The following is a 49,949-nucleotide window of genomic DNA, read 5'->3' as shown; positions in this document are numbered from 1 at the left end:
TTGTGCCGCGAACACCGGCGCAGCCGGTGCCATCCACCGAGTCGCCTGCTTCGCGGTGTTCCGGCACTCCGGCAAGCCCGCTTCCACAGGGCTATGCAACGCCTGAATCCTAACGGGTGCGGGTCAGCCAGTCTGCCGCAGCTTGGCCAGCTTTCAAGCCGCTGGCAAAGCACGCCGTCAGCAGATAACCCCCGGTCGGCGCCTCCCAGTCGAGCATCTCGCCGGCGCAGAACACCCCCGGCATCCCGCGTAGCATCAACCCCTCGTCCAGCCCCTCGAAACACACCCCACCGGCACTGCTGATCGCCTCGTCCAACGGCCGTGCGCGCACCAGCTCGATTGGCAGGGCCTTGATCGCGGCCGCCAGGCGCGCAGGGTCGGCGAACGTCGCTGGGTCGGTCAATTCGCGCAGCAGCGCGGCCTTGACGCCGTCGAGGCCCAGTTGGCCTTGCAGGTGCTTGGCCATCGAGCGTGACCCCCGGGGCTTGGCCAGGGCTTGGACGATGTTGTCCACAGGCCGGTCAGGCAACAGGTCGAGCAGCAGGGTGGCGCGTGCGTCGCGGTTGATCGCCTCGCGCAGCGCCGCCGACCAGGCATACACCAAGCTGCCTTCCACGCCTTGGGTGGTAAGGATGAATTCACCCTTGCGCGGCGTAGCGCCGGGCACGCTCAGGGCAATGTTCTTCACTGGCGCGCCGGCAAACTTGTCCTTGAGCAGCGTGCTCCAACCTTGCACCTCGAAGCCACAGTTACTGGCCTGCAATGGCGAGATATCCACACCCTGCGTGCCCAGCAGTGGCACCCAGGCGCCGTCCGAGCCCAGGCGCGCCCAGCTGCCGCCGCCCAGGGCCAGGATCACGGCGCTGGCCGCGACGCGCTGTTCGCCCTGTGGATAAGTGATCCGCAAGGTCCCGTCGGCGTTCCAGCCCTGCCAGCGGTGACGGGTGTGGATAACCACGCCGGCCTCACGCAGGCGCTTGAGCCAGGCGCGCAACAGTGGCGCGGCCTTCATGTCGCGGGGGAATACCCGACCGGAGGTGCCGACGAAGGTTTCGATGCCCAGGCCGTGAATCCACTGGCGCAGGGCGTCGGCATCGAAGCCTTGCAACAGCGCGTGGATCTCGCCCTGGCGCTGGCCGTAGCGGGCCACGAACGCGGGGTAGGGCTCGGCGTGAGTGATGTTCATGCCGCCGACCCCGGCCAACAGAAACTTGCGGCCCACCGATGGCATGGCGTCGAATACCTCCACGGCCACCCCGCGCTGTGCCAGGGCCTCGGCTGCCATCAGACCGGCGGGGCCGCCACCGATCACGGCAACGGGAGGGCGAGCAGGGGAGCGGGAATCGGTCATGGTGGGCAGCAGGCTGTGGAAAAGGTCGCGCATTCTACCCCAGCGCAGCACCTGGAAACACTGTGCAAAAAATAACCAGGTTCTTGCAGGTCAGGCCGTTAAAGGGCTGGAGCGGCTTTCCCGCAGGTTATCCACAGGCGGTTCCACAGTCATTGTGCACAACCGAGCACCTTGGCGGCGCTGTGGTGCAGGATGCCGTGGCGCCGGGCCAGTGCCACGCGGTCCTTGCTGTAGCCGCCACCGATCACGCCGACCACCGGGATGTCCCGGCCCAGACATTGGCGCAGTACATGCTCGTCGCGGGCGGCCAGGCCCTCATCGGTCAGTTGCAGGTAGCCGAGAGCATCGTCCTTGTGTACATCGACGCCGGCGTCGTAAAGCACCAGGTCCGGCTGGTACAGCGGCAGCAGGTAGTTCAGCGCGTCTTCGACCACCTTGAGGTAGGCCGCGTCATGCATGCCGCGGGGCAGGGGGATGTCCCAGTCGCTCTGCGCCTTGCGCGCCGGGAAGTTCTGCTCGCAGTGCAGCGATACGGTGATCGCCTCCGGCGTGTCGTGCAGGATGCGTGCGGTGCCGTCGCCTTGGTGCACGTCGCAGTCGAAGATCAGTACCCGTTGCACCCGACCGGCTTCAAGCAGGTAGCGGCTGATCACCGCCAGGTCGTTGAAGATGCAGAAGCCGGCTGGGTGATCGTAATGGGCATGGTGGGTGCCGCCGGCCAGGTGACAGGCGATGCCATCGCGCAGTGCCATTTCTGCGCTCAGCAGCGAGCCGCCGACGGCGCGCACCGTGCGCCGGGCCAGCGCCTCGCTCCAGGGCAGGCCCAGCCGGCGCTGGTCCTCGCGGGACAGTTCGCCGTGCATGTAGCGCTCGATGTAGTCGCGGTCGTGGGCCAGGGCGAGAATGTCGTTGGGACAGATCTCGGGGCGCAGCAGCGCCGCGTCGGTGGTTAGCCCGCTGTCCACCAGGTAGTCGCGCAGCAGACGGAACTTGTCCATCGGGAAGCGGTGGTCGGGCGGGAACTCGGGGCTGTAGTCGTCGTGGTAGATCAGCGGCAGGGGCATGGCGAGGTCTTGGTGAGGGCCTGCGCCGATTATGCCAGCTGTGCTGGGCCTGTCTTCCCCTGTGGACGCGGCTTTAGCCACGAAGCAAGCGACGCGGTGGATGGAACCGGCTGCGCCGGTGTTCGCCGGGCAAGCCCGCTCCTGAAAGAGCCCGCTTAGTCAGTGGCATCGCTTGGATCATTGCGCGGTCGATGCCAGTACCCGTTGCCATTGCGGCTCGTTCATGCGCCCGAGGATGCGTGCCTTGCCGTTGCCGTCCACCGACACGAACAGCGCGCTGGCGTAGTCGCTGGCACGCTCGCCCCCCGGCACCCGCTGCTGGCGCTGGAAAAAGTCGATGCAGCCGTTGTGGGTCACCAGTACCAGATTGTGCCCAGGGCGTTTGTGCGCCAGGGCCTCGGTGGCGAACTGCGGATCACAGGTCTTCAGCCAGTCCTGGCTCGCTGCCTCCTGGCCGAGCAAGAAGTGCGCGGTCTGCCGGGTGCGCAGGCGTGGGCTGCTGAATACATCGGTTTCGGCCAGCCCCAGGCGCTGCAAGCCCAGGCCCACCCGTGCGGCGGCTTCGCTGCCTGCCACGGTGATGCCGCTCTTGTCGCCCAGGCACGGCCCGGGTGCGCTGTCGCAGCGTTCGGCATGCCGAATCATGACCAGCACGGCACCGTCCTTCCAGGCTTGTAGCAGGCCGCTTTTGCTCAACTGTTGTTCATTGCCAAGGTCCACGATGTGAGTCCTCGTCGCTAGCCAGACGGCCAACGCGGCCAGCACGATCAGCACGCCAAGGGCGACGCTGCGCATCCGGCGCGAAGTGCGGCGTCGCTGGGGGCGGGCCTGGCGGGCCAGGTTGTCCAGGGTGTTGGAAAACATGTGTCACTCCGATGGCAGTGCGGCGTCGACGTATGGCCGCTGTGTTTGCCGGCATTCTCGGCAGGTGCCCGTCGGAGGGCGGTGAAACCGATGTGAAAAAAGCATCAGCGCCTGACACGCGACGGTGAAATTTCCTTCATGGGCCTACGCTGTAGACTGGAAGACCGCCCATTCGGAGCCCGTGATGACCCCGATCCTCCACCTGGAAAGTGCGCGCCTGGTGCTGCGTCAGTGGCATGACGACGACCTGCGCGAGTTCGCCGCGCTGTGCGCCGACCCACAGGTGATGCGCTATTTCCCCGCGCCCATGACGCGCCTGGAGACTGCCGCGCTGATGGGCCGTATCCGCGGCCATTTCAATGAATTCGGCTACGGCCTGTGGGCCCTGGAGCGCAAGGACAGCGGGGCGTTCATCGGCATGACCGGGCTGCTCAAGGTCAACTTCGACGCACCCTTCGCACCGGCAGTGGAGATCGGCTGGCGCCTGGCCCGGCGCCACTGGGGGTTGGGTTTTGCCAGCGAGGCGGCGTGGACCTGCCTGCGTTGTGCGTTCGCCCAGTTGCGCTTGGAGGAGGTGGTGTCGTTCACCGCCGAAGGCAATTTGCCTTCGCAGAAGGTCATGCAGGCCATCGGCATGCAGCAGGATGTCGAGGGCAGCTTCGAGCACCCCAACCTAGCGCAAGGCCATCCCCTGCGCCGCCATGTGCTGTACCGCATCGACCGCCCACGCTGGGAAAGCACCCTGCGCGGATGACCGGTATGCCCCTGGACGGCGACGCTGACAAACCCTGTATCATCTGCCGGCATCACCGCGCGTATTGCCTTGCCAGGAGAAGCTTTCATGAGTCATGTGCTGGACGACCTCGTCGACCTGTTGAGCCTCGAACCGATTGAGGAAAACCTGTTCCGTGGCCGCAGCCAAGACCTGGGTTTCCGCCAGTTGTATGGCGGCCAGGTGCTTGGCCAGTCGCTGTCGGCGGCCAGCCAGACGGTCGAAGACGCCCGCCACGTACATTCGCTGCACGGCTACTTCCTGCGTCCGGGCGATGCGAGCATGCCGGTGGTCTACTCGGTGGACCGCGTGCGTGATGGCGGCAGTTTCAGCACCCGGCGCGTCACGGCGATCCAGAAAGGCCAGCCGATCTTCACTTGCAGCGCGTCGTTCCAGTACGACGAACAAGGCTACGAGCATCAGGTGCCGATGCCTGCGGTGGTGGGCCCGGAAAACCTGCCCAGCGAAGTGGAACTGGCGCGCGCGATGGCCGACAAGCTGCCCGAGCGCATCCGCGACAAGGTGCTGTGCGCCAAGCCCATCGAAATCCGCCCGGTGACCGAACGTGACCCGTTCGACCCCAAGCCGGGCGATCCGGTCAAGTACGTGTGGTTCCGCGCCGACGGCAACCTCGCGGACATTCCGGCGCTGCACAAGTACCTGCTGGCCTATGCCTCGGACTTCGGCCTGCTGACCACCTCGCTGCTGCCGCACGGCAAGTCGGTGTGGCAGAAGGACATGCAGGTCGCCAGCCTCGACCACGCGCTGTGGTTCCACCGCGACCTGCGCGCCGACGACTGGCTGCTGTATGCCACCGACAGCCCGTGGGCCGGCAACGCACGTGGTTTCTGCCGTGGCAGCATCTTCAATCGCGCCGGCCAGTTGGTCGCCTCGTCGACCCAGGAAGGGCTGATCCGCCACCGCAAGGACTGGGCATGAATCTGGCCGCAATACGTCATTGGGTGTTCGACATGGACGGCACCCTGACCGTGGCCGTGCATGATTTTGCCGCCATCCGCCGTGCGCTGGGGATCCCCGCCGAGGACGATATCCTCACCCATCTGGCGGCGTTGCCGGTGGATGAGGCGGCGGCCAAGCATGCGTGGCTGCTGGAGCATGAGCGCGACTTGGCGCTTGCCTCGCAGGCGGCCGTAGGGGCGGTGGAACTGGTGCGCGAACTGGCGGCGCGCGGTTGCCAACTGGCGATCCTGACGCGCAATGCCCGCGAGCTGGCGCACGTCACCCTGCAGGCCATCGGCCTGGCCGATTGCTTCGCGCAGGCGCAGGTCCTCGGGCGCGACGAAGCGGCGCCGAAACCGAACCCCGATGGGCTGTTGCAAATCGCCCAGGCGTGGGGGGTGAGCCCGAGTGACATGGTGATGGTCGGCGACTACCGCTTCGACCTCGACTGCGGGCGGGCTGCTGGTGCGCGTACCGTACTGGTGAACCTGCCGGACAACCCCTGGCCGGAGCTGACCGACTGGCATGCGGCCGATTGTCGGGCGCTCAGGGCGCTGCTCGGCTGAGGCCGACAGCGCGGCCTGGCGGTCGCATGGCGTTGCGCCGTGCGTGCGCGCGCAAGATGAAAGCTTGTAATGGTTTGTGCCCGGCGTGTGACATTTGCGCACACAGCCAGGGGAGGGCGGCTGACTAAAATGCCGCGGTCAAATGCGACCAATTCTCTTCCAGAGGATACCCCCCATGTTCACCATTACCCGATCCTGGCGGCGCTTGGCTGCCTTGCTGTTGTTGGGCGCCTGGCTGGGCTTCGCGCCAAGTGCTGGCGCCGTCGAAGTCACCGATGTGCTCGGGCGCAAGGTCGAGATGGACCACGCCCCGCAGCGCATCGTGCTCGGCGAGGGCCGGCTGTTCTTCGCCCTGGCGCTGCTCGACCGCGACAACCCGTTCCAGCGCGTGGTTGGCTGGCAGAACGACATGCGTCTGCTCGACCCACACACCTACTCGGTCTACGCCAAGCGTTATCCACAGGTCAGCCAGTTGCCGCTGATCGGCCAGGCCTCCGAGCAGAGCGTCAGCGCCGAGCAGATCCTGGCCCTCAAGCCGGACCTGGCGATCTTCAGCATCGCCGGTGAAGGCCCGACCCAGCACAGCCCGGTGGCCGACTTGCTGGCCAAGGCCGGGGTGCCGGTGTTGTTCATCGATTTCCGTGTGCACCCAATCGAAAACACCCGGGTGAGCATGCGCGCATTGGGCCAGTTGCTCGGGCGTGAGCAGCAGGCCGAGCAGTACCTGAGCCTGTATGACCAGCACCTCAAGCGCGTCACCGACCAGGTGGCAGGGCTGCCCGATAGCCAGCGGCCGAAGGTCTTCCTCGAACTGTTGGCGGGTGTCTGGCAGGCGCCGGGGCATACCACCGGCAAGAGCGGGTTGGGCAGTGTGGTGACGGCAGTGGGCGGGCATAACATTGGTGCCGACGTGGTGCCGGGGGCGTTGGGCGATGTGAGCGTGGAGTACGTACTCAAGGCCGATCCGGACGTGTACATCGCCACCGGCAACCGCGCACCGGGCGTGCTGTTGGGGGCTGGCGTGTCGCAGGACACTGCGCGCCAGAGCCTGGCGAAAATCACCGCGCGGCCAGAGTTCGCGCCGCTGCGGCCGATCCAGGCTGGCCAGGCCCATGGCCTGTGGCATGACTTCTACAATTCGCCGTTCAACATACTGGCCATCGAAGCCATGGCGCGCTGGGTACATCCTGAGCGCTTCAAGGACCTCGATCCGCAGGCGACCATGGTCCAGATCAACCAGATGCTCAACGTTGGCCTGGATGGCCAGTACTGGGTCGACGCCCAGTGACCGCCCTGGTTCAGGACGGCGCCGCCGTCGCTGCCTGGCGCTACCGGCGCCTGCTGTGGCGCCGTGCGCTGTTGGTCATGGGGCTGGCGGCGGCGTTGCTGCTGTCGGTGCTCGGCGACCTGGCCAGCGGTGCCTCGGGCATGGGGCTTGGCCAATTGCTGCATGGCGTGTTCGATCCCTCGGCGCTGAGTGCTACCGAGCGGGTGATCATCTGGAACGTGCGCCTGCCCTATGCGCTGATGGCGGTGCTGGTGGGCGCTGCGCTGGCCCTGGCTGGCGCCGAGATGCAGGCGATCCTCGACAATCCCCTTGCCAGCCCGTTCACCCTTGGGGTGTCGTCGGCGGCGGCGCTGGGCGCGTCGTTGGCCATCGCCTATCCGTTGGGTTTGGCGTGGCTGGCGCCAAGCGTGCAGGTGACGGTGATGGCGTTTGCGTTCGCCTGCCTGTCGGTGGTGCTGTTGCAGGCCATGGCGCGTTTGCGCGGGGCAGGTGTGGAAAGCCTGGTGTTGTTCGGCATCGCCCTGGTGTTCAGTTGCAACGCGGCAGTGTCGTTGTTGCAACTGCTGGCCACCGAGGATGTGCTGCAACAGTTGGTGTTCTGGACCTTGGGCAGCCTGGCCCGGGCAGATTGGAACAAGCTGACGATTCTGGCTTGCGTGCTGGCGTTGCTGTTGCCTTTCTCGCTGCGCGCTGCGCCGGCGATGACCTTGCTGCGCATGGGCGAGGAGCGGGCGCGCAGTTTTGGCGTGGACACCCGGCGCTTGCGCCTGGCTTCGCTGCTGCGTATCAGCCTGCTGTCGGCCACGGCGGTAGCGTTTGTCGGCACCATTGGCTTCGTCGGCCTGGTTGGTCCGCATATCGCGCGCCTGCTGGTGGGTGAGGACCAGCGCTTCCTGTTGCCGGCCAGCGCCTTGGTCGGCGCGTTGCTGCTGTCGTTGTCGTCGATTGCCAGCAAGTTGATCCTGCCTGGGGTGATCGTACCGGTGGGAATCGTCACCGCGTTGGTCGGCGTGCCGGTGTTCGTGGTGCTGGTGTTCCGTCGGGGGAGAAACCTGTGAGCCTGTTGATCGAGCGACTGTCGGTGGCCTATGGCAAGCGGCGGATCATTCATGAGGTGAGCCTGCCGAGCTTGCCGGCCGGCAGCCTGGTGGCGCTGGTGGGCCCCAACGGTGCTGGCAAGTCGACCTTGCTGCGTGCGTTGGCGGGGCTTGAGCGCATGCACGGCAGCGTGACCCTGGATGGCGAGGATGTCACCCGGCTGGGCTTTGCCGAGCGCTCCCGGCGCCTGGCCTACATGCCCCAGCAATTACCGCCGGGCCTTGCCCTCGGCGTGCTGGAAAGCATCATCGTCGGGCTGCGCGTGGCGGGTGTGGACAACCCCTTGGGTGTTGCCTTCGAGGCACTGCGGCGGCTGGGTATCGAGCACTTGGCCGAGCAGCCGTTGGGGAGCCTGTCGGGTGGGCAGCGCCAGTTGGTGGCATTGGCCCAGTTGCTGGCGCGTAATCCGCGGGTGCTGCTGCTGGACGAGCCCACCAGCGCGCTGGACCTGCACTATCAACTGCGGGTGATGGATGCCGTGCGCGAGCGTGCCTTGGCCCACCGGTTGCTGGCGGTGGCGGTCTTGCACGATATCAACCTGGCGGCCAGCCAAGCTGACTGGCTGGTGGTGCTGAGCAAGGGGAGGGTGGTCGCCAGTGGGGCGCCGGAGCAGGTGCTGGTGCCTGGGTTGCTGGCCGAGGTGTATGGCGTCGAGGCGCGGGTGGAGCGTTGTTCGCAGGGGCGTTTGCAAGTGCTGGTGGATCGGGCGTTGGCGTGACTGTCTGCTGGCAGTGCGGCCAGGGGATTTGCGTGTCTTTCACGAACGCCGGAGCCCTGTAGGAGATCACCCAGCCCTTTGGGCTGCGCTGTCGCGCAGAGAACTGATTTCGCAAGCGCTCCGCGTACCCTGTGGGAGCGGGCTTGCCGGAGTGCCGGACCACCGCGAAGCAGGCGACTCGGTGTATGGCACCGGCTTTGCCGGTGTTCGCGGGCAAGCCCGCTCCCACAGATTCCTTCTAAATCAAAAAGTTATGTGTAGTTCTATGAGAGCGGCCTTGTGTCGCGAAAGGGCCGCGCAGCGGCCCCCTCGATCTTGCATGACACACAAATCCTGGGGCCGCTTTGCGGCCCTTTCGCGACACAAGGCTGCTCCTACAGGGGGGCGTGTTGGCGGGGGCTCAGTCGGGTACCAAACGGTCGCGGCTGTTCGACAGGTGCAGGCAGATCGCTGCGCGGGCGGCATCCGGGTCCTGGCGACGGATGGCGTTGAGGATCGCCTCGTGCTCCAGGTTGGCCAGGTACGCCTGCCGGGCCAGCCTGGCGCCGCTGCGCTCGGCCAGGGCCAGGCGGTTGCGTGGGATCAGGCCGTTGCCGAGCTGGCCCATCATTTCACTGAAATACAGATTACCGGTGGCCTCTGCGATTAGCAGGTGAAAGCGCCGGTCGGCTTCGATGCAGCTGTCGCCTGCGGCGGCCAGGTCCTGATAGTCGTCCAATGCCTGGCGCATGCGTGCCAGGTGATCGTCGCTGCGACGTACCGCCGCCAGCGCAGCCGCCTGGCCTTCCAGGCCGATACGCAGCTCCAGCAACTCGCGCACGCTCGCCGCGTTTTCAGCACCCACCCTCAGCCCGGCCTGGGTCTGGCGTTCGATCACGAAAGTGCCGATGCCGTGGCGCGGCTCAACCAAACCCGAAGCCTGCAACTTGGACAGCGCCTCGCGGACCACGGTGCGACTCACGCCATGTTCGCGCACCAAGGTGTTTTCCGAGGGCAGGCGATCACCGGCCTGGAAGGTGCCCAACAAGATCTGCTGGGTCAGGCTGGAGACCAGATCGTGCGCGCGGCTGTGGCTGCGCTTGCGGGTAGGCTCGGTCATGCGGGTTCTCTGCGATTTGTACTTGTATGACAAGTTAGTTCATAAAAGTTTTTTTTGCCGGTTTTTTCCATGCGGCTAGATATGTTGGTCTGCTTGTTGTCGTGAATATCGCGTATTTTTAGCGTTTTATAAGCTTGTATTTTGTCTTTTAGCCGACATTTATGCTCTTGTCGTACAACTTCGGCAAGCCTATGCTCTGTCCCACTGCCCTGTCAGACAACCGACCCGCACAAAAACAATTAGTGGGAGATCCACCTGTGAACGACACCCTCGATCCGTCTACCCGGACCGACGGCGACGCGCTTGCCAGCGCGGTGGCCAAGGTCAAGCGGCATGTCCTGCCGCTGTTCGTCATCATGTTCATCGTCAACTACCTCGACCGCGTCAATATCGGCTTCGTGCGCCCGCACCTGGAAAGCGACCTGGGCATCAGCGCGGCCGCCTACGGTTTTGGCGCTGGCTTGTTCTTCATCGGTTACGCGCTGTTCGAAGTGCCCTCGAACATGCTCTTGCAGCGCGTCGGTGCGCGTCTGTGGCTGACCCGCATCATGTTCACCTGGGGCTTGGTGGCTACCGCCATGGCTTTCGTGCAGAACGAAACCCAGTTCTATGTGCTGCGCTTCCTGCTCGGCGTTGCTGAGGCCGGCTTCTTCCCCGGTGTGATCTACTACTTCACCCGCTGGCTGCCTGGTGCTGAGCGTGGCAAGGCAATCGCCATCTTCCTTAGCGGTTCGGCCGTGGCCTCGCTGATTTCCGGGCCGCTGGCCGGGGCGCTGATGCAGATCCAGGGCATGGGCCTGCACGGCTGGCAGTGGATGCTGTTCGTCGAAGGCATGGCCTCGGTGGTGCTGTGCTTCTTCGTGTTCTTCTGGCTCGACTCCAAGCCGCAGGACGCCAAGTGGCTGACCCAGGCCGAGCAGGACGCGCTGGTCGCGACCATCGACCGCGAACAGCGTGAGCGCGAAGCGGTGGGGGCGGTCAAAGTGTCGTCCTGGAGCCTGCTCAAGGACCGCCAGATCCTGCTGTTCTGCCTGATCTACTTCTGCATTCAACTGACCATCTACGCCGCCACCTTCTGGCTGCCGAGCATCATCAAGCGCATGGGCGACCTGAGCGACTTGCAGGTGGGCTTCTTCAACTCGATCCCGTGGCTGATCTCGATCATCGCCATGTATGCCTTCGCGGCCGGTTCGGCACGCTGGAAATTCCAGCAGGCCTGGGTGGCCGGTGCGCTGGTGGTCGCGGCGATCGGCATGTTCATGTCCACCACGGGCGGGCCGGTGTTCGCCTTCGTCGCCGTGTGCTTCGCTGCCATCGGCTTCAAGTCGGCCTCGTCGCTGTTCTGGCCGATTCCGCAGGGCTACCTGGATGCGCGCATCGCGGCTGCGGTGATTGCGTTGATCAACTCCATCGGCAACCTCGGCGGTTTCGTCGCCCCCACCACCTTCGGCTTGCTCGAACAGCAGACCGGTTCGATCCAGGGCGGCCTGTACGGCCTGGCAGTGACCTCGGTGCTGGCGGCAATCGCGGTGTTCTTCGTGCGCACCCGCCCCAAAAGCGCGCCTGCTTCCGACCTCAAGGCCACCTCGGCCTTGGGCCAGACCCACTGATGACTGCGAGACAACAATCATGAACATGCAGACAACCCCCAGCGTTCACGCCTCAACCCCGGTGGTCACCGACCTGCGGGTGATCCCGGTGGCCGGCCACGACAGCATGCTGCTCAACCTCAGTGGAGCGCATGGCCCGTACTTCACGCGTAACGTCGTGGTGCTGCGCGACAGTGCCGGCAACACCGGTCTTGGCGAGGTGCCGGGCGGCGAAAAGATCCGCCAGACCCTCGAAGACGCCCGCAGCCTGGTGGTCGGCCAGCCGATCGGCCACTACCAGCGCGTGCTCAACGCCATGCGCCAGACCTTCGCCAATCGCGACTCGGCCGGGCGTGGCCTGCAGACCTTCGACCTGCGCATCACCGTGCACGCGGTGACCGCCATCGAATCGGCCCTGCTCGACCTGCTCGGCCAGCACCTGAACGTGCCCATGGCGGCGCTGTTGGGCGAAGGTCAGCAGCGCGACGCGGTGAAGATGCTCGGTTACCTGTTCTACATCGGCGACCGTCAGCAGACCAACCTGGCCTATCGCAATGAAGCGGACGCGGACGATGACTGGTTCCGCCTGCGCCACGAAAAGGCCCTGACCCCCGAGGCGGTGGTGCGCCTGGCCGAGGCGGCCAAGCAGCGTTATGGCTTCAGCGACTTCAAGCTCAAGGGCGGCGTGCTGCGCGGTGAAGAGGAAATGGAGGCGGTGACTGCGCTGGCCGAGCGCTTCCCCGAGGCGCGCATCACCCTCGATCCCAATGGGGCCTGGTCGCTGAAAGAGGCCATCGCCCTGTGCCGCGACAAGCATGCTGTCCTGGCCTATGCCGAAGATCCATGTGGCGCCGAGAACGGCTATTCGGGGCGTGAAGTGATGGCCGAGTTCCGCCGTGCCACCGGCCTGCCGACTGCCACCAACATGATCGCCACCGACTGGCGGCAGATGGGCCATGCAATCCAGTTGCAGTCGGTGGACATCCCGCTGGCTGACCCGCACTTCTGGACCTTGCAGGGGTCGGTGCGGGTGGCGCAGATGTGCAACGACTGGGGCTTGACCTGGGGTTCGCATTCGAACAACCACTTCGACATTTCGCTGGCGATGTTCACCCAGGTGGCTGCTGCGGCGCCGGGCGAGATCACCGCCATCGACACCCACTGGATCTGGCAGGACGGCCAGCGCCTGACCCGCGACCCGCTGCGTATCGTCGACGGCCACGTGCGCGTGCCGCAGCGGCCGGGGCTGGGGGTCGAGCTGGATGAGGACCAACTGGCCAAGGCGCATGAGTGCTACCGCAACATGGGGCTGGGCGCGCGCGATGACAGCGTGGCGATGCAGTTCCTGATTCCGGGTTGGACGTTCGATAACAAGAAGCCTTGCCTGGTGCGCTGAGCAGACCTGTAGGAGCGGCCTTGTGTCGCGGCGGGCTGCGCAGCAGCCCCAGGATCCTGGCATCATGCGAGATTGCCGGGGGCTGCTGCGCAGCCCTTTCGCGGCACGAGGCCGCTCTCATAGAACTACACATAACTTGTTGATTTAGAAGGAATCTGTGGGAGCGGGCTTGCCCGCGAACACCGGCAAAGCCGGTGCCATCCACCGAGTCGCCTGCTTCGCGGGCAAGTCGGGGCGCCGAACCGCCGCTCCCACAGGGTACGCGGAGCGCTTGCGAAATCAGTTCTCTGCGCGACAGCGCAGCCCAAAGGGCTGGGTGATCTCCTACAACGACTGTGTATTGCTTATCCTGCCTCGAAGAACGCCCGTGCCATCGAGACGAACGCTCCCAGCACCGGGTTGGGGTTGTCTGGGCAAAATGCCAGGAAAATCTCCGCTTCCTGGTCCGTCCCGGCCAGCGTCCTGAACACCACCTGCTGCATGTGTAGCGCCTGCGCCGAAGCCGGCACCACCGCACAACCCAGCCCGACATTCACCAGCCCCAGAATCGAGTGCGTCTGCCCCAGTTGATGCAGGTAGCGCGGTTGCACCTGATGCCGGGCGAACAGGTTGGCGATACGGTCGTGGAAGTAGCGGCCTTCATTGGCGCTGTACATCACGAACGGCTGTTCATGAAAGTCCACCGGCCGCAGCCGTTCGCGGGCGCTCAGCACGTGACCGGCGGGCAATGCCGCAAGGAACGGCTCGCGGTGCACCGGCAGGTATTCCACCCGCGCGCTGGGCAGCACCTGGCGCACCAACCCCACGTCGATCAGCCCGGCTTCGAGGTCATGCACCTGTGTGCTGGAGATCCGCTCGCTGAGCACCAGCTCGATATCGGGCAGGGTCTTGCCGGCATGCACCAACAGGCGCGGGATCATGTTGTAGGCGCCGACCGCAGTGAAACCCAGGGTCAGGCGGCCCGCCTCGCCATGCGCGATGCGCCGCGCGGCATGGCGCGCCGATTCGCTGATCTGCAGGATGCGTCGGGCATCCTCCAGGAACGCCTGGCCGGCCAGGGTCAGGCGGGCCTGGCGGTTGTTGCGTTCGAGCAGCAATACCCCAAGGGCGTGTTCGAGCAATTGGATCTGCCGGCTCAGCGGCGGCTGGGTCATGTGCAGGCGGGTGGCAGCACGGCCGAAATGCAGCTCTTCGGCCACGGCCACGAAACAACGCAACTGGTGCAATTCCACGATTCAATTCCTGGATTATTCGATGCGGCATCTATATTAGACCTGTATCGAGTGCCGGCCTAGGATCGAGTCATGAACTGAGAACTGCCGGATACCTGAGATGACCCTTCCCACTATCGACGTATTGCTGACCCAGCCCGTACCCGACGCCATCGATGCGCAACTGACCAGCGCTTATCAGGTGCATCGGCTGTACCAGTACGACGACCCGCAACGACTGCTCGCCGAGGTCGGCCCGCGTATTCGCGCGGTCGTCACCGGGGGCGCCAAGGGCCTGTCCAACGCATTGATGGACCAGTTACCAGCACTGCAAATCATCGCCATCAGCGGCATTGGCACCGACGCTGTGGACCTGCGTCACGCCGCCAGCCGGCGCATCCAGGTCACCACCACGCCGGGCGTGCTTACCGCCGATGTGGCGGACCTGGCCATGGGCCTGATCATCAGCACCTTGCGCCGTCTGGGCGAGGGTGAGCGGCTGGTGCGCGACGGTCAGTGGGGCACGGTCAACCTGCCGCTGGCGCGCAAGGTCAGTGGTATCGAACTGGGTATCGTCGGCCTTGGCCAAGTGGGCAAGGCCATCGCCCGCCGCGCGGCAGCGTTCGACATGCGCATCGCCTACAACGGGCGACGCGAGCAACCTGAGAGCGGCTATCGCTACGAGCCCGACCTGATCGCGCTGGCGCGCTCGGTGGACGTGCTGGTGCTGGCCGCCTCCGCCGATGGCGGCCAGGTGCTGGTGAACGCCGAGGTGCTCGATGCGCTGGGGCCGCAGGGCTACCTGGTGAATGTGGCGCGGGGCAAGTTGGTGGACGAAGAGGCATTGGTGCAGGCGCTGCGTGAGCGGCGTATCGCTGGGGCTGGGCTGGATGTATTCGTCGATGAGCCGCATGTGCCGCCAGCCTTGCGCGACCTGGACCACGTCAGCCTACAGCCACATCGAGGCAGTGCCACCGAACAGACCCGGTTGGAGATGGGCGCCATGGTGCTGAACAACCTCAAGGCCTGTTTTGCCGGTGAGGTGCCGCCGAATCGAGTGAATCAACGCTAGGGCTCTTTCGCGGGTACTGCACAGACCTTTTGAGCGTGGGAGCGGGTTTACCCGCGAATAGGCCGGTACAGGCAATAAAAGGCCCCAAGGGGCCACACCTTCTTTCCACAAGAACAATCGCTTCCATCGAGAAGCAAGAGGGTCCATATGCACAGCAAATCCGCCGTCGCCGCCACCCAGGCTGTGGCCAGGATCGGTCGCCATCGCTTTGTAGTTCTGGCGCTGATCTTCGTCATCACCGTCATCAACTATGCCGACCGCGCCACCCTGTCGATCACCGGCACCCAGGTGCTGAGCGACCTGGGCTTGGACCCGGTGATGCTCGGTATGATTTTCTCCGCGTTCGCCTGGGCCTACGCCTTGGGCCAAGTGCCCGGCGGCTGGCTACTCGACCGCTTCGGGGCGCGCCGGGTGTATGGCTATAGCCTGATCCTCTGGTCGGTGTTCACCCTGCTGCAAGGCACCGTAGGCTGGATGGGCCTGGCCGGCGTATCGGCAGCGGTGGCGCTGTTCTCGATGCGCTTTATGCTCGGCCTGGTGGAGTCGCCGGCATTCCCGGCCAACTCGCGCATCGTCAGTTGCTGGTTCCCGACCCGCGAGCGCGGCACTGCCTCGGCACTGTTCAACTCGGCGCAGTACATGGCGGTGGTGGTGTTCGCGCCGTTGATGGCGTGGATGACCCATACCTTGAGCTGGGAGCAGGTGTTCATCTGGATGGGCGTGCTCGGCCTGTTGCTGGCGGTGCTGTGGTTCCGTCTTTACCACGAGCCGCACAGCGCACGGGGGCTGAGTCGCGAAGAGTTCGACTACATGCGTGAAGGCGGCGCGTTGGTGGACCTTGAGAAAGAACGCAAGACCGCCAAGAGCAAACCCACCCGCGCCGAGCTTGCGCAACTGTTCACCAGCCGCAACCTGTGGGCTGTGTACCTGGGCCAGTACTGCATCACCGCGCTGACGTACTTCTTCATCACCTGGTTCCCGATCTACCTGATCAAGGGCCGCGGCATGAGCATCATGGAGGCGGGCTGGGTTGCCGCGCTGCCGGCGATCTGCGGCTTTACCGGCGGCATCCTCGGCGGCTTCGTTTCCGACTGCCTGATCCGCCGTGGCGTGCACCCGTCCAAAGCACGCAAGACGCCGTTCGTGATTGGCATGGGGCTGTCCACCAGCCTGGTGCTGGCCAACTACGTGGACGGCAATGCCGCAGTGATCGCGCTGATGACCTTGGCCTTCTTCGGCAAGGGCCTGGCAGCGGTGGGCTGGGCAGTGCTGTCGGATGTGGCACCGAAGAAAATGGTCGGCCTGTGCGGCGGCGTATTCAACGGGATCGGCAATATCGCCGGCATCGTCACCCCACTGGTAATCGGCTACGTGGTGGCCAGCACCGGCTCGTTCCACAACGCACTTTGGTTCGTGGCCGCCCATGGCGTGCTGGGGATCTTCGCTTACCTGCTGCTGGCCCGGCGCTTCGAGCGTACTGGGCAGGCGTAGGCAGACGCCGGCAGCAGAGCCCCGGGAGACCGGGGCTTTTTTGTGGGCGGGCGAAACGACGCGGGTTTTTTGGGGGGGCAGTGCCGGCCCGTTCGCGGGTAAACCCGCTCCCACAGGGCTCGCGTAGATTTCGAGCACTGCGTAGTACCTGTGGGAGCGGGTTTACCCGCGAATGCTCCGGCACTGGCAGAGCATATTCCAAGGCAAAACAAAACCCTCGAATGGAAGGCTGGCGTGATCCGGCATGCCATTCACGACATCTGGCGTGAAGCGGCATGCGTTGTCGTGATCGCGCACCTTCGAGGCGTTCTCGAATAATTTCACCGGGCCCGGCGCTGTTTGAATGAACGCCGAACTTGCCGGTGCGTTGCTCTGTGAAAGCGTGAACAAGGTCAACAACAGAGCGTGAGCGACGTATCATTCTGTTTCATTTCAAGGAGATACTGCTTCGCCTACGCCTTCTGCCCAATCCTTGTGTCAGCAAAAAGAGAACAACATCAATGAACACCGTGGGAACTGATGGCAACCTTGCACAAGGTTTCAAGCCACGTCACGTAACGATGCTGTCCATCGCCGGGATCATCGGCGCCGGACTTTTCGTGGGCTCCGGGCACGCCATCGCGGCGGCCGGCCCCGCTACCATCCTCTCCTATTTCGTGGCCGGCACACTGGTGGTGCTGGTCATGCGCATGCTCGGCGAAATGGCCGTGGCGCACCCGGACACCGGCTCCTTCTCCACCTACGCCGACCAGGCGATTGGCCGCTGGGCCGGCTACACCATTGGCTGGCTGTACTGGTGGTTCTGGGTATTGGTGATCCCGATCGAAGCATTGGCCGCAGGGCACGTGCTCAACGCCTGGTTCCCCCAGGTGGACAGCTGGATCTTCGCCCTGGCCTCGGTGCTGCTGCTGGCCTGCACCAACTTGTTCAGCGTGGCCAAGTACGGTGAGTTCGAGTTCTGGTTCGCGATTCTCAAGGTGACGGCGATCCTTGGCTTCATCGGCCTGGGCTTCGCGGCGCTGATGGGCTGGTTGCCCCAGCGCGAGGTCAGCGGCCTGAGTACCTTGATGGCTGAGCACGGCGGTTTCGTGCCCAAGGGCTGGTCGGCGGTGGTGGGGGCGTTCATCACCGTGATGTTCAGCTTCATCGGTACCGAAGCGGTGACCATTGCCGCGTCCGAATCCAGCGACCCGGCGCGCAACATCGCTAAGGCCACCCGCTCGGTGATCTGGCGCATCAGCACCTTCTACATCCTGTCGATCTTCGTGATCATCTCGGTGGTGCCGTGGAACGATCCGCAACTGGCCGTCGTGGGCTCGTACCAGCGTGCGCTGGAGATCATGAACATCCCGAATGCTGCGCTGATGGTCGACTTCGTGGTGCTGATCGCGGTGACCAGCTGCATGAACTCCTCGATCTACATCGCCTCGCGGATGATGTACTCGCTGGCCAAGCGCGGCGATGCGCCGGCGCTGCTCAAGCACACCTCCAAGGTCGGCGTACCGCGTGCGGCAGTGTTCGGCAGCACGCTGATCGGTGCGGCCATCGCCATCCTCAACTACTTCGCGCCCAAGGGCGTGTTCGAGTTCCTGTTGGCCAGTTCCGGCGCCATCGCGCTGCTGGTGTACCTGGTGATCGCCATTTCGCAATTGCGCATGCGCGCTCGGCTGGAGCGTGAAAACGCCAACCTGAAGTTCCGCATGTGGCTGTTCCCGTACCTGACCTGGGCGGTGATCCTGTTCATCAGCGCGGCGTTGGCGGTCATGATGTTCACCGAGGAGCACCGCGCCGAGGTCAGTGCAACGCTGAGCCTGGCAATCGTGATTTCGTTCCTGGGGATCGTGACCACGCGTGGACACAAGCGCGCGGTGGCGGCCAGCTCGGTGGGCTGAGCGAATGGTGTGACGGGAGGGAGGGGCGCCGCGAGGTGCCCCTTTTTCGTTACGTGCGCAATGGCCTCAGAACAGCTGATGGGCAACCGCTGGCGCTGCGAACAATTGCGCAGCACTGTGTCCCACACCCGGCACCAGGAATTGACGATGGGCAATGGCCACGCCCCAGGCTTGTGACAGGAAAGCCTCGTAGCGCATATAGCCAAGCTGGCGCTCGACCCGATTGCGCCCCTGGACTTGCGCGCCGCAGCGATGGTCCATGACCTTGCTGTCGGCGTGGGTGTCGCGGGCGCCGACCAGGTAGGTCACGTCACGCGCGGCGTAGCGTTGGAGCAGTTGGCGCGCATCGAGCCGCTGCCGCGTGAGATAGGCCGGTGGCTGTTCAAGGCCATAGCGATAGCGGTTGTAGTCGGCACACAGGCCGTTGTCGGTGAAGCCATCGCCCTGGGGCCGGTGAGGGTCCAGGTACAGGTACGACGATGGACTTGAAACCCCATAGCGCACCTTGATACCCAAGGCTTGCAGGCGTTGATCGCCCGTACCCAGCAGCGCATAGCGCTGCATCAGCTGGGCGCCGGCCGAATGGCCAATCAGCACGATTTCCTTCAAGTGCGGGTAGCGCTGCCGGTCGGCCAGGTAAGCCAACAGGTCGTCCAGCACGCTGAAGGCGGCAATGCCGCGCTGGCCAGCGCTCGATTCGCTGCCCTGCATCCAGCCATCCTTGGGCCACAACGGCATGCTGTCGCGGGCGAGGGGGTCTTGGGTGGTGAGGAAGTTGGGGGCCAGCAGCAGGGTGGTCGAGCGCTCCAGGCCGGCGTTGTGCAGCAGCACTTCGCCGCTGCGGTAGTAATCCTCGGCATTGCGCCGCACGCCATGCACGATGATCACCGCGCGCGTGGCCTGTGGCTGGGCGAGGTTGGCGTAGGCGAGCAGGTCGTAACCTCGGCCTTGCCCAAGGTGCAGGATGTGCGGGGCGGCGTGGGCGCTGCTGGCGAGCAGGCACACGCAGAGGGTTATCCACAGGCGTGACATGCGAGCGTTTCTCCCCGGCGCCCTGGTGGGCAGGTGAACGTCAGCTTACCCGCCCAGGGCTCTGGCCAGCATGAAATACCGCGCTTGGTTAGGGCTGCTTTGCAGCCCATCGCGGCGCAAGGCCGCTCTCATAGAACTACACATAACTTGTTGATTTAGCAGGGACCTGTGGGAGCGGGCTTGCCCGCGAACACCGGCGAAGCCGGTGCCATACACCGAGTCGCCTGCTTCGCGGGCAAGTCGGGGCGCCGAACCGCCGCTCCCACAGGGTACGCGAGCGCTTGCGAAATCAGTTCTCTGCGCGACAGCGCAGCCCAAAGGGCTGGGTGATCTCCTACACGACCGCGCAAGCCAACATTTACAGGCTAGTGCGAAATGTGAGCGGCCTTGCCGGAGCGCCGGACCAGCCGGAAAAGGCCGCTCCTGCACGACCCTCGTAACGCAGCGGCGACACATCAATAAAAATAAATGAGGTGATTTCTCATTCTCGTTCGGCATCTAGGAAAGGCCGGAATACAGGCCAGTCTGCCGATCCCATTACGGAGCGAGAAAATGAGTTCGTCCCCGGTTCCACAGCGCCACCCCCTGAGCCGTGCCATCCAGGCGGCCGCCTTGGGCCTGATCGTCGCCAGCCATGCGCTACCGTCGCTGGCGCAAACCACGTCCGCCGAACACCGCCAGCAGGCCCAGTCGTGGAACATCCCTGCCGGCGCGCTGGGCCCGGCGCTCGACCGCTTTGCGCGCGAGGCCGGCATCAGCTTGTCGTTCGACGCGGCCAGCGTGGCGAACCGCACCACGCGCGGGGTGAGTGGCACCTTCGATACCGCGAGCGCCCTCTCGACCCTGTTGCAGGGCAGCGACCTGCAAGCCGAGCAACAGGCGCCGCAGGCCTACCTGCTGGTGCCGCGAAAAAAGCCTGAAGGCCCCCTCGAGATCGGCGCTACCGAGGACTACCGCCTGGCCCCGGTGATCATCAACGCCAAGGTCAAGGTCGATGCCGGCGACGACATCAACTCGGTGGTGGCCAAGGAGCTGTGGGTCGGTGGCAAGGTCGCGACCAGCATCCTCAACACCCCGGCCTCGGTCTCGGTGGTGACCCGCAAGGAGCTTGAGCAGCGCAGCGTCAGCACCACCGAAGAAGCGTTGCAGTACACCCCAGGCGTGGTCAGCGACTACTACGGCACGGACGACCGCAACGACTACTTCCAGATCCGCGGCTTCCAGGCCACCACTTACCGTGACGGCCTGACCCTGAGTTCGATGCGCGGTGTGCGCGAAGACCCGTTCGCCTACGAGCGCATCGAAATCCTGCGCGGCGCCAACTCCACCTTGTTCGGCCCCGCCGACCCAGGCGGCTCGGTGAACTTCGTCACCAAGCAGCCGCGCTTCGAGCAATTCGGCCAGGGCTACGTCACCTACGGCTCGTACAACCACCGCGAAACCGGCATCGACGTGGGCGATGCGCTGAACGATGACAAGACCCTCGCCGGCCGCCTGACCGCCAAGCTGCAGAACAGCGACCGCGAGTACGAGCACTCCCAGGACGACAACCGCTTCATCATGGGCGGCCTGACCTGGGCGCCAACCGACTACACCTCGGCCACCGTGGTACTCGACTACCTCAAGACCAACAGCTCGCCCAACAGCGGCGGCTACCCGCTGGACAAGGAATACGACCGCGACAAGTTCTACGGCGAGCCCAGCTACAACTACCACGACGTTGAGCGCACCAGCCTCAGCGGCAACATCACCCACGACTTCGACAACGGCTTCGTGCTGCGCAGCAACCTGCGCTACAGCGAGCTGACCGACAACTACGGCTATGTCTACCTGAGCGACTCCGCCGGGCGCGTGGGCAGCAGCATCCCGCGTTACCTGCTGGGCACCGACAGTGACGCCAACCAGTTCAACGGCAACCTGATGCTGCAATACGACGCGCAGTTCGAGCACGTCGACAGCAGCACCCTGGTGGGCGTGGAGTACCTCAACTCCGCGACCAAGGAAACCTCGGTGTACGACAGCGTGTCGCCGATCGACATCGCCAACCCGGTGTTCACCGGCGTACCCGCCACCCTCACGCCCTATACCGCGACCAAGAACGACGTCTCGACCAAGGCCGTGTTCTTGCAGCAGAACCTGTCGTTCTACGACCGCTTCATCGTCACCGGTGGCGTGCGCAAGGACGCGATGGACCTGACCAGCAAAGGCTACAACCTGTTCTCCACGCCGACCCAGATCGATGAGCGCGACCACTTCAACGAAACCTCCTATCGCGGTGCGCTGACGTACATCGTCAACGATGAAGTGTCCACTTACGTGAGCATGGTCGAGTCCGTTTCGCCGCCTCAAGTGGGCGTGACCCCACAGACCGGTCGGCAATACGAAGTCGGTGTGAAGTACTCGCCGATGAGCATGGACGCGATGTTCTCGGCCTCGGTATACGACCTGACCCAGGAGAACGTGAGCATTGCCGTGGTACTGCCGAGCGGCATCATCGAGCAGCAGACCGTGGGCGAGTCGCGCGCACGCGGCCTGGACCTGGAGGCCAAGGCGCAACTGACCTCGCAGCTCAGCCTGGTCGGCGGCTATTCGTACATGGACTCCGAGGTGATCCGCGGGTCGCTGTATGACGGCAGCTCGCTCAAAGGCAACGAGCTGACCACCGCGCCGAAGCATTCGGCGTCGTTGTGGACCTATTACGATGTGCCGGGGACCGACGTGAGCGTCGGGCTGGGTGCGCGGTATGTGGGGGCGTACTTCATGGACGCCGCCAATACCAAGCGTACGGATGGGACCACGCTGTTTGATGCGGCGTTCAACTACAAGATTGCCAAGGGGACGGACTTGGCGATCAACGTGAGTAACTTGTTGAATGAGCAACATGTGGTGGGGTCGGGGACGGCGAACTACTACAACCCGGCGCGGGAGGTTACGGCTAAGGTGAGTTATAGCTGGTAAGGGTTGGGTGTGATTTGGTGAGAAGGGAGGTGCCTGCTGAGAAGCGGGCACTTTGCGTTTTGGGAGGGGGCATTTTGCGCGAAGCCATCGATGCGGCATCATGCTGCCTGGACTGCGCGCCAGAGGAGCGTTTCTGGCAGTGTCGCGCAAATTGAAGAGGAAGCACGATGTCGATCCCGGATTTTCAAAGTGTCATGCGCCCAGTGCTGGAGGTTGTTCGCGACGGTGCCGCGATACCGCTCAGCGCGCTGCGTGAGGCCATCGCTGATGTGTTCCAACTCACCGAGGAGGAGCGCAAAGAGCAGCTGCCATCTGGGCATCAAACGGTGATCAATAACCGTGTGGGTTGGTCCAGGACATACCTCAACAAAGCAGGGTTGTTGACTATCCCGAGCAAGGGCATGGTGCAGATCACTGACCGAGGTCGCCAAGCGCTAGCCAACGGCCCAGCACGCATTACCGTGGCGTGGCTCAAGCAGTTTCCAGAGTTCGCCGATTTTCATACCAGCAGGCCCCAGGTTACCGAGGGGCAGGGTGTGATGGGCCGTGCAGTTATCGAAAGCACCGAAGCGACCCCTGACGAGCAACTGGCGGATGCTCACCAAGCGTTGATGCAGTCACTCGCTGAAGACCTGTTGGCACAGGTGAGGGCTGCCAGTCCGATTTTCTTTGAACAGTTGGTGGTCGACTTGATGTTGGCCATGGGCTACGGCGGTTCGCGCAAAGAGGCGGGCAAGGCCACCCAGGCGACCAATGATGATGGCATCGACGGGATTATCAACGAGGACAAGCTTGGGTTGGATGTGATTTACCTGCAGGCCAAGCGCTGGAGCAACACGGTGCACCGGCCAGAGATCGACAAGTTTATCGGTGCATTGACCCGGCAGCGGGCGCGCAAGGGCGTGTTTATCACGACCTCGGATTTTTCTGTGGGGGCGCGAGAGGCGGCGTTGGGGTTGGATATTAAGGTGGTGCTGATTGATGGGGTGGAGCTGGCTCGGTTGATGGTTGAGCACAACTTGGGGGTTAGTGTTAAGCAGGTTTATGAGGTGAAACAGGTGGATAGTGATTATTTTGCTGGGGAGGGCCGGGGTAATCTGAAAAGAATTCCTATCTTATTGAAAATAAAAGATAAATTAAGATTTTATTTTTCTATGGAATACCTTTTGGAATACCGCTTCGCAAAATCTGAAATCAGGACTATGAAGTCGAATGGAAGGGGCTCGTAGTCGACCTCATGCGTTGACCTGGTGCTTCGGACCAGCAACGACACCGATTACTGTGCCAGCCTGGCTACCGGCCAGAGCAGGACCGGCGCCAGGAGCGGCACCACCTATAACACTGACCACGGCGGCGATCTTCAACTCATGGCGGAATGAAGTGACTTTGGGGGCAGCGGAGGACTGAAATGACTTGGCTTGAGACTCCGTGGCGGGGGCATTGAAGTGATCTATGACTTAGATCTTCCGACTCGCGTGATGCGTTGTCATACCCTCGTCTGGAGGAAGTCCCACTTAGTCACGGCCGTTTTGATGGCCTTCTTGACGGCCTTGGTCTTTTCCTTCGCAGTGTCGGCCAGCATGGTCTGATCCACGCTGATGTCGGGATGCTCCGCCCCAAGAGCCAGCTCCCAGATCGAAAGGCGTGTCGCGAGCATCTGGATTTGCCTCATCGCTTCGTGGTGTTTGACGCTGAGTAGCTCGATGCGCTGTTTCGCTCGTTTGCGTTCAAGTTCGCGAACTTTCTCAAGCCGTTGTTCCCGCTGCCGGTGTTCCTCAATCAGCTTTTCGGATTGATTGAGGGCTTCGTCCACGAGGTCGCTCTCGCTCTTGCTCAGCTTCTCTGCATTTTGGCGCAGGGCCTTCTTGGTTTTAGTTGGCAAGGCAAAGGTGCAAATTATTTTGCCGTTCTCAGATGAACGATACCTGTGCTGGCGCAGGGCATTTCTGAGGCGTTTTATAAAGTCACGACCGCGCTCAGTCCTCGTGAGGTGTCGAATGATCTCCTCAATGACCTCATGGCTGGGTTCCCTGTCCCTGAGGATGCACCTGATGTCCTCGGCAATCGCCTCGCTGGCATTACCGTTCATGTAATCGCATACCCACTGCCATTCGGCGTTCTCTTTTTTCAGCCAGCGAATCTTCTCTGCTGTTCGCACCGTAGCTCTCCATCTCCCCCTGAAAGTGCCGCCCAGGTGTGGGGCGGCGTTCGGACTGCTCTATTTTTCTGAAAAGTGTTACGCGTGTATGTTATCAGTAACACTAAATAAAAACTGCTGTGAAATCTACAGGGTGTAAAATATCTGTTTTTTTGATTCTGGACGCGACATGGCTCTGTATTTTGAGCGAGTTTCAACGGTGGTTTCCGCGTGTGGCCCGGATGCCCGCTTTCTGCTGGAGGTCATCATTGCTGGATCGGAGCACAGGCATGAGCAATGGCAAGACCTCAGCGTAAAGTCGCTTGCGAAGCACCTTCGCTTGGATGAGGCGGTCGTTTCCGCTGCGTTGAGCGAGCTGGTCGATGCGAGTGTGGTGGAGCGATGTGTCGCCCCTCGGAATGGACTCAGAGGGCGTGGGAAGGTCACCTACGCACTGTGCCTGGGTAATGAGCCCGAACTAGCAGATCGCACTTATCCGCAGCACGCCGAGCTATTGCAGGCTTTGTTCTCCGGAGCGGATATGGTCTTTGCTGTTCTCGGAAGCGAACTGGGCAAGTCTAGGAAGTCCAGAGAGTTCGGCGAGGAGGCAGCCATTGCACGGCCTGCGAAGGGAAAGCGCCAGCTTCTCGGAAGCCGTGGGCGATTGAGTATCCGCAATCGCCTGCTTTTCGCGGTGCTGCTCTCACGCTCAGATCAGTTCGGTGAAGTGCAGGTAGGGCTCCCAGAACTGGCGAAGCTCACGGGCATGCAACCTGAGCAAGTGAAAACTCGCCTTGTTCGCCTAATGATGCTGGGGCTGATTCGGCGGCATATCCCCGGTCTGTCGAGCAAGGTTTTTGCCGCAGGCAGGATCGAGAGCAGTTACTTTCTGAATATCGATGCTGTCGCACCACAGGGGGCCATCGCCGTTCATATAACCCATGACTTGGAGGGCAAGGCGTACACCCATGCGGACGTGCTGCGCGGTGATTGTAAAAATGCAAGGGCAGGGCAGCTACATGGGATTGAAACGCCCGCCAGTCTTCTTCGCCTCTTGATGGGGCAGCCGGGGAAAGTCTTTTTCCTGTTTCAGTACTTGCTCTGTCGGTACGCCTCTCACCTGCTCTCGCGACATTGGCAGAAATTGGCTTCGGATAAGCCGATTGAGGACGCTGAGTTGAGGGCGTGGATTGAGAGGGATTTCATCAAGGCGCCAAAACCTGCGCTGGCAAGCGAAATCGATCCCGAACTGAAAGCGGGAAGAAGTGGCGAAGCGGCCAGTGATCTGAAGGATGGTGCGGGCGGCGAGGCAGGGCAAACCTGTGGATGCATCTACGCATTGGCAATGGAGATTGCGCGCGAGTATCGAGTGCGATTCGGCCAGGCGGACTGGGTAGATTTCGAGGCAGAGGCAGCGGATATTCGCATTCTTCCGAACATGAGCGATTTCGGTTACCGCGCGATCACGATCCTGTTTCAGCCCATGCTCGTGGGGCTTGGGCGTTTTTCGGTGCTTCGTGAGGTTAGTCGGGGAGTGGTGAATATCGGATCGGAAGCCAGTGACGCGGAGTTCGACTTGCAGCGCCGCTTGGATTTCGGTTTGGTTTGTTTGCCTCGCAAGGTAAGAAAGGCGTTCGGGCTGCAGTAAAAAAAACCTCTGCATGCAGATCCTCTGAGCTAACAGAGGAGCCTGCTCATGAGGATCATTCGCCTGAAAGAAGTCATCGATTCGACCGGCCTGGCCCGGTCGACCATCTACAAATACATCTCGGAAGGCACCTTTCCGAATTCTGTGCCGCTGGGCGACCGTTGCGTTGGCTGGGTCGATAGCGAAGTACACGACTGGATTCTGGCAAGGATTGAGGAGCGTGACTTGGCAGAGGGTGCAGCGGTACGCCCCAAAAGCCACTTGAGTATGGCCAACTAGAAACGATCATTTGCGCCATGACTGGCTGAGCCTAGTCATGGCGCTTATGCCGTCTGGGAGGCGGCATTCTCAGCTAACTTACCCAGTCTGCAATTTAGAGAATCCCTCGGCTGGCCCGGTCATATTGCTCCTCATTACCTGGCCAGCCTGGGGCGATCACTGGGGCTGGGAGCGGGATCTAGTTATATAGCTCTAGACTATCAGCCAATGACCACTCGATAGGCGGAGTTCTAGTAACTACACAGGCACTGCCACCCTGCCTCTGGGGTAGGTCATCGGTTAATAAATACACAGCCGGTACTTGGTATGCGATACCACTCACCAGGTACAGAACCATGACCAAACGAAACACCAACACCCTCCAATCCCAGTCCGATACCGCCATTCGAGTTGAGCGTCTCGTCAACGCCATCCAACGTACCGATAGCCAAGCCTTCCGAATCACATACTCAAAGCACGGTGATGAGCAGATCAGGGAGACCAAGCTGTCAAAATACTTCGATAGGATCGTGCAAATGGTCGCGTTGTTCGAGGGCGATGCAGACTACCGGTACAGTTGGCACCTGAATCTTTTCCAGGAAGCCTGCCAGACCATTGGGATAGAGCGCAGTCCCTTTGGTATTACCTGCTTGAGCGCGGACGAAACGCGCTATCTGAGCACCAGCGAGACGCTGAACGAACTGACCAAGACCGTCCGTACTCTCCTCACCCAAAAGCGGTATACCCGTCAGGAGCACGATCAGCATTACCAGGCGGCTCAGCAGGAGGTTGAGGTCGGTCGCTATGTCGACGCTGTGCTTGATCGCTACGCCCGCACCTGCGTAGTCAGGGTTGATCTGTATTATCGGGCAGAGGTCCGGGCGAGATTGCGTGCTGAGCATGTATTCGATGACCTGGATCGGCTCATCGCTGAACGTGAACGCAATCCGATCTTCGACCATGAGACCGGCTACATCTGCTGTGTCGAGCAGGGGGAGGATCGCGGGTACCACATCCATGCTGCGTTCTTCTTCAACGGTGCTAAAGTGAGCGCTGATATCTACAGGGCTCAGCGGATCGGTGAGTTGTGGGAGCGTATTACCCGTGGTCAGGGTTACTTCAACAACTGCAACCTCGACAAAGATAAATACCCAGATAGGCTGGGGCTTGGCCTGATCCATAGGCGGGACGTGGATACGCGGGCTGACGTGCATTACACGATGCGTTATCTAGTCAAGAACGATCAGCATCTGCGACTCAAGCCAGTAGGTGCGCGTTGCTTACGTAAGGGGCAGGCAAGGAGGTGTCTGGGATGACTAGGGAAACTCCGAAAAAGTTGCCTTGAGCGCGCTATGAGCAGCGCTTTGGTGCCCCCGCCCCCGTTTTTTTCAACCGTCAATCGGCTCAAAACCAAGACTTTGCCTTGATTCTTACCCGCTACATACGCACCTTTTCCGCAGTGCTCAATGCTACCGGCGTGCCATCCGCAGATTCGATAGCGCAAAGAGCGTCGTGAGTTGCGCCGTATTCTTGGCCTAGCCAAGAAAGCGAGTATTTACATAGCCGAACTGGCGTTTGATCACCCGGAGCGGGTGCTCCACCTTCGCACGCAACTGCGCCTTGGCCTTTTCGATTTATAAAGCACGCTGCGTTTACCCAAGTGCTTGTAGGTGTTGCGTCGTGCACCGGTCAGGTAGTCAGTGCTGACTTGATAGGAGAATCCCTTAACTGAGGATACAAAAAATAAAAGGCACGGAAACATTCCGTGCCCTCGAGTATTTAGTGAATGCCGACAGGTTTGTCATTCTTGTCGTAGCAGATCGGATGCTCACAATATCCGCCTGCGTTTAGAACTTCTAGTTCGTAAATTTCTGGAAGGTACTGCTTAAGCTCCGCCTTAGCTACTTTGTTTCCGTTGATAGTGCACTCATCGTCCGCGCGTGGGTTGCACCAAGCTTCTTTTACTTCGATATTTTTTGTAGGCTTTGTCATGGGCTTTTCTGCAGGCTGAGGGGGCGCGTCACTAGAAGAGCCAACCTCAGTTTGCACGTCAAGGCTGTACGCTCCGATAGTGTCTTTTACACTCGTAGAACTGATGCCGTGGTCGAGTAAAAATTCTTGAAGTATTGTTCGGGCTTGCGCGTAGGTAACATCTTTCCCCTTTTTGTGGGGGCCACCATCCATGCGATAGGCAATCGGATAGCCATCCTTGCTTTCATATATGTAGTAGTAAATGGACAGGGTAAAGCTGAGGTCTTGTCCGTACATCCCATAGACGCCGGAGCCATTGGACGCACGACAGGTCCCTCGCTGGCATGCGCCGCTTATCTGATTACTGAAACTAATGTTACGCTGCTGTTGGGCGTCCCACGTGGTAATGTTTCTAGGTAGGGTGTACCAAGTGCAGCGATAAAATTTTGCTCCATACTGATTCTTGGCCTCTGCGCAGGGAATTGCATAAGGTAAATCCTTCATTGATTTTTCGTTGGGTAGCGTGCTTGGGTATAGATACCCGTAGTCAACATCCGCTTGAGCATTAAGAGAGAGTAATAGTGTTAAGAAGCCTGCTGCTTTCAGTATGCTTGATTTGGCTTTCATGTACTTGAGTCTGCAATTATTTGAGAAGGTTTATTTGCTTTTTGTTTGTCCGTTTTTTATAGGCTACTTTGAGCTTTTTATTGACGTAATCTTTTACAATCTCATAGTCCGGGTCGTAAGTTGCGAGCGTATGGCCCACCCCCGCTGCTGCGGTCAATGTGGCAATGGCCAATGTGGCGGGTGTAGATACCACGCTAAAGACTGCACCCAGGGCTCCGCCTTGGATCAGGGATCCTTTGACATCTGTCCTGACTCGGCACTTCATGCCGAGGGCTTCTATCTTGGTTTCTACCAGCTTGATCCCTTCCATGAAATTTCCTCTGAGGCCGACTACCTCGAAGGATGATTTGCCTCTCACGAGGCCTTCAATCTGCGCTTCATTCAGACCAGTTACGACGATCATGGTGCTTTGTGCTCCCTGCTTGGGATTTGAAATGGCGAGAAGGTCGAATACCAACCTTTAGGGTTGAGTCTCGGTTCGCAAGGTCCTTCATGTCAACAGGTTGATGGCCAACCATTCAGGTTGATCTGGAGGGCGGCATGTCAAAAACCGATTCGAAGCAGTTGGCTGAGGTTGTGGGCCAAGCGATTGCGCGCCAACGAATGCGTTGTAAGCTGAGTCAGGAACAGGTCGCTGAGCGATTGGGTATCGGTAGTGAAGCCGTATCACGTATCGAGCGCGGGGTCGTTATGCCAAACGTGGAGCGTCTGGTTGAACTCGCTTCGGTTTTCGGCTGTGAGACAGCTGACCTACTGACCGAAGGTAGCTCGCGCCCGGAGGATCAGGCGCGCCGCCTGCAGAACTTACTATCTATCCTGACGGCGGATGATCGGGCACTGGTGCTGGAGATGGTGGAGCGTCTGGTGGAACGTCTCAGCCGCAGCTGAAGTTCTCCTAGTACGCGACAGCAGCTTCGAATAGCGCACCACAGCGCAGGCAGGGGCAATCGAGGCGCCGGAAGTGGAAGTCGGCGACATCCTCTGCCGCATCCAGTGCGGCAGGATAAGTCGGGGTAATCGCTGCCAGTCTGTTCATGAGCATGTCACGATGGCATTCTCCGGGTGTGCTTCGAGCGCACCGAGCCGCACCATCGATCAACCCGACCAACAGTGCAAGGCCCTTGGCGGCGTCACGGGTCATGACGGCCCTGGACTCGCAAATCAAACATGGTCTGTTCATCTTCATGCTTCCTCGGGAGGGATAGAGCAGCCAGGGTTTGCCTGGCTGCTTATGGTGGAGGGTCACTGCAAGGAGGTGGGGGGCTTTGTCGGTGCTTTCTCTGACTTCTGGAACACTTTCAGCAGTCGGCAGAGGATCCAGCACGCCAGCAGCACCGCGATCAGCAGTGGCGGAAAGCGCATCATCAGAATAACCAACAGCAGGAGCGCCACGCAGCCAGCGAGAATGCCAACGAACATAACCACGGCCGCGAAGATCCGTAGTAGCGACATCTTCGTTTTCTCCTTACAGGTGACCCTGTTCTGCCAGCGATAGGCAGCCTTCGCGACCGACGATGATGTGATCCAGCGTCCGCACTCCAACCAGGCTCAGTGCCTCCTTCAGTTTGTGGGTCAGGTTGCGGTCCGCCTGACTGGGTTCAGGATTCCCAGAGGGGTGGTTGTGCACCAGGACCATGGCTGCGGCGTTGTGCTCCAATGCTGCCTTGACAACCTCGCGTGGATAGACGCTGGCACCGTCGAGCGTGCCTCGGAACAGTTCCTGGAAGGCTATAACTCGATGTCGGCTATCAAGGTGGAGAAGGGCAAAAACTTCATGCTCGTAATCGCTCAACAGGGCCTGCAGGTGGCTGAACACCGCCTTCGGTGAGGTCAGTGCTCGCCCCCGACGCAGACGTAGATTCGCCAACTGGCGGGCCATCAGCAGGATGTCGGTTTCGGTGACTGGCGACTCGATCAGGTAGGTGCCGCTCGAGTCACTGGCTTTTAGTTTGTGCAGGCGCATGGCCGGCTCCTTGGCGGTGATCAGTCGGTGGGATGTGGCGCTGGGCTTGCGTCTCCAGCTTCTCGGCTAAGCTGTTTTTCGCAGATCGTTGGGGAGGGTTGGCGGTTGGGGATTGGCTTGCCTCTGCGGGGTAGAACTCCTCGACGATGGTGCGGGTATCCTCCTCACTGTCCTCGAACGCGCCATTGGCGAAGCCGCGCTGCGCCGCTTCATCCAGCGCGTCTTGATCGAAGCCTGTCGCTTGCCGCTGCGAATCGAGCTCACTGGCGGCCAACAGCGCCTCGGCCATGTCCATGCCGCCGCGTACTGTCAGGTCGACGTAGAAGATTGGCGTCCCATGGCTCTGGCGGGTGGCCTTGCCCCGTAGGCGCAATTCCAGCGGCAGGCATGCCAGGCGGTTGCCGGAGATGGCCTGGAAGTAATGCAGCCGGGCGGCGAGGGTGCGGATGCTGTTGAAGCCGGTAGTGCGAAACATGAAGCTACCTAGCGGATCCTCATCGCCAATGATCACGTTCAGTCGTCCGTAGGGCCTACAGGCATTACCTTTGGCCAATGGGCAGGCATCCGGCGAGGGACAGGGTAGGGATTGCATACCGTCTTGGGTGACGCGCTTGCAGGTCTCGCCGTTGCCCACGCACAGCGGTCGTCCGGACTGCCGATCAAACAGCGTGTAGTCGGCACGAAAGTTCAGCTCAGGCGCGTTGAACAGCAGACGAACTGGAATACTGCGCAGCTTGTCCTCCTGGGATTTGCGCAACTCGTCGTTGAGCGGGTGCAGCAGCCAGCCATCCTTGTTCTGTACCTGCGAGGTGATGGTGAACTGGTCGTCTTTCTCCGGTAGGCGCTTGCCGTTCTTCTCGACGACCCTGCCGATGGAGATGCGCCCCAGCACGGGCGGGGTGATTGCGAGGCCTTTCAGCATGGTGGTTCTCCTGGAAACGAAAAAGCCAGCCCAGCAGTGCGAACTGCGGGCGCTGGCCAAGGGGAGGGAGTTGGGAAATCAGTTGATCAGGAAGCGGCGTGAGCCGGGTTTCAGCAGCGGGTATTTCGCCTGGAGATAGGGCTTGTCCTTGAGTAGGCGCACCACATCGAGAGTTATGCTGTCCTTGGCTTTCTTCCAAGTGATGCTGCCGCTGGAGAACGCCGCACGAGTGGCAGCGCCCATGGCCTGCTGCAGGCGCTGCTTGAGTTCGGCTTCGCGAATCTCTTTCTCGGCAATCGACTGGCGTACCGCCTTCAACTCCAGGAAGACTGCTGCCAGGCCAGCATTACTGCTGAGGTCTAGCGTCTGGCCGTTGTCCTGGGGATAGAGGCAGCGCAGGGCGAGCTCGGCCGAGGCGCTGCCGTCGGCGGGTGGCGGTGTATCCGTTTCCACGTACTGCCAGAAATGCCGTTCGAGCTCGATCAGGCGGGCGATCATCTGCTCGTCCCGCTCGATCCGATGGATCTCCAGAGTCTGGCCGCCAAGCAGCACCGCCACATCCGCCGCCTGTTTGCCGGTGACGGCGAGCTGGTGCATCACCTGCAACTGTACATACTCTGGCACGCCCTCTTTCCAGAGGCGTGCCCCGTTTATGCCGGCTGTCTTGCATTCGAGGATCTGTACGTCGTCGGCACCGATCACCTCGCGGTCGATATTGGCCAGCATCCAGGGCAACTCGGGATTTGGATGCTGCAGCACCGCGTTGATACGCCGCACCTTGTTGCTGGTGCGCTTGCTATAGTGCCAGGCGACTATGGGTTCCAGCACATTGCCCCAGTACATCGGGCTTTGCTCGTCATGAGGGTCGGCCTTCGGCAGCCTGGCGTCGCGGCCGGTTTTCTCCAGCCACAGCTCCAGTTGCGATTTGTAGGGGTTCAGGCCGACTGCGGCCGAGGCGTCAGAACTGCCGATGCCTTGCTTGCGCACAGCCAGCCAGTCTTCGCGGGGCAGTTCCTTGGTACTGATCAGGCGCAGCGCCGGGCGAGTCTTGCCGGTGCTGCTCAACGGAGTCGCTTTCATCGTGTTCACCATGTGGAAATAGAAACGCCCGATCAGCGGCGAGGCTGATCGGGCGTTATGGGGTGAGGAGGGTAGAGGTCAGGCGACCAATTGAAGGGCGGTGTCTAGGGCACATTGCTTGATCTGCGCGCCCCGGCCGAACCAGGCCGAGTCCAGGCGGTATTCGGTGCTGCGCGCCCGGCGCTCGTGGTCGACGAACTCGGTCACGGCATTGAGCAGTCCCCAGGCGGTACCACGAGTTGAATCCAGGTTCGAGCCACGCCCTCGGCCTTCGTACAGCTCCTGCACCTTGCGCAGCGCTCGTTCGTTCGGCAGCGCTTCCGGCAGGGCGCCGGTCGGCGAGGTCCCGCACAACACGTTCATGAAGAAGCCCAGGGCCTCATGCCACTGCACCTTGCGTTCGGCCAACGCACGCATGCGATACATGAAGTCGTCCCATTGCGAGACGGCGATGCCGAGCTGTTTCTTCACCATCTTGGGATCGAAGCGCGTGTTGTGGGGCACCTTGATCGCTCGGCTGGTGCCGTCCAGTGCAACCGTCAGGGTGTTGTTGCACACCACGCGCACCGTGGTTGGCGTTGCAGTGGTGGCCAGGGTTCCGTCGCAGGACGTGGCCAGCAGTAGGTAGCTGTTGACCTGATCGTTACCCTTGAGCGCAGCACCTTGGCCGGTACGCGCCAGCGCCCAGAACTTGCGACCGCCCTTGAGCACGCCAGCGGTTTCCAGCTCGTAGCCAGAGACCTCGGTGAGGTCGCGGTAGAACTCCAGCACCTCTCGCGGCTGCACGGTGTGGTAGCGCTGGGAAACCACCGACAGCGGTGCTTTGGTGTCCGAGCGGAAGAGCACCTTCTGCTCGGGGAAGGAATGAATAGCGCCCAGGTGGCCAGCTGTGTCTGACTTGAAGTGCACCGGGCTTTCGAGAATTTGCCAATCCATGCCAGCTTCACGCTGCCAGATCTCGATGGGTTGCTTGCGCGGTAGATTGTTGCCCAGGCCGTGCCAAGGAGTTTGGCCGACATAGGTCATTTGTTCGATTTGATGAGCCATTGTGAGTTTCCTTTGAGCAATAGCCGGCATAAAGCGCTGCGCGGCAGCGCAGCACCAACCGGGAGTACTGTGAAATGGAGGCGGGGAAGTCGGATCAGGCCGGCAGGTTGAAGCGGTGTCCGCAGATCAGGCACAGGTTGTTGGCCAGCACGTGACGATCCAGCTTCTCACCGAGCTGGGCACCAAGCGCACAGCCACCGGCACCGCCAATGAGTCCACCAAGGATTGCCCCCGATACGGATCCGAGGGTGATGCCCAACGGGCCAGCAACAGCACCAATTGCTGCGCCGGCCTGGCCACCGGCCAGGGCAGCACTGGCGCCACGAGCGGCACCACCTACAGCACCGACCGCAGCGGTGATCTTCATTGCATGGTGGAGTGAAGCGACTTTGGGGGAGTGACAGTGAGGGCACTGCAATGACATGGTTTGAGGCTCCATGGTGGGGATGTCATTGCGGTGATGTGTGACTGAATTTTTTTGGAATTGACTCAGTGGGGGCGATATTCCGGAAGCGAGTCAAGTAAGGCATGGTGAATCTTATCTTGCGCTCGTACCCTCATGGCTTGGCGTGGTTCATCTTGGCTTCCAGCTCACTGTCGTTTGCTAGCGGTCCAGTCGGCGTCGCGTAAAGGCCTTTCACGATGTCATCGTTCCGATAGTGGCCATCCTGCAGGTTCGACGGCACAAGCCTGTGGAGCAGCTCGACTCTGATGGTGGCGTACTCGACGACAGATTTATTCTTGAAATCTCCAGCATTGCGAAGCTTTGTATTTTCAAACACCGCCCTCCATGATCTTGCCTAGAAGCCAGTTGCTCTGCCTGGAGGAGAGAGGAAGGGCTATCTACGAGGCCCCATAATCTTGCATTCCGATCTAACCAGGTGAAGCATTTTTCGCAGAATTCATGATGGCTGCTCGGTGCCAGACATTGCTTTTAAAACTCTGAGGGCGATCAAGCAGCGCATCTGCTGCAAGCACTGTCGCCAGGTGAAGCCCTCAAAACCCGTGAGTTGATGCAATGCTCGAATCTGAAGCATTGGCAACCACTGCATGTGAGTCGAGGGCCTTACTGGAAGAGTTCTAGCCTCTGGCTGCTTGTTCCTTCGGCATGAATGCACCGGTAAGTCGACCATGCTGGCAAAAAGCTGTGGATGTGGCTTTACCCATCCTCAGCCAATGGATAAGGTGACTAACATCGCATTATGGCAGGCCGTGGTATTCCAGGGATGGTCGATCTACAGCGTTTCTACTAGCACGAACGCTGCCGTTTCAGACCTCGACTCCGCACCTATGCCCAACTGTATTTAGTCCTGCGCGCTCTTGGAGCGCGCCGCGTATAAGCTTTTGCTCATCCGTAGTCATCAGTTAGGTGGTTACGGTGCTAGGGAGTTAAGAATGACTGTAACTGCGGAAGATAGCAGCTACCGCAATATCCCGGAACCAGGCCAGCTCGTCGAGGTTAGACGTCGGCAATGGGTGGTGGCTGAAGTGGATGCGTCCAAGTTGGGCAGCGTACAGCAGCACGCCGTCACGCTGGCTTCCATCGATGAGGATGCCCTCGGCGAAGAGCTTCTGGTGATCTGGGAAATCGAGCCGGGCGCACATGTCATCGAACGCGCTGGCTTGCCAGACATCACCGGACAGGACGACTCCGATACGCTGGAAGCTTTTCTCGATGCCGTGCGTTGGGGGGCTGCAACCAATGCGGATCGCGGCTTCCTCCAGGCTCCGTATCGCAGCGGTGTGAGCCTGCAAGACTTCCAGCTGGATCCTCTGGTCCGTGCAATCGATATGGCGCGTGTCAATCTGCTGATCGCCGACGACGTAGGTCTGGGCAAGACCATCGAAGCTGGCTTGGTCATTCAGGAAATGCTACTGCGTCATCGCGCTCGAACTGTGCTGATCGTTTGCCCCGCGTCACTGCTAGAAAAGTGGCGTGTCGAGATGATGGAAAAATTCGGTTTGGAGTTTCGGGTTGTCGACAGCACTTACATCAAGGGGATGCGACGCGAGCGCGGAATACATGCCAATCCATGGACCTCGTTCCCGCGTCTGATCACGTCGATGGATTGGGCCAAGGCTGGCGATGGTTTGCGTGCATTCCGCGATATCCTGCCAGCGCATGTCAGCTATCCACGCAAGTTCGACATGCTGGTCGTCGACGAAGCACACAACGTCGCGCCGTCAGCGAGCGCTCAATACGCTATCGAAAGTCAGCGTACTCGTTTCATTCGTACCATCGCCCCGCATTTTCAGCACCATCTATTCCTGACTGCGACGCCGCATAACGGCTACACCGAATCCTTCACTTCGCTGTTGGAGCTGCTAGATGATCAGCGCTTCGCCCGCAACATCATGCCTGAACCGAAGCAGCTATCTCAGGTGATGATTCGCCGCCTCAAGAGCGAGATCGTCGATAAGGACGGGAACCTGATCTACGCGCAGCGCAAGCTCGAAGCATTGCCCGTCGACTACACCGCCAAAGAGAGAGAGATTCATCGCAAGCTGCAAGAGTTCTGTGCCAGTAGGGAAGTAGCAGATGAGGCGTTGGGCGGCGTAACCGGCGCATCCTTCGTCAACCAGCTGCTACGCAAGCGCTTGTTCTCGTCGCCGGCTGCCTTCGCGTCGACCCTGGAAAAACATGTCGCGACCTTGGAAAGTGGCGGAGCTAGCAAGGGACGGACGGATTTGTCCGAGCGAATCTTGCTCAAGGCTATCCAACGCGCCGAAGAAGATTACGCTAATGACGCAGACGTTGAGGTCGCGCAGCAAGAGGCCGTCGAGGAAGCCACGCGCCACTCACGCCCATTGAGCGTAGAGGAGCGTGTCTTGCTTGATGAGCTCAGGCACTGGGCTCAGCAGGCGATGAATCAAACCGACTCCAAGGTCAAAGCGCTGCTTGATTGGATCGATCGGCATCTGAAGACCGATGGTTCCTGGAATGGTAAACGAGTGATTCTCTTCACCGAGTACCGCACCACGCTCGACTGGCTGCATCAGATTCTGGCGACTCATGATTTGGGTGGCGATCGCCTGATGATCTTGCACGGCGGCATGGATCACGATGATCGAGAACAAGTGAAGGCGGCATTCCAGGCCGCTCCAGACATTTCCCCTGTGCGCATCCTGCTGGCCACCGACGCCGCTTCCGAAGGTATCGACCTGCAGAACCACTGTAACTACCTCATTCACCTGGAGATCCCGTACAACCCCAACGTCATGGAGCAGCGCAACGGTCGTATCGACCGCCATGGCCAGCGTGAGAGAGAGGTGGTGATTTGGCATCCGGTCGATGCTTGTCAAGACCAGGATTCTGTCGGCGGCCACCAGAACGATATTCTGCGTGCCTTGCGTAAGCTCGACTCCATGCGTGCCGATATGGGCAGCGTGAACCCAGTGATCGCACCGCAGATGTCTGGGCTTATCGAGGGAGCGTTGCGTGATCTGGATACCCAATTGGCGGACGCGAAGATCGCTCAGGCCCGCCGATTCGTCAGAACTGAAAAAGACCTCTCCAATCGAATAGCAAAGCTACATGAGAAGTTGGTCGAGACTCGCGAGGACTTCCATCTCTCTCCCGAGCACATCCTGACGGCGGTTGAAACCGGCTTGGCGTTGGCCGAGAAACCGGCACTCAAACCGCTGACATTGGCGGGGATCGCGCCGGGTAAAGTCTTCGAGCTGCCGCCTCTGGGGGGGGGCTGGGAGCGTTGCCGCGAAGGGCTGGAGCATCCATTCACCGGCAAGATCCGCCCGGTGACATTCGATCATGAAGTCGCTAATGGTCGAGACGACCTGGTGCTCATCCATCTCAATCATCGCTTGGTGCAGATGTGTTTACGTTTGCTGCGTGCCGAAGTTTGGGCGCAGGAAGACAACAAGCGTTTGCATCGAGTGACGGTGCGAACGTTGCCTGACGATCGTATCGAGGTCCCAGCGGTCGTGGTTGTGTCGCGCTTGGTGATTACTGGCGGTAATCACCATCGTCTACATGAGGAACTGACATTAGCTGGGGGGTATCTGCGCGAACAGGGCTTCAAGCGCGAAGAAGGCGTCGCCCGCGTACAGTCCTGGTTGGACGACGCGCAGCCGTGTCGGCTTGATGACTCGGTCTTCGCCATGTTGCGCTCTCGCTTTGCCACAGCGGAAGAGGCCATCCAGCAATCCCTCGGAGCACGCTCACGCAATCGCCTTGAGTATTTGGGCAACACCCTGGAAACCCGTAAGAACAAAGAAAAGGAAGACATTCTCGCTGTACTGGATGAGCTGGATAGCGCTATTCGCAGGGAGCTGGGCAAGGACGAGTTGCCTGGGCAGTTTTCTTTGTTCAGTGAAGACGAGCGCACCCAGGTTCGACGCGACAATTCCGCCCTGCAAGCACGCCTCACGCGCATTCCCGCGGAGCGGGAAGAGGAGGCCGGGGCCATCGAAGCACGCTATGCTGAACCGCAGGATCGCACCTTCCCGGTAGCCGTCATTTTCATCGTACCTGCATCTCTAGCCCAGGGAGGCTGCGTATGAACGCCCTCAATATTCACGATGAATGGTTGTCGCTGATTGAGGTCTCCGGTCCTTTCCTCGCCACGCCGGTATTGAAACGGATCTTCTCCACTGGTCTACCTGCTGTCGAACCGCGAATTCGACAGTACCTGCGGCAGGCTTATGACGAGTGGTGCGAGGCTCGTGACAACGTCGACCCCAGGTTCACCGAACTGCATCGCGCCTGGATCCACGAGGTACTCGCCCGCGGCCTGGAGTACGACGAATCCGATAGCAGTGAGCTCCTACTGCGAGGTGAGCGCATTCCTTCAGAGCAACGCGTTACTCTGCCGGAACACGGTGTCACCTTGGCGCCTGACTATGTGTTGGTCTCGGGCGGCAAAAGCCAACTGCTCGTGCAAATTTATTCTGCGGGCACGGACCTCCAGGCAGCGCTGAAATTGGATGGCTGGTCCGCAAGTCCAGCGGAGCGCATGGAGCGGCTCTGCCGGGCCAGCGGCTGTCGTCTTGGTTTGGTCACCGATGGCGAGCGCTGGATGCTGGTTGATGCTCCGGTTGGCGCTGTATCGACCTTCGCCAGTTGGTATGCACGCCTCTGGGGGCAGGAGCGGCTGACGCTGCAGGCCTTCCTCACCCTATTGGGTATTCGGCGCTTCTTCGGCCCTGACGATGAGACCTTGCCCTCAATGCTGGACGAGTCTCTCCAGCATCAGGAAGAAGTAACCGATGCCTTGGGTGAACAGGTTCGTCGGGCGGTCGAGGTGTTGATCCAGGCACTGGGTAAGGAAGACCGTGAACGATCAGGGGCATTGCTGCAAGGTGTCGAGCCGACCGAGCTCTACGAAGCGGGTCTGACCATCATGATGCGTCTGGTGTTCCTGCTGTCGGCGGAGGAACGGGGGCTCTTGCTGATGGGGGAGGAGGCGTACGAAAGCAACTACGCCATTTCCACTCTACGTATGCAGCTGCGCCAGGAAACCGAGGAGGTGCTGGAGCGGCGCAACGATGCCTGGACACGGTTATTAGCAACATTTCGCGCAGTGCATAGCGGCATTGAGCATGAAATGCTGCGCCTTCCGGCACTGGGTGGTTCGCTATTCGATCCGAATCGTTTCCCTTTCCTCGAAGGGCGCTCCAAGGGCTCCGATTGGAGGATCGCCCCTGCACGACCACTACCGATAGATAACCGCACGGTGCTGCTCCTGCTGGAAGCGATCCAGCAGTACGAAGGGCGTACGCTTTCCTACAGAGCTCTGGACGTTGAGCAGATCGGTTACGTCTACGAAGGCTTGTTGGAGAGAACTGTCGGACGAACCGAGCAGGTGACAGTAGAGCTTGCCGGTGGCAAGGGGGCGAAGAAGACCCTTTATGCTCTAGAGGAGCTCGAAGCTCTGCACCAGCGGGGGTGCAAAGTGTTAGTTGAGGCGCTCTCTGGCGCCGATGCAATTAAGCGTGGCGTAGGAGCGATCTGCAAGGATCTGGAACGCTCGGTCGATGCTGTCCAGGCCAACCGTCTGCTCACTGCCTGCGCTGGAGACGAAGGCCTACGTGATCGTGCGCTGCCATTCCTCAACCTGCTGCGTACTGATCCTTGGGGTTATCCGCTGATTTACCCTGAGGGGGCATTCATCGTCACCACGGGCAGCGATCGGCGCGAGACGGGGACGCACTACACACCGAAATCGCTCACCGAAACCATTGTCGACGAGACGCTGACGCCGATCGTCTACACGGGGCCGTCAGAGGGAGCTCCACGTGAACAATGGGTGCTGAAACCACCCTCCGAACTGCTGGGTCTGAAGATCTGCGATCCAGCCATGGGCTCGGGCGCCTTCCTGGTGCAAGTCTGCCGTTGGTTGGCCGATCGACTCATTGAGGCATGGTCGAAAGTTGAAGGCAGCGGAAAGACAGTGAGTGTGGATGGCGAAATTGTGGATGCGCCGAATGCCAAGGAGCCTTTGCCCTTGGATACAGAGACACGCACCGTGATCGCTCGCCGCCTTATCGCTGAACGCTGCCTCTACGGCGTGGATCTTAATCCCCTGGCGGTGGAACTAGCAAAGCTCTCCATCTGGCTGGTTACGATGGCCAAGAATAGGCCTTTCGGCTTCCTCGACCACAACCTGCGTTGTGGCGATAGCCTGTTGGGCATCCATCGACTGGAGCAGCTCACCGAACTTTCGATGACGCCTGGCGGTAAAGGGCAGCAGCGTCTGTTTGGAAAGAACATCGAAAAGGCCGTCCAAGCAGCGATCGAATTACGCCAGCGACTGCGCGAGATGCCGATACGCGACATTCATGACGTCGAAGCGATGGAGCGACTTGATGCTGACGCGCGTAGAAAACTGGAAGTAGCGGAAAACATTGCTAATGCATTCATCGGTGAGGTTCTTGCCTCCGATGGCAGCGTATCTGCACTAGCGAGCGGACTGGCATCTCTTGCCGTTCAGGCCGGAGAAGCCGTTGAAGGAGATATTGAGTCAACCCAATCCATCGCGACGCGTGCGGGAATCACCCTTGCCTCTGGTTTATCGATTGGAGTGGCAGCCCGCCGCCCGTTCCACTGGCCATTGGAATTCCCTGAAGTGTTCATGATTGGACGGCCAGGGTTTGATGCTTTCGTGGGGAACCCTCCGTTTTTGGGTAACCGCCTATGGAAGTCATCAATGGGCGAGAAGCTACAGTGGCAGTGCCAGATGATTCTTGGCACATCGCCTGGAAAGATCGACCTGAGCATCGTCTTCCATAGGCGAGTCGTCGAGCTGCTCTGCCTGAATGGCTGCTATGGCCTACTTGCCACGAGCAACATCGCTGAAGGAAGCGCGGTCGCTGTTGGGCTCGGGGCCATCGTTCAGAGCGGTGACATCTACTTCTCTAGAAAAGGCATGCCATGGCCTGGTACGGCCTCAGTCGTTGTCGCCGTAGTCTGTTTTTTCAAAGGGCGTTGGGCCGCTTCGTGCGATTCAGAGGGGCATGCTTGCAAACGCATTGGCGCACGTTTGGAGCCTGAGGCTACGGATGTGTGGATACCTAAAGAGCTTCCTGATCCGCTATTTAGCTTCGAGGGGGTAAATAACAGTAAGGGGATGGCTTTTGTTCTCAGGGCTGACTCCCCATGGTTCGAACGCCTCAAGAACGAGCAGAATAGCCTTCTTCGGCCATACATCACCGGAGACGACATAACCAGTTATGCGCTTCGGATAACCGACCGATGGGCGTTGGACATTGCTGATAAAAGGCTGGAGGAGATTGCAGAGAACTGGCCAATTGCTTTCGAATTTCTGATTCAAGAGGTTCAGTCAACTCGAACGCCTGAGGCTTTGAAGAGCTACAAGGGGCTCTATGATCGCTGGTGGCAATTTTGGAATCATCGCGCTGGGCTCATGCGAAGGTTGCGCGAAAAAGAGCGCTTTATTGGGTTCGCTAAAGCTACGAAATATCCATTTTGTATCATGGCTCCCTCTGCATGGTTATATACAAATCAAGTCCTGCTAATAGAGGAAAATCGAGTCGACTTGTATGCAATTTGTCTGAGTTCGTTTTTTCGAAATTGGCTTTATGGTTTCTCCGTCCGTAGCTTAGGAGCTGATACAAATACCCTCCGGCTCTCAATTCGAGAGGCGGTGTCAACCTTTGCCCTACCGAATGAGATGGTATCGATTTTCGGTCGCGACCATGCAACTCGTTTTCAAGACGTTCTCGTCGCATGGAGCGATCAGAATCAGAGTGGTTTAACTGACGCACTGAACGCTGTGAACACGCCCAGCTGCAACGATCCTGCTATCTGTGAGCTGCGCCAGATCATGGCTGCAATAGACGCCGAAGTTGCGCAGGCTTATGGCTGGGATGATCTTGATATTTCCTACGATTTCCAGGAGTTCAGTGGCGGTTCTGCAAGGGACTCGTGGCGTTGGGCACTTTCGGAAGACCTAACGACGGAGTTGATGCATCGGCTCACAGAACTGAACCGACATCGCTTTAATGAACTCTCGCAACCACCAGCCAATGCTCTCAGCCCTGCCAAACGAGGGCGTCGTTCGAAAGCTGCTTCATCCGTGCGCCAGGATGATTTGTTCGCCGGAGACAACGTATGAGCGACCAGCGTTACTCCGCCGACCTGATAGTCACCACGCAAGACTTCGCAGAGTGCAGCTGGAAAAGCGCTCTGGCCAACGAAGAGCTTGAAGGCTACTCCTCTATGTGGCAGGCGTTCTCCAGCGCCGCTCGCAAAGCCTCGGAAGACGATCGCCCATCACATGGGAACCCGGATCGACTCAAGTCGTCGATGACATTGATCTCGCCAGGCAGTCGCATCGATCATTACGACACTCTGATTCGTGGAGCGCAGGAAGGGTATTCGGCCTATATCGCCCAGAGTAAGTCGCTCGACAAGCTGGAAGATATCGTGAATAGGATTTGAAGAATGAGCATGGAAGAGATGCAGCAAAACAGTACCCAAGAGGCTTGGATAGTCGTAGATCGTGGCTTGGGGCGCGACGCTCGTTTGGCCGACAAGGTCGTCTATCTGAGGGGAAATCATCCCGCGTTGCGCGAGGGGGCCTGGGTACTGGTTTTGAATCCAGCCGGCGGCATTGTGCGTATCGGTCGTGTATTGCGCATACGCGTTGATGTGGAAGGTACCGTGCTTTACTTCGATAAGGTCAAGACGGTTGAGCCTGTGGTAGGAATCGGTAGCACTGGTTTGCTGCCGCCTACCGCTGGCAGCATCGTGCGTGCGCCCTGGACCGAGTTCGCAGAGGCTATCCCCCGTGTGCTGGGCATCACTCTCGCCGACATTCCTCTGATCGAGAACGAGGCTTACGTTCGCGAGCTGCTGCAGTACGCCATTATGGACGACCTTCTAGGGCCCGCTGGTGGGCCGGAAGAACTCATCGCCGATATGAGCGTTCGCGACCGATACCTCGTCGGCAAGCTTGCGCCGATGGAGAACTCCGAGAGCGGCGAAGATGTGGCTCCCCCGGAAAAGAATGAGGAGGACGAGCCTGCGGATCTGGAGCCGAAGGCTCAGTCGAGTAAGGTCGACTCACCTCAGAAATCTGGTGGTGGGGATTCCGAGGCAGAAGAGGAAGTGGATACGGCCTCGAACCAATCACTCGCACCGTCGAGTCTGGGCTTTACTTTTTGCGTCGATGGCGACGCGAAAAGTCTTGAGGTGGTGGTGAGTTGGGGGCGCTATGAGCGCTTCGACTCCGATGACCCGGCTCATGCCAAAGTGGTCAAGAAGGCAGTACGTGACGCCGAAGGTCGAGTGATCAAGACCACTGAGCAAGTTCTCAAAGCCAAAGTCTGGCGGCGTAAGCCTTCTGGTGGAGCCTTCCAGCTGGAGCTGAAGGATGGAGTGATCTCTCCGGTCATCCCGGATTCGGCCTGCCCAGAAGTTATCATCCAGGGTACGGTGCGTTCACCCAACGCGAAGGGGGAGCGATTGGTCACGCTGTTCCTGGTGAATGGCCAAACGGAGCCTGATGAGAATCGTGATACCGCTTGGGTGTTCCAGCCGGAAATCCTCGTACGAGCCAATGACGAGAATTCGTTGAAGGATATATTCCGCCGCCGTCCAGCATTGGAAGCCGATGTTGGCGCTGCGGACGATGACGATTTACGTGAGCGCTTGGCGCTGGAGATGATCTATCGCGATCGGGTTGAGTTCGCAGTAGGGCACGGCGTCGCAGTGCATGCAGTGGCTGGTCCAGATGTGGCGAGGGCGGTAGAGCTGCGCACGGCGGTGATGCCGCAGTACGAGGTGCCGGTCACCGAAACGCCGGGGTTAGATCCGCAGGATCGGCCAGCGATGCGCAGATTGGTCGACGAAGGTCTGCTGGATATGAAGCGACTGGCAGAGCTGGAGAAGGACCAGCTCGTCACTGCACTCGGGATTCTGACCGAGGACTATGGAGCATGGATCAAGGATCAGCGTGCGCGCACCGATAGCGATGTAGCTGGCTATGTGCAGCAAGCCGAAGATGCGCTGAGCTACTGTGAGTCGATTCTGATTCGTCTGCGCGAGGGTGTGGAGTTATTGGCTGCGGATGACAAGGCCCTGGCGGCTTTCCGTTTCGCTAACCGAGCGATGGCGATTCAGCGGGTGCATAGCGCGTTCGCCTTGCAGCGCCGCCGCGGGCGAACTTTCGAGCTAGCGGAGGTTGATGTACCAAAGAACCGCTCTTGGCGTCCCTTCCAGTTGGCTTTCCTGCTGCTGTCCGTTCCTGGGCTGACCGATCCTAAGCATACGGATCGCACTCAGCCTCTGCAGGCCTATGCGGATTTGCTCTGGTTCCCAACGGGTGGTGGTAAAACCGAGGCCTACCTGGGTGTCGCTGCATTCACCATGGCGATTCGCCGCCTGCAAGGAAACTTGGGGGGTTACGATTCGTCTCGCGGGCTGGCAGTGATCATGCGGTACACCCTACGGTTGCTGACTTTGCAGCAGTTTCAACGGGCTACCGCGTTGATCTGTGCAATGGAACATATTCGTCGGGAAGCATTGGCCGCGGGTGATAAGTCCCTTGGCGAGAACGCATTCACCATCGGCCTTTGGGTCGGTAATAAGGTGACACCAGGCACTACGGAGGATAGCCACAAGTTCATCGAGGCCATCCGTACCCCAGGGCGAAACCCCACCGGAATGGCTTCACCGGCGCAGCTGACAGGTTGCCCATGGTGCGGAACTGAGATCGACCCGAAGCGAGATATCGAGGTCGACAAGATATCAGGGCGTACGACGATCTATTGCGGCGACAAGCTGAGTACCTGTGTCTTCTCTCGTGGTCGTTCGAGCAAGCAGGCACACCCCGGTTTGCCCGTGATGGTCGTGGACGAGGAGATGTATCACCGCCCACCGTCCATGATGATCGCCACGGTGGACAAGTTCGCCATGATGGCGTGGCGTGGGCAGGTACGGAACCTCTTCGGCCGGGTATCGAAGGAGTGTTCTAGGCATGGATTGCTCTGGCCCGGCTCTGAGTGCAATACCGGTCACAGAGCTGTCGCGGGGCGGGCTGCTGCGACGGTGCAGGTGATTTCTCCGGTTCGGCCTCCGGATCTGATCATACAGGACGAGTTCCATCTGATCAGCGGTCCCTTGGGAACGATGGTGGGGCTTTACGAGAGTACAGTCGATGAACTCTGCACATGGCAGTTGGAAGGTGAAGCGATCCGGCCGAAGGTGATCGCCTCCACCGCTACCGTGCGCAAGGCGCAGCAGCAGGTCAACAACGTATTTATGCGCCAGGTCTCGGTGTTCCCACCCCATGGCTTGGACGTCGAGGACAACTTCTTCTCGGTACAGCGGCCCATTGAGCAGAAACCCGGACGACGTTATCTAGGTATCTGTTCTCCTGGCAGCTCACGGCCGGCGATGTTGATTCGTGTCTATACGGCAGCGCTGACTGCGGCTCAAGCGCTATTCGATCGATTCGGCAAAGCTGCCGACCCTTACATGACCATGGTGGGTTACTTCAACTCCTTGCGAGAGCTGGGAGGCATGAAGCGTCTGGCCGAGGACGACGTGCAGACCCGTGCGTACCGTGTGCAAATGAGCATGGTGCAGCGGCCTGGATTGGCCCAGCGCAGCGTCATGAATATTCGCGAGCTGACTTCTCGGGTTTCGAACCAGGACATCCCCAAGTATCTCGATCAGCTCGAAGTGATGTTCAAGTCTGAATGGGATCCCGAGAAAGGTAGGTACGTGACCAAGTGGGAGGAGGGCGATGCACGTGCCATCGACATCGTGTTGGCGACCAACATGCTGTCGGTCGGCGTCGACGTTAATCGGCTCGGCATTATGGCTGTCAACGGTCAGCCGAAAGGAACGGCGGAATACATTCAGGCAACCAGTCGTGTTGGCCGACAGTTCCCTGGGTTGGTCTGTACCGTACTGACATGGGCTCGCCCCCGCGATCTCTCGCATTACGAGACCTTCGAGCATTACCACGCGACCTTCTATAAGCACGTCGAAGCGCAGTCGGTCACTCCGTTCTCCCCGCGTGCGATGGATCGTGGTCTGACCGGGGCGATGCTGTCGCTTATCCGCGCCAAGAGCGATGATTTCGCGCCGAACGAGGGCGCGCAGAGTCTCAAGCAACCGAACCAGGCGGAAATGCTGGATGCAATGAGAGTGCTCGAAACGCGCGCCGACAACATCGCCGAGGCTCCAGCGAAGAAGCTTGCTGCCGGCATGCTCAAGCAGCGGGCGGACCAGTGGGTGAGTGAGGTGATGCAGGGTAATCGTATCTTGGCGTATGAGAAGCGAGGACCAGACAAGGACAGGACTGCCCCTTTGATCAAGTCACCTGGTGTGCAGGCGTGGGATAACTGGACAGTCCCTATGTCGATGCGTGAGGTCGAGCCAGGTGTTCGTTTGATCATGAACTCGGCGAAGATCAACGACGATATCCAATGGAAGCCTCGCCCAGCAGCGGCTGATAAGGATCAATGAAGATGGCTAACGAAAAAACTAACGTTGGCTCGGTACGGCCAAGCCAGTTGCTGTGGACCTATGGCCCAGGTGCGCTCGTCGATTTGCCGAATCTGTCGGTCGTGACGTCCGGTATCGATGTCTGGGAAAAGGATCGTTGCCATCCAGTAATCGAAAATCGTTTGCTCGTTGCTGTGCAGAATGCGTTGGGGGCCCAGGTGGAGTCGCTGCGTATGCCTCCGATGGTCAAGACTGAGTCGATTGATCCTTTCTCTGCAGAGGCTAGTGTAGGGGTTCCAGTCAGACCTTTTCCTCGCTGGTTGCGTTGTGTGAAGTGCGGCATGTTGTCCACTTATGACAGTAACTTATTCGCTCTCAAGGAAAATAGGTATCGTGCTGAAGCCACTCGTTTTGTTCACAAAGATTGTATGGGGTCTAGGAAGGATCAGTCGGCCAAAGATGCAGATGCTGTTCCCGCGCGTTTCCTTTTGGCCTGCAAGAATGGTCATCTTGACGACTTCCCTTGGCAGTGGTTCGTCCACAGTGGTCCCAGCGATTGCAAAGGTACGCTCCGTTTTTTCGAAAGCGGCGCATCCCTGCAGACCGAGAACCTCTGGGTCAAATGCGACGCTTGCGGTGTGGCGCGCAACATGGCCCATGCATTCGGACAGCTCGGCAAGGAGAACCTGCCGGGGTGTCGTGGAAGGCACCCTCATCTGGATCAGTTCGAGCCGGACTGCGATGCCGAGCCGCGAGCGGTGCTGTTGGGGGCGACCAATAGCTGGTTTCCGGTCTCCTTGTCTGCGTTGGCGATACCCCAAGCAAAGGATGGACTGGCGCAGGTGGTAGAAGATGGTTGGAAATTCCTTGGGAACTTGAACTCTTTTGAGCTGGTGGCGCCGACAGTTGACGTGCTTAAGACCGCAGGTTTATTGCCTGGAATCGATCAGTATTCCGCAGAAGCCATTTGGACTGGCATCGAGGCTCATCGTTCTGGAGATATCGAGAGTGTCACTGAGGCTGATATCAAAGGTCCCGAGTGGAGGGTGCTGACCGACCCGGTGCCGGTGAATGACTATCCGCATTTCTTGTCCGAGGCAGTGGCCGTTCCTCAGGGTTTCCAAGGCAAGATCGCCAGGGTCTTGCTGTTGAAGCGTCTGCGCGAAGTGAATGCTTTGCTAGGCTTCACGCGAGTCGAGGCGCCTGACGACTCCGGTGGTGGTGGGGCTGGACCGATCCAGGCACCGCTGTCACGTGTGAAGCCCGATTGGGTTCCTGCTAACCAGGTGCACGGTGAGGGCATCTTCATTCAGTTCGACGAGCAGTCGATAGCGGTGTGGGAGCAGGGGGCCGATGTTCAGGCCGTCGATGCGAGGCTACGTGGTGGGCACAAAGGTTGGCGGAACTCCCGCCGTCTCTGTCCTCCGGAAGATGGCTATCCAGGCGCTCGTTACGTGATGCTGCACACGCTGGCGCATATGCTGATCCGAGAGTTGGCGTTGGAGTGCGGATATAACGCGGCCAGCATCAGAGAGCGGATCTATGCAGAGGTGAATGAGGCCGGTAACCAGTGCGGTTTCATCATCTACACAGCGGCTGCGGACTCCGATGGCACCTTGGGAGGGCTGGTCGAACTGGGCAAGCCCGAGAACCTGGAGCGCCTGCTGGTTCAGGCTTTGCGGCGTGGGCGTATTTGCTCCTCCGATCCCCTGTGCGCGGAACATGATCCCCAGAAGGATCGTAGTTTGCATGCGGCAGCGTGTCATGCATGCTCCTTCGTCGCGGAGACTTCGTGCGAGCGTGCCAACCGATATCTCGACCGGGCGATGGTCGTGCCCACTTTCGAGAATGCCAAAGCGGCATTCTTCCTGGATGCCTAAAGTGAGAGAGCTACTGGCGGCGGTATCTGAGTTGGTTTCCATAGTCTCCTATGACCGCGTAGCTGCCTTGGCTGCAAAGATCAGGGCAGTGCAAGTCGAAAAAACTGGAGATCTGAGGGCGGGAGCGATGTCGGCGAAGGCCGAAAATGCGCTTAAGGGACTGGTCGTGGCCTGGAAGCCATCGACCATCAGTGGCGAGACGTTGGCTGCAATGCTCTTGGCCGCTGCACATGCGTTTCGTCATGCCGAGAGTCGGCAGAGGGTCGAGTTGGTATGGACTGGGCCTACGACCGAGCTCGTTCCTGCTCGGCGAACCGAGCAGGCTTTGATTCAGGTGATTGATGCTGCTCAGCACCGGTTGTTCATCACCAGCTACGTCGCTTATGACATTGAGTCGGTAGCTAGAGCTCTGAAGTTAGCGGCGAAGCGTGGCGTGAAGATCGAGTTCCTGATGGAGCTCTCGAGCGCTCAGGGTGGCAAGGTCAGCATCGACCCTATCGGTAACCTGAAGAAAATCGTCCCTAATGCGCTGTTCTATGTCTGGAAAGACAAGGGGGCTGCGTTCGTTAATGGCAGCGTGCACGCGAAGGTCGCGGTGGCGGATGGAGCGTATTGTTTCATCACCAGTGCCAACCTGACTGGATATGCGATGGATCAGAACATGGAGGCCGGGGTCTTGATTTCGGGTGATCCATTGCCAGAGGAGCTTCATCGACATTTGGAAGCCTTGGCGATGACGGGGGTGGTCGTTCCAGCCGACGATTGAGCGTAGGAGGAGGGGTAATGTCGCGTAGCGACATCATGCGTGCGGTCAAGCGTGCTCACACTGGGCCAGAGATCGTTGTTCGCCAAGTGTTGCATGCTCTGGGGCTCAGGTTCCGTTTGCATTGTCGGGATCTCCCAGGTTCGCCGGACATAGTCCTGCCGCGATTCCGGACGGCAGTCTTCGTGCATGGGTGTTTTTGGCATCGACATCCTGGCTGCCGTTACGCAAGCACGCCGAAGAGCAGGCAGGAGTATTGAACTGGTCAAGCAATTTTGGACACCGGTTAAGGTTC

General features: G+C 60.3%; 39 protein-coding genes and 2 pseudogenes. 24 read left to right on the top strand and 17 right to left on the bottom strand.

Annotation, left to right across the window (positions count from 1 at the left end):
* Window positions 1-109: 109 nt before the first annotated feature.
* The 3 genes from FEM01_RS22625 to FEM01_RS22615 all read right to left on the bottom strand — a co-directional run bounded on the left by FEM01_RS22625 (window position 110) and on the right by FEM01_RS22615 (window position 3,279).
* Entirely contained in the window at window positions 110-1,351 is a 1,242-nt protein-coding gene (locus FEM01_RS22625) for a TIGR03862 family flavoprotein (RefSeq protein WP_240791785.1), read from the bottom strand.
* Window positions 1,352-1,500: 149 nt separating this feature from the next.
* Window positions 1,501-2,415, bottom strand: coding sequence for a histone deacetylase family protein (locus FEM01_RS22620; protein ID WP_138221671.1), 915 nt, complete (start codon window positions 2,413-2,415; stop codon window positions 1,501-1,503).
* Between the two features lie 177 nt (window positions 2,416-2,592).
* Window positions 2,593-3,279 (bottom strand): histidine phosphatase family protein, encoded by a 687-nt coding sequence (locus FEM01_RS22615; RefSeq protein WP_138221670.1) that lies wholly within the window; start codon window positions 3,277-3,279, stop codon window positions 2,593-2,595.
* Between the two features lie 184 nt (window positions 3,280-3,463).
* Between FEM01_RS22615 and FEM01_RS22610 the strand changes: the two genes are divergently transcribed.
* From FEM01_RS22610 to FEM01_RS22585, 6 genes are all read left to right on the top strand, one after another.
* On the top strand, window positions 3,464-4,033 hold the full coding sequence (locus FEM01_RS22610) for a GNAT family N-acetyltransferase (protein ID WP_138221669.1): 570 nt from the start codon (window positions 3,464-3,466) through the stop codon (window positions 4,031-4,033).
* An 87-nt stretch (window positions 4,034-4,120) separates the two neighbouring features.
* Entirely contained in the window at window positions 4,121-4,990 is an 870-nt protein-coding gene (gene tesB, locus FEM01_RS22605) for an acyl-CoA thioesterase II (protein WP_138221668.1), read from the top strand.
* Window positions 4,987-5,577, top strand: coding sequence for an HAD family hydrolase (locus FEM01_RS22600; RefSeq protein WP_138221667.1), 591 nt, complete (start codon window positions 4,987-4,989; stop codon window positions 5,575-5,577). Before tesB ends, FEM01_RS22600 begins: the two co-directional genes overlap by 4 nt.
* Before the next feature lie 175 nt (window positions 5,578-5,752).
* Window positions 5,753-6,865: an ABC transporter substrate-binding protein gene (locus FEM01_RS22595; RefSeq protein ID WP_138221666.1), complete on the top strand. Its 1,113-nt coding sequence runs from the start codon at window positions 5,753-5,755 to the stop codon at window positions 6,863-6,865.
* Window positions 6,862-7,923 carry a FecCD family ABC transporter permease gene (locus FEM01_RS22590; RefSeq protein ID WP_138221665.1) on the top strand — a complete coding sequence of 354 codons (1,062 nt, stop codon included), beginning with the start codon at window positions 6,862-6,864 and terminating at the stop codon, window positions 7,921-7,923. Before FEM01_RS22595 ends, FEM01_RS22590 begins: the two co-directional genes overlap by 4 nt.
* Window positions 7,920-8,681 carry an ABC transporter ATP-binding protein gene (locus FEM01_RS22585; protein ID WP_138221664.1) on the top strand — a complete coding sequence of 254 codons (762 nt, stop codon included), beginning with the start codon at window positions 7,920-7,922 and terminating at the stop codon, window positions 8,679-8,681. Before FEM01_RS22590 ends, FEM01_RS22585 begins: the two co-directional genes overlap by 4 nt.
* 400 nt (window positions 8,682-9,081) lie before the next feature.
* Here the strand turns inward: FEM01_RS22585 and FEM01_RS22580 are convergent, their stop codons facing one another.
* On the bottom strand, window positions 9,082-9,780 hold the full coding sequence (locus FEM01_RS22580; protein ID WP_138221663.1) for a FadR/GntR family transcriptional regulator: 699 nt from the start codon (window positions 9,778-9,780) through the stop codon (window positions 9,082-9,084).
* 257 nt (window positions 9,781-10,037) lie between these two features.
* Between FEM01_RS22580 and FEM01_RS22575 the strand changes: the two genes are divergently transcribed.
* Both FEM01_RS22575 and gudD read left to right on the top strand, forming a co-directional pair.
* A complete protein-coding gene (locus tag FEM01_RS22575; protein ID WP_138221662.1) occupies window positions 10,038-11,390 on the top strand; it encodes an MFS transporter in 1,353 nt (450 codons plus the stop codon).
* 19 nt (window positions 11,391-11,409) lie between these two features.
* Window positions 11,410-12,765 (top strand): glucarate dehydratase, encoded by a 1,356-nt coding sequence (gene gudD, locus FEM01_RS22570; protein ID WP_138221661.1) that lies wholly within the window; start codon window positions 11,410-11,412, stop codon window positions 12,763-12,765.
* A gap of 344 nt (window positions 12,766-13,109) precedes the next feature.
* Here gudD and FEM01_RS22565 read toward each other — a convergent pair whose 3' ends face one another.
* Complete coding sequence (locus FEM01_RS22565; protein WP_138221660.1) at window positions 13,110-13,997, bottom strand: LysR substrate-binding domain-containing protein; 888 nt, start codon at window positions 13,995-13,997, stop codon at window positions 13,110-13,112.
* Window positions 13,998-14,097: 100 nt separating this feature from the next.
* Between FEM01_RS22565 and FEM01_RS22560 the strand changes: the two genes are divergently transcribed.
* The 3 genes from FEM01_RS22560 to gabP all read left to right on the top strand — a co-directional run bounded on the left by FEM01_RS22560 (window position 14,098) and on the right by gabP (window position 18,431).
* Window positions 14,098-15,048 (top strand): 2-hydroxyacid dehydrogenase, encoded by a 951-nt coding sequence (locus FEM01_RS22560; protein WP_138221659.1) that lies wholly within the window; start codon window positions 14,098-14,100, stop codon window positions 15,046-15,048.
* Between the two features lie 147 nt (window positions 15,049-15,195).
* Window positions 15,196-16,539 (top strand): MFS transporter, encoded by a 1,344-nt coding sequence (locus FEM01_RS22555; protein WP_138221658.1) that lies wholly within the window; start codon window positions 15,196-15,198, stop codon window positions 16,537-16,539.
* A gap of 500 nt (window positions 16,540-17,039) precedes the next feature.
* Window positions 17,040-18,431, top strand: coding sequence for a GABA permease (gene gabP, locus FEM01_RS22550; protein WP_138221657.1), 1,392 nt, complete (start codon window positions 17,040-17,042; stop codon window positions 18,429-18,431).
* Between the two features lie 66 nt (window positions 18,432-18,497).
* Here gabP and FEM01_RS22545 read toward each other — a convergent pair whose 3' ends face one another.
* Window positions 18,498-19,463 (bottom strand): alpha/beta fold hydrolase, encoded by a 966-nt coding sequence (locus FEM01_RS22545; RefSeq protein WP_138221656.1) that lies wholly within the window; start codon window positions 19,461-19,463, stop codon window positions 18,498-18,500.
* A 552-nt stretch (window positions 19,464-20,015) separates the two neighbouring features.
* Here FEM01_RS22545 and FEM01_RS22535 point away from each other — a divergent pair.
* Together FEM01_RS22535 and FEM01_RS22530 are read left to right on the top strand one after the other, a co-directional pair.
* Window positions 20,016-22,421: a TonB-dependent siderophore receptor gene (locus FEM01_RS22535; RefSeq protein WP_138221655.1), complete on the top strand. Its 2,406-nt coding sequence runs from the start codon at window positions 20,016-20,018 to the stop codon at window positions 22,419-22,421.
* A 167-nt stretch (window positions 22,422-22,588) separates the two neighbouring features.
* Window positions 22,589-23,650 carry a restriction endonuclease gene (locus FEM01_RS22530; protein WP_138221654.1) on the top strand — a complete coding sequence of 354 codons (1,062 nt, stop codon included), beginning with the start codon at window positions 22,589-22,591 and terminating at the stop codon, window positions 23,648-23,650.
* 257 nt (window positions 23,651-23,907) lie between these two features.
* Here the strand turns inward: FEM01_RS22530 and FEM01_RS22525 are convergent, their stop codons facing one another.
* The gene (locus tag FEM01_RS22525) at window positions 23,908-24,579 is read right to left on the bottom strand and encodes a hypothetical protein (protein ID WP_100413783.1); all 672 of its coding nucleotides are present in this window, start codon (window positions 24,577-24,579) and stop codon (window positions 23,908-23,910) included.
* Window positions 24,580-24,748: 169 nt separating this feature from the next.
* Between FEM01_RS22525 and FEM01_RS22520 the strand changes: the two genes are divergently transcribed.
* The 3 genes from FEM01_RS22520 to FEM01_RS22510 all read left to right on the top strand — a co-directional run bounded on the left by FEM01_RS22520 (window position 24,749) and on the right by FEM01_RS22510 (window position 27,780).
* Window positions 24,749-26,206 (top strand): hypothetical protein, encoded by a 1,458-nt coding sequence (locus tag FEM01_RS22520; RefSeq protein ID WP_138221653.1) that lies wholly within the window; start codon window positions 24,749-24,751, stop codon window positions 26,204-26,206.
* A 48-nt stretch (window positions 26,207-26,254) separates the two neighbouring features.
* Entirely contained in the window at window positions 26,255-26,485 is a 231-nt protein-coding gene (locus tag FEM01_RS22515) for a helix-turn-helix transcriptional regulator (RefSeq protein WP_100413785.1), read from the top strand.
* Window positions 26,486-26,820: 335 nt separating this feature from the next.
* Entirely contained in the window at window positions 26,821-27,780 is a 960-nt protein-coding gene (locus FEM01_RS22510; RefSeq protein WP_138221652.1) for a YagK/YfjJ domain-containing protein, read from the top strand.
* 121 nt (window positions 27,781-27,901) lie between these two features.
* On the opposite strand, the pseudogene FEM01_RS22505 reads toward FEM01_RS22510, so the two are convergent.
* The 3 genes and pseudogenes from FEM01_RS22505 to FEM01_RS22495 all read right to left on the bottom strand — a co-directional run.
* A pseudogene (locus tag FEM01_RS22505) lies at window positions 27,902-28,148 on the bottom strand (transposase); the annotation flags it as partial.
* Between the two features lie 95 nt (window positions 28,149-28,243).
* Window positions 28,244-29,062 carry a hypothetical protein gene (locus FEM01_RS22500; RefSeq protein ID WP_223849187.1) on the bottom strand — a complete coding sequence of 273 codons (819 nt, stop codon included), beginning with the start codon at window positions 29,060-29,062 and terminating at the stop codon, window positions 28,244-28,246.
* Between the two features lie 16 nt (window positions 29,063-29,078).
* On the bottom strand, window positions 29,079-29,465 hold the full coding sequence (locus FEM01_RS22495) for a hypothetical protein (RefSeq protein WP_138221651.1): 387 nt from the start codon (window positions 29,463-29,465) through the stop codon (window positions 29,079-29,081).
* Window positions 29,466-29,602: 137 nt separating this feature from the next.
* Between FEM01_RS22495 and FEM01_RS22490 the strand changes: the two genes are divergently transcribed.
* Complete coding sequence (locus tag FEM01_RS22490; RefSeq protein ID WP_100413789.1) at window positions 29,603-29,950, top strand: helix-turn-helix domain-containing protein; 348 nt, start codon at window positions 29,603-29,605, stop codon at window positions 29,948-29,950.
* Between the two features lie 354 nt (window positions 29,951-30,304).
* Here the strand turns inward: FEM01_RS22490 and FEM01_RS22480 are convergent, their stop codons facing one another.
* The 7 genes from FEM01_RS22480 to FEM01_RS22450 form a co-directional block, all read right to left on the bottom strand.
* Window positions 30,305-30,514, bottom strand: coding sequence for a hypothetical protein (locus FEM01_RS22480; protein WP_100413791.1), 210 nt, complete (start codon window positions 30,512-30,514; stop codon window positions 30,305-30,307).
* Window positions 30,515-30,527: 13 nt separating this feature from the next.
* Window positions 30,528-31,025, bottom strand: coding sequence for a RadC family protein (gene radC / locus FEM01_RS22475; protein ID WP_138221650.1), 498 nt, complete (start codon window positions 31,023-31,025; stop codon window positions 30,528-30,530).
* Window positions 30,997-31,947, bottom strand: coding sequence for a hydrolase or metal-binding protein (locus FEM01_RS22470; RefSeq protein ID WP_100413793.1), 951 nt, complete (start codon window positions 31,945-31,947; stop codon window positions 30,997-30,999). Before FEM01_RS22470 ends, radC begins: the two co-directional genes overlap by 29 nt.
* A gap of 78 nt (window positions 31,948-32,025) precedes the next feature.
* Entirely contained in the window at window positions 32,026-33,027 is a 1,002-nt protein-coding gene (locus FEM01_RS22465) for a YqaJ viral recombinase family protein (protein WP_138221649.1), read from the bottom strand.
* Between the two features lie 78 nt (window positions 33,028-33,105).
* Complete coding sequence (locus FEM01_RS22460) at window positions 33,106-34,074, bottom strand: DUF932 domain-containing protein (RefSeq protein ID WP_138221648.1); 969 nt, start codon at window positions 34,072-34,074, stop codon at window positions 33,106-33,108.
* 94 nt (window positions 34,075-34,168) lie between these two features.
* The gene (locus FEM01_RS22455) at window positions 34,169-34,441 is read right to left on the bottom strand and encodes a hypothetical protein (RefSeq protein WP_171031014.1); all 273 of its coding nucleotides are present in this window, start codon (window positions 34,439-34,441) and stop codon (window positions 34,169-34,171) included.
* Window positions 34,442-34,631: 190 nt separating this feature from the next.
* Window positions 34,632-34,856, bottom strand: a complete 225-nt coding sequence (locus FEM01_RS22450) for a hypothetical protein (RefSeq protein WP_138221646.1) — start codon at window positions 34,854-34,856, stop codon at window positions 34,632-34,634.
* A 613-nt stretch (window positions 34,857-35,469) separates the two neighbouring features.
* On the opposite strand from FEM01_RS22450, the gene drmD reads away from it, so the two are divergent.
* The 7 genes and pseudogenes from drmD to FEM01_RS22415 all read left to right on the top strand — a co-directional run.
* Window positions 35,470-38,595, top strand: a complete 3,126-nt coding sequence (drmD, locus tag FEM01_RS22445; RefSeq protein ID WP_100413796.1) for a DISARM system SNF2-like helicase DrmD — start codon at window positions 35,470-35,472, stop codon at window positions 38,593-38,595.
* Window positions 38,592-42,668: an Eco57I restriction-modification methylase domain-containing protein gene (locus tag FEM01_RS22440; RefSeq protein WP_190977191.1), complete on the top strand. Its 4,077-nt coding sequence runs from the start codon at window positions 38,592-38,594 to the stop codon at window positions 42,666-42,668. The genes drmD and FEM01_RS22440 overlap by 4 nt, the downstream gene beginning before the upstream one ends.
* Window positions 42,665-42,994, top strand: coding sequence for a DUF7380 domain-containing protein (locus tag FEM01_RS22435; protein WP_100413797.1), 330 nt, complete (start codon window positions 42,665-42,667; stop codon window positions 42,992-42,994). Before FEM01_RS22440 ends, FEM01_RS22435 begins: the two co-directional genes overlap by 4 nt.
* 3 nt (window positions 42,995-42,997) lie before the next feature.
* Entirely contained in the window at window positions 42,998-47,032 is a 4,035-nt protein-coding gene (gene drmA / locus FEM01_RS22430; protein ID WP_240791784.1) for a DISARM system helicase DrmA, read from the top strand.
* 2 nt (window positions 47,033-47,034) lie between these two features.
* Window positions 47,035-48,891 (top strand): DUF1998 domain-containing protein, encoded by a 1,857-nt coding sequence (gene drmB, locus FEM01_RS22425; RefSeq protein WP_138221645.1) that lies wholly within the window; start codon window positions 47,035-47,037, stop codon window positions 48,889-48,891.
* Between the two features lies 1 nt (window position 48,892).
* On the top strand, window positions 48,893-49,657 hold the full coding sequence (drmC, locus tag FEM01_RS22420) for a DISARM system phospholipase D-like protein DrmC (RefSeq protein WP_100413799.1): 765 nt from the start codon (window positions 48,893-48,895) through the stop codon (window positions 49,655-49,657).
* A 17-nt stretch (window positions 49,658-49,674) separates the two neighbouring features.
* Window positions 49,675-49,911, top strand: a pseudogene (locus FEM01_RS22415) (very short patch repair endonuclease); the annotation flags it as partial.
* Between the last annotated feature and the right edge of the window lie 38 nt (window positions 49,912-49,949).

The organism is Pseudomonas mosselii (genome assembly GCF_005796105.1).
Taxonomy (GTDB): Bacteria; Pseudomonadota; Gammaproteobacteria; order Pseudomonadales; family Pseudomonadaceae; genus Aquipseudomonas; species Aquipseudomonas mosselii_C.
The sequence above is the reverse complement of the archived record's forward strand: the minus strand, read 5'-3'. Positions and strand labels throughout refer to the sequence as shown.

Bases quoted from the DNA above. Each gene is read 5' to 3' on its own strand.
- FEM01_RS22625 (WP_240791785.1), bottom strand. From the start codon at position 1,351: ATGACCGATTCCCGCTCCCCTGCTCGCCCTCCCGTTGCCGTGATCGGT.
- FEM01_RS22620 (WP_138221671.1), bottom strand. From the start codon at position 2,415: ATGCCCCTGCCGCTGATCTACCACGACGACTACAGCCCCGAGTTCCCG.
- FEM01_RS22615 (WP_138221670.1), bottom strand. From the start codon at position 3,279: ATGTTTTCCAACACCCTGGACAACCTGGCCCGCCAGGCCCGCCCCCAG.
- FEM01_RS22610 (WP_138221669.1), top strand. From the start codon at position 3,464: ATGACCCCGATCCTCCACCTGGAAAGTGCGCGCCTGGTGCTGCGTCAG.
- tesB (WP_138221668.1), top strand. From the start codon at position 4,121: ATGAGTCATGTGCTGGACGACCTCGTCGACCTGTTGAGCCTCGAACCG.
- FEM01_RS22600 (WP_138221667.1), top strand. From the start codon at position 4,987: ATGAATCTGGCCGCAATACGTCATTGGGTGTTCGACATGGACGGCACC.
- FEM01_RS22595 (WP_138221666.1), top strand. From the start codon at position 5,753: ATGTTCACCATTACCCGATCCTGGCGGCGCTTGGCTGCCTTGCTGTTG.
- FEM01_RS22580 (WP_138221663.1), bottom strand. From the start codon at position 9,780: ATGACCGAGCCTACCCGCAAGCGCAGCCACAGCCGCGCGCACGATCTG.
- gudD (WP_138221661.1), top strand. From the start codon at position 11,410: ATGAACATGCAGACAACCCCCAGCGTTCACGCCTCAACCCCGGTGGTC.
- FEM01_RS22560 (WP_138221659.1), top strand. From the start codon at position 14,098: ATGACCCTTCCCACTATCGACGTATTGCTGACCCAGCCCGTACCCGAC.
- FEM01_RS22555 (WP_138221658.1), top strand. From the start codon at position 15,196: ATGCACAGCAAATCCGCCGTCGCCGCCACCCAGGCTGTGGCCAGGATC.
- gabP (WP_138221657.1), top strand. From the start codon at position 17,040: ATGAACACCGTGGGAACTGATGGCAACCTTGCACAAGGTTTCAAGCCA.
- FEM01_RS22545 (WP_138221656.1), bottom strand. From the start codon at position 19,463: ATGTCACGCCTGTGGATAACCCTCTGCGTGTGCCTGCTCGCCAGCAGC.
- FEM01_RS22535 (WP_138221655.1), top strand. From the start codon at position 20,016: ATGAGTTCGTCCCCGGTTCCACAGCGCCACCCCCTGAGCCGTGCCATC.
- FEM01_RS22530 (WP_138221654.1), top strand. From the start codon at position 22,589: ATGTCGATCCCGGATTTTCAAAGTGTCATGCGCCCAGTGCTGGAGGTT.
- FEM01_RS22520 (WP_138221653.1), top strand. From the start codon at position 24,749: ATGGCTCTGTATTTTGAGCGAGTTTCAACGGTGGTTTCCGCGTGTGGC.
- FEM01_RS22515 (WP_100413785.1), top strand. From the start codon at position 26,255: ATGAGGATCATTCGCCTGAAAGAAGTCATCGATTCGACCGGCCTGGCC.
- FEM01_RS22510 (WP_138221652.1), top strand. From the start codon at position 26,821: ATGACCAAACGAAACACCAACACCCTCCAATCCCAGTCCGATACCGCC.
- FEM01_RS22500 (WP_223849187.1), bottom strand. From the start codon at position 29,062: ATGAAAGCCAAATCAAGCATACTGAAAGCAGCAGGCTTCTTAACACTA.
- FEM01_RS22495 (WP_138221651.1), bottom strand. From the start codon at position 29,465: ATGATCGTCGTAACTGGTCTGAATGAAGCGCAGATTGAAGGCCTCGTG.
- FEM01_RS22490 (WP_100413789.1), top strand. From the start codon at position 29,603: ATGTCAAAAACCGATTCGAAGCAGTTGGCTGAGGTTGTGGGCCAAGCG.
- FEM01_RS22480 (WP_100413791.1), bottom strand. From the start codon at position 30,514: ATGTCGCTACTACGGATCTTCGCGGCCGTGGTTATGTTCGTTGGCATT.
- radC (WP_138221650.1), bottom strand. From the start codon at position 31,025: ATGCGCCTGCACAAACTAAAAGCCAGTGACTCGAGCGGCACCTACCTG.
- FEM01_RS22470 (WP_100413793.1), bottom strand. From the start codon at position 31,947: ATGCTGAAAGGCCTCGCAATCACCCCGCCCGTGCTGGGGCGCATCTCC.
- FEM01_RS22465 (WP_138221649.1), bottom strand. From the start codon at position 33,027: ATGAAAGCGACTCCGTTGAGCAGCACCGGCAAGACTCGCCCGGCGCTG.
- FEM01_RS22460 (WP_138221648.1), bottom strand. From the start codon at position 34,074: ATGGCTCATCAAATCGAACAAATGACCTATGTCGGCCAAACTCCTTGG.
- FEM01_RS22455 (WP_171031014.1), bottom strand. From the start codon at position 34,441: ATGAAGATCACCGCTGCGGTCGGTGCTGTAGGTGGTGCCGCTCGTGGC.
- drmD (WP_100413796.1), top strand. From the start codon at position 35,470: ATGACTGTAACTGCGGAAGATAGCAGCTACCGCAATATCCCGGAACCA.
- FEM01_RS22440 (WP_190977191.1), top strand. From the start codon at position 38,592: ATGAACGCCCTCAATATTCACGATGAATGGTTGTCGCTGATTGAGGTC.
- FEM01_RS22435 (WP_100413797.1), top strand. From the start codon at position 42,665: ATGAGCGACCAGCGTTACTCCGCCGACCTGATAGTCACCACGCAAGAC.
- drmA (WP_240791784.1), top strand. From the start codon at position 42,998: ATGAGCATGGAAGAGATGCAGCAAAACAGTACCCAAGAGGCTTGGATA.
- drmB (WP_138221645.1), top strand. From the start codon at position 47,035: ATGGCTAACGAAAAAACTAACGTTGGCTCGGTACGGCCAAGCCAGTTG.